Source organism: Streptomyces sp. NPDC050448, assembly GCF_040655295.1.
Lineage (GTDB): Bacteria > Actinomycetota > Actinomycetes > Streptomycetales > Streptomycetaceae > Streptomyces.
In genome coordinates this window covers 171,626-226,327 of record NZ_JBFAJR010000004.1, presented here as the reverse complement: position 1 = coordinate 226,327, position 54,702 = coordinate 171,626, and the positions used below count along the sequence as shown (strand labels likewise).

The window sequence follows — 54,702 nt, the reverse complement described above, 5'->3', positions numbered from 1 at the left end:
GCGGCCGGTCACGAAGTCGCGTGCCCGGTCCACCAAGCCGGCGCCCGGTGCGAGGAGTTTGCTGGCCGTGGGGCTGCTCGGTGCGGCGGGGTGCGGCCGGGTGGGCGCCATGGCCTTGGCGCGGCGGATCTTGTCGGTGCGCCGCTCCGGCGGAGCGGGGTTGCCGGCTACCGGCGTGATCATCTCCAGCGGAGGCGCGGCCGACATGTCGAGGCGGTGCGGGCCGGCCGATTCCTGCCACGTCCTGGGAGCGGATTGCACACTCGGTGCACATGGACGTCCTCGGATGTTCTGGCGGAGCATGCGGCCGGGAGGGAGGCGTCCTGCCGCGGCTGCCTGTGCCGAACACGACAGGCTGCCCGTGGCTGTCCTCACGTCCCCTGGCCGCGGTGGGCAGCAGCATCAGGTGGTGAACCGGAGGAGTGGCAGGGTGACGGAGGAAAGGTGCCGGAGGCTCCGAACCGGGCGGTGCGAATGTGTTGACCGGACAGGGCGTGTGGAGGGGTTAGGGCCGACGCGGGTTGGTTGCGGTCTCGGCCTGGTCCCACACCGTCTCGAACGCCAGCCTCAAGCAGGCGGCCAGCGCCGGGTGTTCGATGTAGAGCGCGGTGGTGGCACGGGTGCCGGCCACGGGGTCGGGCATGTCGCACAGGACCTGTGAGGCGTCGGCGATGATCAGCTTCAGCGGCAGCGCCGGTGCGAACCGGGCTTCCTCGCCCGCTTCGCCGAACCGGCGTACGTTCTCCAGGACTTCGGTGTCGCCGAGCCCGTCATGGGTGTAGACGGCGCGGGCGGTACCCCCGGCCCGGCGCAGTCTGCGGACGGCCTTGATGCCCTCGTTGTTGGCCGCGGGGGCCACGAAGGGCGGCTTGCAGAAGCTGAGAAGTTCGTGCGTGGCCTGCCGTTGGATGCTCGCGAAACGGTCGGCGATCGCCTTGGGGTCGCGCAGGACCTCGATGTAGTCGAGGGGGTCGGTGTGTGTCTGTCCGTCGGACCAGATCGGCGCCAAGGCGGCGGCGAGCGCCGTCGACGCCTGATTCAGCCGTTCCAGTGACTCCCTTTGAAGGGCCATCAGACGGGCAAGAGCCAGCTCGGGGGCCACGGCGGAGAAGGTGGCCACCCGTCCGGGACGCAGGAGGGCGAGGCGCCGCCGGACGAGCGCGTCCAGTACGTCGTACACGCGCTGGCGGGGGACGTCAGCAGCGCGGGCCACCTCCGCCGCCGTGAAGGACTCGCGCCTGACCAAAGTGAGGTAGACCCGTGCCTCGTACCGGGACAGCCCGAGTTCGACAAGGTCGTTGACCGCGCTGTCATCCAACTCCATGGCAGAGCACGGTATACCCGGAGATCAGTTACCAAAAGAAAGCCTTTGCCCTAAGGGGGTATTCCCTTGGGCCGGTTCGTCACTACGTTCTGCGTGGCCACCACTCCACGTGGTGACAGCTCGCACCAATGAACCCGTGCCACTCGCCATACCGCGTCGACGCCGTCGAAACTGGCATGTCATGGACGTGTCAGTCGAAGGTCATCCCACGTCGCGGGGAGTCAACCCCCCATGGAGGGCCGTTCATTGCAATCGACCATGTCCCAGCGCGCCAGACGGCTGACCCGTAGCGGCGCCACCGCCTTACTCTCGGCGGTGGCCCTCATATCGGGCGGCATGCTGGCAGTCGCCTCCCCATCCGTCGCCTCGATCGCCCCCGCGGGCGCTTCGGGCGCCACGGCCGCGCACGCCCAGCGGCTCTGCTCGGAGCCCACGAAGCCCGGCTTCATGGCCTGCCACGCGCTGGCCCGCACCGACATCAAGCAGCAGCTCAGCCTCGCGCCCAATCTGGTTCCGTCCGGCTACGGACCCGCTGACCTGCAGAGCGCGTACGCCCTTTCGGCCTCGGCGGGCGCTGGTGCGACGGTCGCCATCATCGACGCGTACGACGACCCGAACGCCGAGTCCGACCTTGCGGCGTACCGCTCCCAGTACGGTCTGCCGGCCTGCACCACGGCCAACGGCTGCTTCAAGAAGGTCGACCAGAACGGCGGGACCAGCTATCCGACCGCCGACTCGGGGTGGGCCGGTGAGATCTCCCTCGACGTGGACATGGTCAGCGCGGTCTGCCCGCAGTGCCACATCCTGCTCGTGGAGGCGAACCAGCCCTCCATGGCCGACCTGGGCGCTGCCGTGAACCGCGCGGTGACCATGGGGGCGAAGTACGTCTCCAACAGCTACGGCGGCGGCGAGGACTCCACCGACCCCAGCTCCGACGCCTCGTACTTCAACCACCCGGGCGTCGCGATCACCGTCAGCTCCGGTGACAGCGGCTACGGGGTCGAGTACCCGGCGGCCTCCCAGTACGTCACCTCGGTCGGCGGCACGTCGCTGAACCGTGCCGGCGGCACCACCCGCGGCTGGTCCGAATCGGTCTGGGGCACCAGCGCCGGCGGCAACGGCGCCGGTTCCGGCTGCTCCGCCTACACCACCAAGCCCTCCTGGCAGAGTGACAGCGGCTGCGCCAAGCGCACCGTCTCCGACGTCTCGGCGGTCGCCGACCCGGCCACCGGCCTCGCCGTCTACGACAGCTACCAGGCCAGCGGCTGGAACGTCTACGGCGGTACCAGCGCCTCGGCGCCGATCATCGCCGCCGTCTACGCCCTCGCCGGAACCCCGGCCGCCGGCAGCTACCCGTCGTCGTACCCCTACGCCCACACCTCCTCGCTCAACGACGTGACCAGCGGCGCCAACGGCTCCTGCGGCAGCAGCTACCTCTGCACCGCCAAGTCCGGCTACGACGGCCCGACCGGCCTCGGCACCCCCAACGGCACCGCTGCCTTCACGGGCGGCTCCACCGGAGGCAACACCATCACGGTGACCAACCCCGGCAGCCGCTCCACCACCGTCAACACGGCCGCCTCACTGCAAATCCAGGCCACCGACTCCGCCAGCGGTCAGACCCTCACCTACAGCGCCACCGGACTCCCGCCCGGCCTGTCCATCAGCAGCTCGACCGGCCTGATCAGCGGTACGCCGACCATCGCGGGCAGCTACAGCGTGACGGTCACCGCCAAGGACACCACCAACGCGAGCGGCACCACCTCCTTCACCTGGACCGTCACCCCGGTGGGCGGCAGCTGCGCCCCGGTACAGCTCCTCGGCAACGCCGGCTTCGAGACCGGCAGCGCCAGTCCGTGGACCGCCTCCGCGGGCGTGGTCGACAACGGCAGCGGGGAGGCGGCGCACTCCGGCTCCTGGAAGGCGTGGCTCGACGGCTACGGCTCCACGCACACCGACTCGCTCTCCCAGTCGGTGACGATCCCGGCCGGCTGCCACGCCACCCTCAGCTACTACCTGCACATCGACACCGCGGAGACGACCACCGCCACCGCCTACGACAAGCTGAGCGTGCAGGCCAACTCCACCACCCTGGCCTCCTACTCCAACCTCAACAAGAACACCGGCTACGTGCAGAAGTCCTTCGACCTGTCCTCGTTCGCGGGGCAGACGGTGACCCTCAAGTTCACCGGAACCGAGGACTCCAGCCTGCAGACCTCGTTCGTGATCGACGACACCGCGCTCACCATCAGCTGACCGCTCGGTGAAAGACGGGCCCGGACCGCAGGCATCGGTCCGGGCCCGTCCGCCTGTGCGGCGCCGCCCGCGCCTCTCAGCCGACTACCACGGTCACCTGCCAGCGGGACATCGCCGCACAGCTCATCGCGCCGGGCGCAGCCGACCCGGGACAGTTCCGAATCGTGGCCGTGAGGACCGCCTGGCCAGCCGACACGCCACGGAAAACGTGATCCGAGACGGCGGCAAGCGCCGTCCCCGACACGGTCACGGGCACGTCGGCGGATCCTGGCAGTGACACCCGCACCGTGCCGTTCAGGTCCAGGCAGACCCGATGACCATTGTCGGCCGTCGTGACGACCACCTCGCTGCTGGTCACGCAACCGGCCTCGGGCGAGGATCCCGCCCTTGCCGCCCCTGGCGCCTGATCCACCGCGCCCGCACCACAACCGGCCGTCACCAGCAGGACGGCGAGAACCACACCTACACGCTCACGCATCCGACGACCTCCCGTACGGAGCAGCCCCGGTCGACGCTTGGACGCAGCCGGCAGGGTCCCGGTTCCATCGACCGAGCGTCGTGCTGCGCCCGGTGAGTCAGCTGCTCTCCACACCGGGTTGACGAACGAGCCGAGGAGCCATGGGCCCCGGGCGGGGCCGGGCTGGGTGGTGCCGTGGCTGCGACCACCGCCCCGGCCCGGAGTCTCAGGCTTCCGCCGGCACAGGTGCGGCGGCGGGGCTCGTGCTCGCAGGCGTCGTCGATGCCTACGTCTTGCCACCTGTGTCGCGGACCAGGTCGGCCCGGCCTGCTTCGGTCAGGCGGGTCAGGGTGCGGTAGGCCGTGGACAGGCCGACGGGTGTGCCGTCGGCGGCCAGTTGACCGTGGAGGGCCTGGGCGCTTACGAAGCCGTCGGCTCGGATCAGCGCCTCGAGGACGACGGAGCGTTGCCGGGTGCGGCGGCCGAGCAGCGCGGCGTCAGTGAGGGTACTCGGCCGGGTGCGTGCCATCAGCATGCCTCGTTCAGGCGCGGGTGGGGACAGCTGTTCGTGTGCGTGGACCGCAGGCGGGTCGTGGTATCAGGAACGTTGCGGCGTAGACGGCGGTGGCGACGGCCATGATGGCGAAGCTCGGCGGCATCTTCGGTACCGCGTAGGAGGCGAACAGACCCGCCCACATCTCCAGCACCGCCAGCCCGGCGGACAGGGCGAGCGCCCGGTAGGGCCGGTCGGTGAGCCGGATCGCGGCTCCTCCGGGGGCGGCGAGCAGGCCGAGCAGCAGCAGGGAGCCGACGGCCTGGGTCGCCTCGGCGGCGCTGATCCCGGCGAGGGCGAGGAAGCCGTAGCCGAGGAGGCGGACGGGGATCCCGCGTGCGGCGGCGACGGCCTCGTCGAGTGTGGCGAACAGCAGTGGCCGGGCGATCAGGACCACCAGCAGGGCAACCCCGGCGGCCACCGCGGCGGCGACGACCGCGCTGCCGGCGGAGATGCCGAAGATGGAGCCGAACAGCACACTGATGCCGGCGGTGCCGTTGGTGGCGCTGCGGGAGGTCGTGTAGAGGGTGATGAAGAAGGCTCCCATGCCCAGGATCCAGGAGAAGACGCTCCCTATGACCACGTCGTCGGGGCGCGCCCGGCGGCCAAGTGCGCCGAAGAGCAGAGCCATGGCGATGGTGGCGGCGAACAGCCCCAGGCGCAGGTCGTATCCAAAGGCCAGGGCGGCCATCGCGCCGGTGAAAGCGACGTGGCTGAGCGCGTCGCCGGTGAAGACCTGGGCGCGCAGGACCAGGAAGTAGCCGACCAGGCCCGAGGCGGCGGCGATGGCGGTCCCGGCGAGGAAGGCATGCAGGAAGAACGGATGGGACAGCGGGGAGGCGGCGAGCAGGAGGGTCATGCCGTCACCTCCCTGACGGCGGGCGAGGTCCCGATCCGGCGGCCGAGCGCCGCGTGCAGCGAGCGCCAGCCCAGGGCGAGCAGGTATCCGGCGAAGGCGATCGTGGTCACGAAGAAGCCCAGGGGGTAGGGCGAGTAGTAGGCGGCGGTCAGCCCGACCCAGGTGGCGGCGAACGCCAGCAGGACGGCCAGGACCAGGCTGAAGGCCGGGCGGGCGGTGAGGACCTGCGCGGTGGCGGCCGGGATCACCATAAGGGCGAAGACCAGGAGGGTTCCGGTGATCTGGCTCGCCTCGGCGGTGGCCGCGCCGAGCAGGACGAGGAAGACCACGGACAGCGCCCGGACCGGCACCCCGCGTCCGGCGGCCACCTGCGGGTCGACGGAGGCGAACAGCAACGGCCGTCCGATCGACGCCAGCACGGCGAGCACCACCGCGGCGACCGCCGTCAACACGGTCACCTGCGAGGACGTGATGCCGAGGAAGGTGCCGAAGAGGATCGTCTGCGGCCCCTCCAGCAGCCCCCTGTACAGGGCGGTGCACAGGAACCCGGATGCGAGCAGGAACGCCTGCACGGTCCCGGTCAGCGCCGACTCCTCATGCTCACGGCCGCCGCGCAGGGCCGCGATGACCAGCGCGGCGGCCACGCACAGCGTGAAGTACCCGTAGACCGCGCTCACTCCGAGCAGGAGCGCCCCGGCCGCGCCGGGAAAGGCGACCGCGGAGACGGTGTGCGCGGCGAACGTCTGCCGCCGCAGCACCACGAACCACCCCACGACCGCGGCGACCACGGACACGACTGCGCCCGCGCGGAAGGCGTTGACCATGAAGGGGTACGACCACATCTCCTGGACGTCGGTGAGGAGGTTCCACGACCAGGCCGGTGCCCCCGTCTCAGCCGGCACCATGACCGCTCCCCGGGGTGTCGTGCCGATCGGTGTGCACCGGGGGAGCCTCCGGCTGGCCCACCACGACGAGCCGCCCGTCCGAGGTCCTCAGCACTTCGACAGGCGTGCCGTACAGCCGGGTCAGCGTCTCGGAGGTGATGACCTCGCTCGGCGTGCCGGCGGCGGCACCGCCCTCGGCCAGGTACACCACCCGGTCCAGGTGGTGGAGTATCGGGTTCACGTCGTGGGAGACCATGACCACCGACACGCCCTCCTGGTGGCAGATGCGCCCGATCAGCGCGGCGATCGCGCTCTGGTTGGGCAGGTCGAGGCTGTCCAAGGGTTCGTCCAGCAGGAGCAGGTCGGGCCTGCGGACCAAGGCCTGGGCGATCAGCAGGCGCTGCTGCTCGCCACCCGAGCACTGCCCGATGGGTCGGTGTGCGTACGCCGACGCCCCGACCAGTTCGATCACCTCGTCCACGCGTGCGCGGGCGGCCTGTCGACGTGCGCTGGGGAACGGCAGCGGCACCCCCCACCGGTCGCCGTCCAGGCCAAGGCGCACCACGTCGACACCGCGGATCCGCAGGGAGGCGTCGAAGCTGCGACGTTGCGGCAGGTAGCCGATACGGTCGTTGGCCTGCCCGGGCCGGGCGCCGAGCACCAGCACGTCGCCGGCCGCCCCGGGGAGTGCGCCGAGCAGGAGCTTGATCATGGTGGACTTGCCGACGCCGTTGGGCCCGAGCACGGCCGTGAACTCGCCGGTCCCGATGCGAAGGTCCACGCCCGACCACAGCGTCCGGCCGCCGACTCGCACGGCTGACCCGCGCAGGGCGACCACGGGGTCGTTTCCGCTGTCCGGTGCCGTGTCGTGGCCGCCGGTCCGGCCGTCGGGGATGGTGTGGGCGCTGTGCGTGACGGCCTCGTGGGCCTTCGCTATCGGGTTCATGGCGTCAGCTCACTTCCCGGTCGCCTTGGCCAGGGCCTGTTCGATGCCCTGCAGTTCGGCGGTCTGCCACTGCTGGAAGCCGGCGTCGGCGGGGGTGGGCGTCTCGGTGACTGTGGCGACCGGGATGCCTTCCGCCTTCGCCTCATTGACCTGCGCCTGGACGTCCGGGGTGGAGTTCTGGGAGTTGTAGACGTAGATCTTGATCTCCTTGTTCTTCATCTGCTGGTCGATGGTGGCCTTGTCGTTGGCCGTGGGGTCGGAGCCCTCGCTCATCGCGTCCAGGAACGTCTCCGGGGTGAGCATCTTCAGCCCGAGGCCCTCGGCAAGCGGCGTGACGATGGACTCGGAGGCGCCGATCGGGGTGCCCGCGTACTTCGCCTTGATGTCGGCTACGAGCTTGTTGTACCCCTCCAGCGTCTTGGTCTCGAAGGTCGTCTTCTGCTGGTCGAAGTAGCCGGCGTCGGCCGGGTCGATCTTCTTGTAGTCGGCGGTGATCTGCTCGATCACCTTGTGGACGTCGTCCGGGGAGTACCAGCGGTGCGGGTTGCCGCCCGGCTTGATGCCGACCAGGTCGCCGACCTGCAACTGGGTGCGCCCGCTGCCGGGGTTGGCGGTCAGGAGCTTGTCGGCCCAGGCGTCGTAGCCGATGCCGTTGACGATCGAGTACTGGGCACCGGCCGCGGTGCGAGCGTCGGCGGCGGTCGGCTCGTAGTCGTGCGGGTCGGTGTCCGGGTTGGTGATGATGCTGGTCACCTTCACGTGGCTGCCGCCGAGCTGGGAGGCGATGCTGCCCCAGAAGTTCTCCGCCGCCACCACCTGGATCGTCTTGCCCGAGCTGCTGCCGGTCGCGGCCGTGTTGCTGGCGTCCTTCGAGGAGGAGGTCGAGCAGGCGGTCGCTGTCACGGCCGTCAGGGCGGCGGTTGCGGCGACGAGCACGAGCCTCGCGGACGGGCGGGCGGAACGGGGGGCGGGGACGGCGGACATGCTGGGGCTCCTTCGGGCGGTGCCGGACGGGAAGCGGACACGTGCCGGCGATGCGGTGACACCAGCCACGTAGGTGAAAACGATTTTCACATCAATGTTTAATGAAAACCGTTGCCATCTTTTGACCGGGCGTACGACCGCGAAGGGCTGTCGCCCTCATCAGGGGCGACACGGCCCTGGCTCCAGAGGTCCCACCGCCCCCGCAAGCCAGGGCGGCGTCGTTCGGGCGATGTGTCCGTCTTGATGCCGGTTCAGGCAGCTGACGTGGCCGTGGGGTTCGCGGATCGGGCTGGAACGGAGGCAGGCACGGTCTCCGAGTGATCATGAGGTGTCGAGTCCCTGATCACCTTGTCGGTGGCCAGTGGGAATCCTCCACCCGCGGCCACTGATGGGGAGTCGGGTGACCGCGTGTTTCGCTACCGTCGGTGACGGTCTCCGGTAGCTCAGGCGCGTGCAGTCGTACTCGGCTGCGCTGAGGTCGTGCGGGCCCGGTTCTCACGGATCTCGTCGTGGTGGGCGGCGGCCCAGCCGACCAGGGACGTGGCGATCTCGTGGAGGCCGCGGCCGAGCGGGGTCAGGGTGTACTCGACGCGCGGGGGCACTTCGGCGTAGGCGGTGCGGGAGATCAGGCCGTCCTGCTGGAGTTGGCGCAGGGTGAGGGTGAGCATGCGCTGGGAGATCCCGGGGACTTGGCGCTGCAGGTCGGTGTAGCGCAGCGGGCCCGGCTCCAGGACGGCGATCAGCAGCAGGCTCCATTTGTCGCCGACGCGGTCCAGGACCTCGCGGATGAAGGCCATGTGCTCGGCGGGGATCGCCGCGCACGGTCCGATCGCCGCCGCCCCGACCGTCTTCGCTTCACCGGTCGTCGCCACTTCGCTTGCCCGTTCCATCACGCACATTCCTCTCCGGCACGCACACGGATGTGCCTTTTGTATCGCCTTCCATACTGGGCCACCATGGCGTTACGAACAAGTCGTAAGAATTGGAGGTGCGCGGTGAAGGTGGACATCTGGTCCGAGGTGACGTGCCCCTGGTGCGGGCTGGGCCATCACCGCCTGGAGCAGGCCGTGGAGCGGTTCGAGCACGCCGGCGAGGTGGAGGTGGTCCGCCACTCGTTCCCGCTCAGCAGCAGCTTCCCCGAGGACCGCACTTTCTCGGTCCGCGAGGCTCTGCTGCGACGGCACGGTGTCGGCGGCAGTCAGGCCGAGACGTCGACCCGGCGGATCGAGGCACTGGCCGCGGCCGAGGGACTGAGCCCCTACCGGGTGCTGGACAACCAGGTCGGCAACACCGACCTGGCCCACGAGTTCCTCGCCCACGCCTCCGCCCAGGGCAAGAACCGCGAAGCGTGGGACGCGATCTTCGACACCTACTTCGGCAAGGCCGAGCCCGTCTTCTCCCCGGACGACCTGCTGGCGCTGTCCGACACCCTGGGCCTGGACCGCGAGCAGACCCGGCAGGCCCTCGCCCAGCGCCGCTACCGCGAGCAGGTCCGCGACGACGCGGCCCGCGCTCAGCGCCTCGGCGCGACGGGTGCCCCGTTCATCGTCGTCGACGGCCGCTACGGCGTCCCCGGTGCCCAGGACAGCGACACCCTGCTCGACCTGCTCCGCACCGCTTGGGGCGACACCCACCCCCTCACCCCCGTCGCCGGTGGCGGTGACGCCCCGGGCTGCGGCTCGGACGGCTGTGCCGTCCCCGCACACGGCTGAATCCCCCCATAGCCCCCGTGATCCAGAACCGAGGAGTCCGATGAACGTCCTGCTGTGGGTCCTGCAGGGACTGCTGGCCGCGGTGTTCGCGATGGCCGGCGTCATGAAGACGACCCAGCCGATTGACAAGCTCGCCGGCACTCTTCCCTACGCCAAGGACCGCGCCCCGGGCACGGTCCGGCTGATCGGCGCGGTCGAACTGGCCGCCGCGCTCGGCCTCGTCCTGCCCGCCGCCACCGGCGTCGCGGTGGTCCTCACCCCGCTCGCCGCCGTCGGCCTCACGGTGGTGATGGCGCTGGCCGGCACCTTCCACTTCCGCCGCCGGGAGTACATCGCGATCGGTATGAACGCCGTGCTGCTGGCCCTGGCCGTCGTGGTGGCCTGGGGCCGCTTCGGCCCGTACTCCTTCTGATCCTTCCGAATCCGTCCCCGGCCGGCTCCCGCCGCCCGGCCCTCCGCCCATGAAAGGCGATGACTTCCCATGACCGACCTGCTCGTCCTTGGCGGCAGTGGCCGCACCGGCATCCACGTCCTGGCGCAGGCCGCCGAACGCGGCCACCGCGTCCGCGCCCTCGTCCGCGACCCCTCCGCCGTCCACGCCCCGACCGGCATCGAGCTGATCCAGGGCACGCCCGCGAACATCGACGACATCCGCAAGGCCGCCCACGGCACCCGGGCGGTGATCAGCGTGCTGAACAATGCCCGCGCCTCCGACAACCCCTGGGCCAAGCCGGTCAGCCCGCCGATGTTCATGACCGACGCCGCCCGCAACGCCCTGACCGTGATGGCCGAACAGGGCATCCGCCGGATCGCCCTGACCTCCTCACAGGGCGCCGGCGACGACTGGGCCCGCCTCAACCCGCTGATGAAGGCATTCATCAACCTGTCGAACATCAAGGTCGGCTTCACCGACCACACCGGCGTCGACCAGGTCGTGCGCGCCTCCGACACCGACTGGACCCTCGCCCGTGCCGTCGCCCTCAGCGACAGGCCCGCCACCGGCCCCCTGCGCGTCGGCGACGCTGACGTCACCACGCCCGGGCGCTGGATCAACCGGGCCGACCTCGCCCGCTTCCTCCTCGACGCCGTCGACGAGGAGACCTGGATCCGCAGCGCGCCGCTGGTGTGGAACGCCCGCGGCTGACCCACCCCACCTCGAACCCCTGCTGAACAGCCAGAACACCCCAAAAAAGCCCAAGGAGACATCCCCATGCCCGACACGTCCAAGGTCATCGCCGTCTTCGGAGCCGGCACCGGGCTCGGTGCCTCCGTCGCCCGGCGCTTCGCCCGCGAAGGCTTCCGCGTCGCCCTCGTCGCCCGCCGCAAGGACCGCCTCGACGCACTCGTCGAACAGCTCATCGGCGAGGGCATCGACGCGGCCGGATTCACCGCCGACCTCTCCAAGCCCGCCGAGGTACCCGCCCTCATCGACGTCATCCACGGACGGTTCGGCCGGATCGACGTCATCGAGTACGGGCCGATCAGCGGTGAGCAGAGCTTCGCCCCCGCTACCAAGCTGGACGCCGTCACCCTGCAGAAGGACAGCCCGCTTCTCCTGTTCACGCCGGTCGAGGTGGTCCGCGCGGTGCTGCCCGAGTGGGCCGAGCGCGGCGACGGCGCGTTCCTGATGACCACCGGCCACACCGCCGTGGAGCCGCGGCCCTACATGAGCGGCGTGGGCCCGCTGATGTCCGCCGCCCGCAACTGGCTGTACTCCCTCAACGGCGAGCTCGCCGACATTGGCGCCTACGCCGGCACCCTGTCCATCGCGGCGTTCATCGCCCGCAGCGAGATGGGAGAGATCGCCGCCGCATCACTGCCGGAAGGCGTCGGCCCGCTCGTCGACCCCGACGACCTCGCCGAGCACTACTGGGACCTGTACACCAAGCGCGACCGCATCGAGCAGATCCACCCCGAGCCGACCGCCGGGTAACCCCAGCCCGGGCCCCTCGCCACCACGGCCCGGGTCATCCCTCGGCGACGATCACCCTGCGTACAGGCCAGTCCTCCGGTGGGGAGTCCAACTGGCCGTCCGCGGGGACCGCCCGCCAGCGGGGAACCCGCGGCCGTACGCGGGGAAAGGATCTCGGCCGCTGTCATCACAAGGCGGAAGACCGTGCCTGCCCGATCATCATCGCCCATTCCCGCCGGCCTGGGCTGGCTCGCCACCGGCCGCCCTGCCGAGCCCGGGGAACACCCGCAGCTGCTGGACCGCCTCGCGACCGTTCCCGATCCACGTAGGGCCAAGGGGCGCCGCCACCCCCTCGCCTTCGTCCTCGCCCTCGCCGCGTGCGCGGTACTGGCCGGCGCGAAATCCCTGACTGCGATCGCGGAATGGGCAGCCGACGCCCCGGCCGCCGTGCTCACCGCCCTCGGCGGCCCGAGCCGCGAACCCGCCGGGCCCACCGCCCCGACCGAAGCTACTGTGCGCCGAATCCTGCAGCGCGTGGACGGCGACGCCTTCGACGCGGCGATCGGCGCCTGGCTCGCCGCCCGCGACCCCGACCGCCCGCCACCCGACCATGACCTGGGCAGACGCGCCCGCCGCTCGCTGGCCGTGGACGGCAAGACCGTTCGCGGCGCGCGCCGCGTCGACGGCACCCAGGTCCACCTTCTGGCCGCGATGACCGGGACCGGCCTGGTCGCAGCCCAGCGTGAGGTCGGCGCCAAGACCAACGAGATCACCGTCTTCCGGCCGATGCTCGTCGACCTCGACCTGGCCGACACCGTGGTCACCTTCGACGCCCTGCACTCCCAGACAGCCCATGCCCGCTTCCTGGTGGAGGAGAAGAAGGCCCACTACATCGCCATGATCAAGGGGAATCAGCCGCTGCTGCACCAGCACCTGAAGCAGCTGCCCTGGCGGGAGGTTCCGCTGCTGGACAAGACCCGCGCCACGGAGCACGGCCGTGACGAGATCCGCCGCGTCAAGACCTGCACCGTCACCCGCGGCCTCGACTTCCCCCACGCTGCCCAGGCCGTGCAGATCGTGCGCCGCCGCCGGACGGTCACCACCGGGAAGGTCACCCTGGAACGTGTCTACGCAGTCACCGACCTGACGGCGGAACAGGCCGATGCTCCCGAGATCGCGCACCGTGTACGCGAACACTGGGGCATCGAGAACAAGATCCACCACGTGCGCGACACCACCTTCGCCGAAGACGCCTCCCGCGTGCGGACCGGGACCGCGCCCCGGGCCATGGCGGCACTGCGCAACCTGGCCATCGGCGCCCTCCGCCTGACCGGCTGCGACAACATCGCCGCCGGCCTGCGCAAACACAGCCGAGACGCCACCCGACCGCTGGCCACCCTCGGCATCACGTGATCAAACCGGACAGAACCCCTGAACGACGCCGCCCTGCCCCGCAAGCGGCTCAGGAGCCGCGTACGGCAGGTGCGTGCGGACCGCGGCATCTGCCGCCACTACGACCACACCGCCGCCGAACTCGCGGTGACGGACGCGCGAGCGGAGGGCAAGCTGTTACTGACGTCGGCGCGTCAGGGTGAACTGTCCCGGGCGATCCGCATGCCGTCGGGCAGAGGTGGGAATAGCCCGGGTACTCATGTCCACAGAGTGAGCAATCCTGGGGGGAATCATGACGGGTGACCGTCACGACGCGGCCGGCCCGGCTCGCCGCATCCGGCGCGAGAAGATGACGGCTTGGTGGGGCCGCAATGCGCTGTGGGTCGCCATAGGCGGCTTTTTGCTGATGGTGGCGGTGTGCTTCCTGATTGCGCTCACCAACGACCCCGGCGGTGGCAGGCCGTGCCCGCCCGCCAACGTCTGTGGTTTCGTCCGTTGAGCTTGCCGAACCGGCCAGGCGAACCCGACCAGCTTGCTCGGCCCCTCCGTGACCTCGTGTCCCGGCCCAACGAGCACGCACCTCCCCGTACCGGGCGGGACACCGCTCCGACTGGCTCAAGTACCGCGTGAAGCAGGTTCGAGCGGCTACTGACTTGGCTTGTCAGGGTGACATTGGGGTGTCGAGGGTCAGGCCGGTGCCGGCTATGAAGCCGTCGAGGGTGTCGGGTCGGTACTGCAGGCGTTTGAGCCGGTTGCGTACGAGGGCCTCGAGTCGGTCGAGGGCCATGACCGCGAGGTTGGCCAGGCTGCGTTTGACGTGTGCCCAGACCCACTCCACGGGGTTGAGGTCGGGCGAGTAGGCGGGAAGCAGGAACACCTTCAGCCAGGCGCGCTCGGCGATCAACTCGCGCATGGCGTGGGAGACGTGGGTGTTCAGACGGTCCCAGACCAGCACGATCGGCGCCTTTACGAGCTGGTGGACGCCGTCGATCAGTGCGATGAAGTCGCGCTCGCCCATGCTGCGGCGTGTGCCTTTGCCCGCAGGGTGGGTGCGCAGGCGGTGGCACAGCCGGGTGCGCCGGGCCGCATGGCGATGAGCCCGGCCACCGACAGGCGTCCCGAGCGGCGGCCGCTGACCGTCACGACCGGGGTGCGGCCACGCCGACCCCAGGTGCGTCCTTTGGGCGGACGGCGGGTGAAGCCTGCCTCGTCCTCGAAGCAGATGTAACCTCCGCAGGCCGCCCGCGCTCTTTTACCTCCGTCCAGGTCGCCTCCTTCCACACCGTCACAGCCTCCTCGTTGCGCTCGGCCACCCGCCGAGCGGGGACCTGCGGGCTGAAGCCGAGCCGGCGCATCAGCCTCGTCGCCCCGGAGACGCTGTAGGAGACGTGGAACTTCCGGCCGATCAGCGTGGCCACCCGCGCCGCGGTCCACACCTGGTCCTCCACCCAACCGTGCACGGCCGGACCCTGCTCCAGATACGTAGCCAGTTTCTCCAGACACCGCGGGGACAGACGGCACCGCGACCCGCCCGGCCCGCGGGAGGCCAGAGCCCGCACACCATCGTCCCGCCACAACTCATGCCAGTAGTAAGCCGATTTCCGGCTCACCCGCAGGCGCCGTGCCACTTCCGACGGCTTGATCCCCTGCTCGAACAGCTCAGCCGCCTGCATCCGCACCGACTCCCGGCGCAGCCGACCCTCAGCTGTCAGCCCGCCCCCATCCGCATACCTCACACACCATCAGATACAGCCACCACACCACGCCCATCAGGAACTTCGGGACAGTTCACCCTGACGCGCCGAAGTCAGTAAAGATCAAGCTGAGACCACGGGGACGAGATCTTGACAGCAAAACCGGCGACGCTAACACTTGTGGCATCGGGGGCCCTGCCACAAGGAGCCAGAATGAGCAATAGCGTTGACTTCGGCGACCTTCAAAGACTGTTCGACGAGTTTCGTCGTGATGAGGCGGCTATTCGCCCGACTGTCCACACCCCGCACGGCGACGCACAAGCCTGGCGCCTGAGTGAAGAGACGGGATCCCCCTGCGTGGTCTCTGCCGGCTGACGGCGAAGGGAGGGCGGCAGGTTGAGACCTGCCGCCCTCGCGCACGAGCGGTCATTCGGGCAACGAATCAGCGAGATCACGGGATGCTGAATGTCGAATTTCACGTTGCCGGCCGATCTGCGTGCACAGGTGGACGCCTATCGGCAAGCGAAGATCGAACGTATCGACGGTCTCTTGGGCACCCTGGGAGCCGAGGACGAATACGCCTGGGGCGGTGCCGCGAACTGTGATCTTCCCCTGCGGTACGCGTTGGCCCATCACGTGTTCGAAGGGGTGAGCCGGGCCGTGCGGGAGGGGGACCGCAAGGCGGTCGACGCGGCGATGGCGCTGCGAACCGGCAAAACCTCGTCGCTGCGCCCGCTGCGGGCGCAGGGCATGCCGATCATAGTGATGCATCCCGCGTGGCGGGAACTCACCGATGACGCGTCACTTGGCGAGGACGCCGCCCATGCCTCTGCTCCTGTCGCGCTTGTCTCCCCCGAGCTCTGCACGACCGCCGCCGCCGCTGACCGCGGCCTGGTCACCCGCGCCCTGGGTACTGCGGTCGACGCCGGGTTCGGTGCGACGGTACTGCGGAACACCCGCATCATCGCACTCATCGCCGAATTGACGCCCAACAATGGGAAAATCCGTAGCTGGACCACCAGCGCACTACCGGCCACCGCGCACCTGGACTATTTCACCGAGCATCGTTACGTCAGCCGTGAACTCATCCACGAGGCGGCACACACGGAGCTCAACGACCTCTTTTCCGCACTGGACATCGCAGGGGAAATCCACCGCAGTGGCGCGAAATTCTATGCACCGTGGCTGCAGACGGAGCGACCGGTATTCGGATTCCTGCACGGAACGTGGGCATTCTCCCATGTCGCACTGTACTGCCGGTGGCTGCTCAACGCCCGGCTCGGACCGGAGATCTCGGCGGTGGCGGCGATGATGCACAGCAGATACGTGGAGCAACTGCACTCCTCCCGGGAAGACTTCGCCCGTGCGGTGGAGTGGGTGCGGGTGCCGGCGCTGGCAGAACTGCTCACCCGGCGCCGCGACGACGTCCTCCTCGGCGCCTGTGCCGGGCAGGCGTGAGACCTCCATGGGAACCATCTGGTGGATCAACCCGGTCGGCACGGCAGCATTCGACGAAGAAGTGACACTCGCGATCGAGGCGTCACGTGCCCCGCATCACCGCGCCGTCGTGCGCCATCTCCAGCACGGGCCACCCCACCTGGAGTATCGCGAAGCCGGGCACCGGGTGATCGGTCCGGTCACCGAACTGGTCCGCGAAGCCGAAACCGAAGGCGCGCACGCAGCCGTGGTCGGATGCTTCTTCGACGTCGGCGTGCGTGTGCTCCGGGAGTGCGTGAAGCTGCCCGTCATCGGCATGGGCGAGGCCAGCATGCTGCTGGCCTCCACCCTCGGCCACCGGTTCTCGGTCATCGTCGGGCGCCGGAAATGGACGCCGCAGATCGAACAGAACGCTCTGCTGGCGGGAATGGAGCGGCACCTTGCCTCGGTGCGCGCGGTGGACATGTCGATTCCCGCCGCGCAGGCCGATCCGACCACCTTCTTCAAGCGGGTTCGCGAAGAGGCACGGGCCGCGGTCCGACGCGACGGCGCCGAGGTGGTCGTCCTTTCCGAGATCGCCCCGCCGGGGTTCGCCAGAGCACTCAGGGAGGACCTGGGCGCCGCGTTCGTCGATCCCGGCATGGCCGCCTGGAAGTGGGCCGAGATGATGGCTGACCTGTACGAGCGCGAGTCCCTCTCGCACTCCGCCGTCGGCGACTACGAACCGTGGCCCGAGGGGGAGTTGAGGCGCTACTGACTTCGGTGCTTGAGGGTCATGGTGGTGGGAGGCCGAGGGAGAGTCCGGTTCCGGCGAGGAAGCCGTCGAGGACGGTGGGGCGGTACTGGAGTCGTTTGAGTCGGTTGCGGACGAGGGTCTCGAGGCGGTCGAGCGCGACGCTGGCGAGGTTCGCGAGGCTGTGTTTCACGTGGGCCCACTGGTACTAGAGACGGCGTTCAATTCCGGCGCGTACGCGGGCAGGGTGAACACGGTCAGCCACTCGCGTGCCTCGATCTGGTCGGCATCGTGTGGGACAGGTGCGTGTTCAGCCGGTCCCACACGAGCACGAGCGGTGCCTTGACTGGCCACGGCCTGCTCGTCGCGTTCCGCGGCCCTGCGGGTGGGGCCCTGCGGGCGGGGACCTGCGGAGTGAAGCCGAGGCGGTGCATCAGCCGGGTGGCGGCCGAGACGCTGTAGGAGACGTGGAACTTCCTGCCGGTCGTCTGCGTCGAGATCACGTCAGAAACGACACGGCCCTCCTGTCCTGCTCAAGCCGCTGAGCGATAGATGAATATGATTGTCGTGGGCTAGTCTGTGCCCGCTCGCGCCGGGCCACCTCCGGTCGGGCTGGGCGCGTTCCGCCGCGCCCCGGAGGTTGAAGAGCGAGGGACGCAGCATGGTTGAGGGCTCGGCGAGTGCGGCGACGGCACCACCACCTCCTTTCGACCCGCATGGCGGCGAGGACGACTCGGGGCGACGGCGCCGGCCGACGACCGGCACGGTCGGCTCGGCCCTGGTCGGGGCCGTGGTGGTCGCGGTGCTCGCCGGACCGTGGGTGGAGCGGCTGCTCGGGCTTGCGGCGTTCGAGGCGTGGCGCACGCTGCTGGTGGCCATCGTCATGCAGGGCGTACCGTTCCTGATTCTCGGCACCGTCGTCTCGGCGGCCATCGGCGCGTTCATCCCCGCCCGGGTCTTCTCCAAGATCCTGCCCCGCAACCCCGTCCTCGCCGTTCCGGTGGCCGGTGCCGCCGGAGTGGTGCTGCCGGGTTGCGAGTGCGCCTCGGTGCCGGTCGCGGGCAGCCTGATGCGGCGGGGCGTGGCTCCCGCGGCGGCCCTGACGTTCCTGCTCGCCGCGCCCGCCGTCAACCCGGTGGTGCTCGTCTCGACGGCGATCGCGTTCCCCGGCAAGCCGGAGATGGTGGCCGCGCGGTTCGGCGCCTCGCTCGTCACCTCGGTCGTCATGGGCTGGCTGTGGATCCGGTGGGGGCGCGAGGAGTGGCTGCGGCTACCGACGGGGCATGCGGAGCACACGCCCGGCGCGGGCCGGCTGGAGGCCTTCCGGCGCGGGCTGCAGCACGACTTCCTGCAGGCGGGCGGGTTCCTGGTGGTCGGCGCCATGGCCGCGGCGACCTTCAACGTCCTCGTACCGCCGTCCGTCCTGGAAACCTTCTCCGGGTCTCCATGGCTGGGCGTCCTGGTGGCGGCGGCGCTCGCGGTGCTCCTGTCGGTGTGCTCGGAGGCGGACGCGTTCGTCGCGTCGTCGTTCACCGGCTTCTCGCCCACCGCCCGCCTCGCCTTCATGGTGGTGGGCCCGATGGTGGACATGAAGCTGATCGCCCTGCAGTCGGGGGCCTTCGGACGGGCGTTCGCGGTGCGGTTCTGCGCCGGCACGTTCGTCGTGGCGATCCTCTGCTGCGTAATTGTCGGAGTGGTATTCCTGTGACCGGACGACCCCCCGCCCGTGCGGAACGCGCTCGCCTGCTGAGCGGACTCGGTTCGCCCCTCCTGCTGGTGCTGACCGGCACGGGCCTGCTGCACACCACCGTGCGCAGCGACGTGTACCTCCGGTACGTGAAGGAAGGACTGCGGCCGTACCTCGTCGCGTCCGGAGCGCTGTTGCTCGCCCTGGGCTTCGCGGGGCTCGGAGTCGAGCTGGTGCGCCGCCTGCGGCAGCCGCCGGGCGACGACACAGAAGCGCACGACGACCACGACCACGACCACGACCACGGGCACGGGGGTGCCACGCACGTCGCCTGGCTCCTGGCCGTACCCGCCCTCACCCTGATGTTCGTAGCCCCGCCGGCGCTCGGCTCGTACACGGCCTCGCGGGGCGGGGCCGCGTCCGGCGTCGAGCAGACCGGCTACGAGGAACTGGCTGACGCGCCGTTCACGCCCATGGCCCTGCAGGAGTTCATCGGACGCTCCGTGCACGCGCCGAAGACCCTGGGCGGCCGCGAGGTCCGGCTGCTGGGGTTCGTCTCCGCCGGCAAGAGCCCGGACACCTGGTACCTCAACCGCCTGAAGCTCAGCTGCTGCGCGGCCGACGCGCGGACCCTGCGCGTGGAGATGCACGGCGTGAAGGCACCCGACAACGACACCTGGGTCGAGGTCACGGGCGTGTGGCGGGCCGAGCACGTCCCCGTGGAGAACCCCGTCCCGGCCATGGAGGTCGGTGTCCTGAAGCCCGTCGGACAACCGCGCAACCCCTACCACGACGCGCCGCCCACGGACGGCTGAGTCCTCGATCGGGGTCTGCCACGCCTCCTTGTCCCGCCCCGGCCCGGGCATCGACCCATTCGAGCTCAGGCTCCACATCGAACCCACCCCAGGAGACTCCACCTATCCCCTCGGCCCGCTGCACGCGGGCCACCGTCATGGCCAGGCCGCCATTGCGGGAGGGGCCGGGCTGGGCGGTGCCGTGGCTGCGACCACCGCCCAGCCCGGAGTCTCAGGCTGCCGTCGTCACGGGAGTGGCGGCGGGCTCGTGCTCGCAGGCGTCGTCGATGCCGTATGTCTCCCACTCCGGGAAGTCGTCCTCGGCCGGGACTGGTTCGTCCGGGCCGAGCAGGCAGGCTTCGAGGGCCGCCCGGAGGGCCTCGGCGCGGAGTCCGGTGCCGATGAAGACCAGTTCCTGGCCCTGGGCGGTGTCCGGGCCGCGGGCCCCCGAGGGCTCGAACCGGGCCACCGCGCCGGCCTGGGACCACAGGCCGGTCACCCGGGGGCGGCTGGCGAGCCAGAAGAAGCCCTTGGAGCGCAGGATCCGCCCGAAGATGCCGCTGTCGAGGCCCTTGGTGACGAACGTCCACAGCCTGCCGGGGTGGAAGGCCGCGTCGGCGCGGAACACCAGTGAGGAGATGCCGTACTCCTCGGTCTCCGGGACGTGGTCGCCGTTGAGCTCCTTGACCCAGCCCGGGGCCTGCTGGGCCCGCTCCACGTCGAACAGTCCCGTGCCCAGGACCTGTTCGAGCGCGACGTGGCCGCGTACGGCGGGCACGATCCGGGCCTCGGGATTGAGCCGGGCGAGGGTGGCGCGCAGTCGCGCGGCGTCGCCCGGCCCGATCAGGTCGAGCTTGTTGAGGACGATGACGTCCGCGAACTCGACCTGGTCGATCAGGAGATCGCTGACAGTCCGCTCGTCGTCCTCGTACTGGTCGAGGCCGCGCGCCACCAGTTCGTCCCCGCCGGCGAGTTCCCGCAGGAAGTTCGAGGCGTCGACGACGGTGACCATGGTGTCGAGGCGGGCGAGGTCGCCGAGGGTGGCGCCGTCGTCCCGGGGGAAGGAGAAGGTGGCGGCGACCGGCATGGGCTCGGAGATGCCGCTGGACTCGATGAGCAGGTAGTCGAAGCGGCCCTCGCGGGCGAGCCGGTCGACCTCCTCCAGCAGGTCGTCGCGCAGGGTGCAGCAGATGCACCCGTTGGTCATCTCGACCAGCCGCTCCTCGGTGCGCGAGAGCGCCGCCTCGCCACCGCGCACGAGCGCGGCGTCGATGTCGACCTCGCTCATGTCGTTGACGATCACCGCGACCCGCAGGCCCTCGCGGTTGCTCAGGACATGGTTGAGCAGGGTGGTCTTGCCGGCGCCGAGGAAGCCGGACAGAACCGTCACCGGCAGGCGGTCGTACGAGGCCACGGGATCAGCCTTCGGGGCGGATGAGGCCGCGCTCGTATGCCTTCACGAGGCGCTGCGGGACTTGGTGGACGGAGCCGTCGACGGTGATCGGCACCAGCTGGGGCGTGGTCGCCTTCCACTGGGCGCGGCGGTGGCGGGTGTTGCTGCGGGACATCTTCCGCTTGGGGACGGCCATGGTGGGACTCCTCGGTAGGGCTGCTGACTCGGAGAAGGTATATGAAAATGGTTCCTATTATCAATCTGCCCCAATTGCTCGCGGGGCAGTGTGCGGGTAGTGCTCGATCGAGCGGGTCGGGTCTGGGGTCCGGGTGTCGCCTACCAGGACGACTTCTTCACTCCTGGCAGGAAGCCGGCATGCGCCTGCTGCCGGGCCCGCACTCGCGAGAGCCCGAACTTGCGCAGATGGCCACGCGGGCGGCCGTCCACGCTGTCGCGGTTGCGCACTCGGGTGGCGCTGGCGTTGCGCGGTTGCCGGCGCAGCTCCGCGAGGGCGGCCTCCCGTTCTGCCGCGGTGGCGGACGGGCGCCGGATGGCCTCCTTGAGTTCGGCCCGCCGGGCGGCGTACCGCGCGACGATCTCCTTGCGCTTCTCGTTCTGCGCGATCTTGCTCCTCTTCGCCATCAGATCTTCCCTCCCCGTGCGCGGATCCGGGTCACGGCCGCCTCGATGCCGATCGCGTCCACCGTCTTGATCGCCTTGGCGCTCAGCGTCAGGCGGATGTGGCGCCCCTCGCTCGCCAGCCAGTAGCGCTTGCGCTGGATGTTCGGGTCGAAGCGGCGCGAGGTGCGCCGGTGTGAGTGGGAGATGGCGTTGCCGAAGCCCGGCTTGGCGCCGGTCAGTTGGCAGTGGGCTGACATGGATGCTGCCGCCTTTCTTGAGGACTGCGGGCTTGTTGGTAATGAAAACCAGTGTCATATACTAGCCTCATGGCACGCAACGAGATCCGCCCGATCGTCAAGCTCCGCTCCACGGCAGGCACCGGGTTCACCTATGTGACGCGCAAGAACCGCCCGGGCGACCCCGACCGGCTGGTGCTGCGCAAGTACGACCCCGTCGTCCGCCGCCACGTCGACTTCCGCGAAGAGCGCTGATCCCGCACACCCCGCCCCGACTCATCGAAAGGCCCCCCTGCCATGAAGCCCGGAATCCACCCCGCCTACGCGCCCGTCGTCTTCCGCGACTCCGCCTCCGGCACCGCGTTCCTCACCCGCTCCACGATGACCAGCGACAAGACCGTCGACTGGGAGGACGGCAACACCTACCCGGTCGTCGACGTGGAGATCTCCTCCGCAAGCCACCCCTTCTACACCGGCACCGCTCGCGTGCTCGACACCGCCGGTCGCGTCGAGAAGTTCGAGCGCCGCTACGGAGCCCGTTGATGGCCCACGACCACCAGCTTCCCGTCGTCATCGTCGCCGGTCTCCACGCCGACGCACGGAAGGAGGTCGTAGAGCGCCTCCTGCAAGCGGTTCCGGGCAGTGTGGCGCTGCACCACGACCTGGCCGCCGCACCGGACGGCACCGTGCTCCGCCTGATCCGCGACGCGTCGGGCACTCTCTCCCGCAGCGAGACGCCCCTGGTCAACGACTGCGCGTGCTGCGCACTGCGCGAGGACCTGGTCCCGGAACTGGAGCGGATGGCGGACAGCGGTCTGACCCGTCTCGCCGTGGTCGAGCTGTGGGACTCGGTCGAACCGAAGGCCATGGCGGAAGTCATCGCCGGTCACGGCGGGGACCGGCTGGCTCTGACGGGCGTGATCACCGCCGTCGACCCCGCGCTCGTCCTGCCGTATCTCGCGAACGGCGACGACCTGGCCGAGGCCGGCCTTGCGGCGGCCCCCACCGACCAGCGGACCGTCGGTGACACCTGGGCCCGCCAGCTGGAGTACGCGCCCGTCCTCGCCGTCGTCGACAGTGAGGAGGCCGTCGAGGAGGACCATGCCCTGCTCGCGCAGCTGCACCCCACCGCGCGCCGGGTGCCGGCCGCGTCCGTCGAACTCGCGCGGGCCGCGTTCGCCGGCTTCGACGTCGAAGCCGCCGCGGCCGCACAACACCCCGCGTGTGCGCTCCTGCCCCAGGAAGCCGACGAGGCCGGCGTCACCACGCTCGTCTGGCGCCGCAGACGGCCCTTCCATCCCGAACGGCTCTACCAGGCACTCGAAGACCTGTGCTGCGCCGCCGCCCGCAGCCGCGGCCGGTTCTGGCTCGCCGACCGCCCCGACACGCTGCTCGCCTGGGACGCGGCCGGCGGAGCGCTGTGCGTGGAGAGCGCCGGGCCGTGGCTGGCGTCACTGCCCGACGCGGCCTGGGGCATGGTCCCGCCCATGCGCCGGGCGGCGGCCGCGCTCGACTGGCACCCCGATCACGGCGATTGCTGCCAGCACCTCGTCTTCACCTCGCCCGGCCTGGACCGGGACGGGCTGGAACAGCTCCTCGACTCCTGCCTCCTGACGGACGCGGAGTACGGGTCGGGACGCGAAGCCTGGAAGCACCTGCCCGCCGCGTTCGACTCCCTCCTCGACGCCGCCTGATACCCGCACAGACCTGAACACGGCCCGGCGAGGCCGTAACCGAATCGTTCCTGCAAGGAGAAGCTGCCCCATGGCCCGACGCCCGCACCCCGGCAAGCCCGTGAAGTCCCGGCCCAACCCGCTCGACGCGGCCAAGATCACCTACATCGACTACAAGGACACTGACCTGTTGCGGAAGTTCATCTCGGACCGGGGGAAGATCCGCAGCCGACGCGTCACCCGGGTGACGGCCCAGCAGCAGCGTGCCCTCGCCACGGCCATCAAGAACGCGCGGGAGATGGCGCTGCTGCCGTACGCCGGCCGCTGACGGCATCCGGACGAATCTGCACGCGTCAGGCGGTGTCGGCTGTGGCCGGGCTTGGCGGACACCGCCTGGATGTTGGGCCCAGAGGAGGTACGGGGCCGGCCAGGGCAGATCGATCGCCTCACGCCCGTCGTAAGCCCCCGCCGGGGGAGCCGGAACTTTCCAGGCCGGCGCGACGCAAGTCGTCCGGCCTGATGGACGGCAGCGCTGGCGGAGAGTCCGAGCCGGCGGGGCGGTCGGCTGGCTCGGGCGAGGGCCCGGGCGGTTTCGAAGGCGTAGATGCCGCCGCTGGAATGCCCGAGGAAGGCGGTCGGCCGGTCGTCACGGGTGGCAGCGAGTGCGCGGGCCGCCATCCTGGTGAGCCGGGTGAGGGCGCTGACGGGCCGTTCGCGCGTACGGGAGCCGCGACCGGGCGGCTGGACCACGCAGACGTCTTCGGCGCCGGCGACAACGCGCGCCCCGGTCAGGGACCAGCCTGCATTCCGGCCAGCCCAGAAGCCGCGGGGCCGGGGGCCGGGCCAGCCGCGGCCGCGGAGTGGCTCAGAGGCGCCGTTTCCGGCCGCGTTCGGCTGCGCTAGCGTCGCCCCCCGAACACCGATGGGGAGGTCTCGTGCGCGCTCTCGTCTATCTGGGTCCAGGCTCCGCCGAACTGCAAGACCGGCCCGCCGCGCAACTCGTGAACGGTGATGACGTCGTCGTGGAGATCGTCGGTACGGGGGTCTGCGGAACGGACCGCAAGATCCTGCTCGGGCGGTTCCCGGCCCGGCCGGGCGTAGTGCTCGGGCACGAGTCGGTAGGTGTGGTGCGGGAGACAGGGCCGCAGGCGCGTTCGGTCGGGGTGGGAGACCGTGTGGTGGTCAACCCGACGCTGTACTGCGGCTGGTGCGTCCCGTGCCGCCGGGGAGCGACCAACTTCTGCCGTCACAAGGCCGGGACCGAGGTCGGCGTCGACCGGGACGGCACGTACGCGGAGGCCGTGACCCTGCCGGAACGTTTCGTCGAACGGGTTCCCGACGGGCTGCCCTTCCGCAGCGCGGTCCTGATCGAGCCGCTCGCTTGCGTCCTGAACAACGTCGAAGCCGCGTCCGTCACCTTCGACGACACCGTGGTGGTGCTCGGCGTGGGTCCGATCGGGATGCTGACCGCACTGGTCGCCGCCCGCCAGGCGCGCCGGGTCACCGTCGCCGAACCGGACGGCTACAGGCTGGAGCGGGCCCGCGAACAGTTCACGCACGTGGTGGACGTGGCAGGAACGGACCTGGCCGAAGCCGTGGTGAAGGCCTCGGGCGGCGAGCGCCCCTCCGTCGTCTTCGACACCACGGGCACTGGCCTGGACGCGGCGTTACGGTTGATCGACGACGGCGGCCGAGTGGTGGTGATGGGCTTCGACGACACTTACACCGTGCCGCTGCGCCCGCTCCGGCTCACCAACCGGGGCATCCGGCTGATCGGCGCCGGGGACTACCGGGCCGACATCTTCCCGGTCGCCGTGGACCTGGCCGCCGCACTTGCCGGGCCCCAACGATCCGGCACCGGCAGCGGAGCGGTCTTGGAGCGGCTGGTGACGCACGAGTTCCCGCTCGAACGGTACGAAGACGCCTTCATCGCGCTCGGCGGGATCACCCAGGGCGGGGACAACGGCCCCGGACGGTCACCGCGCTACGACGCGCTCAAGGTCGTTATCCGCTCGCACTCCGGCCCGGTCGGCGCCGACGGCTGGCCGGTGGACGCGTGAGCGCGCCGAGGCTCGGGGCGATCGAGTCCGGCGGGACCAAGTTCGTTTGCCTGGTCGGCTCGGCCCCCGACCGGATCGAGGCCGAGATTCGGTTCCCGACCGGTGAACCGGGCCCCACTCTGAGTCGGGCCATCGCCTTCTTCCAGGAGACGGCCGCCGAGAGCGGACCGTTGGACGCGGTCGGCATCGCGTCTTTCGGGCCCCTCGAACTGCGCCCGGGACATGCCAAGTTCGGCCACCTGGCCGCCACCCCCAAACCCGGCTGGTCCGGGGTGGACGTCGCCGGTCCGGTCGCCGCCGCGCTCGGCGTGCCGGTGGGCATCGACACCGACGTCAACGGGGCGGCCCTCGGTGAGGGCCGCTGGGGCGCGGCGCGCGGCCTGGACACCTACGTCTACCTCACGGTCGGCACCGGCATCGGCGGCGGCGCGGTGATCGGCGGCAAGGTGGTCAGCGGCCTGGTCCACACGGAGATGGGTCACCTCGCGGTGCCCCGGGTCGCGGGCGACGCTTTCCCCGGCTCCTGCCCCTTCCACGGCGACTGCTGGGAGGGGCTGGCGGGAGGCGAGGCGATCGGCGCCCGCTGGGGGACTCCGGCCGAAGCGCTGACCGGCGACGCCCTGCGCGAGGCGCTGCGGCTGGAGGCGGCCTACCTGGCCGCGGGGCTGCGGGGCATCGTGTACACGACCGCGCCGCAGCGGATCGTGATCGGCGGTGGCGTCGCGGAACTCCCCGGGCTGTTTCCGCTGCTCCGCGCCGAATTGACCGCGGCACTGGGCGGATACCCCGGGCTGCCCGAGCACGCGGCCGAGGAGTTCGTGGTCCCGGCACGGCTCGGCCGGCTCGCCGGAGCGGCGGGGGGGCTGGTCCTGGCGGCCGGGGCGGCCGCCGCCGCACGGCCACGGCCCGGCGCTGGCCCATCGGGGGGAACGGACGCATGAGGACGGCTCCGGGCCGGGCAGGCTGGGTGGTGTGACGCGCCCCGATCCGGTGGGCCTCCTTGACCCTGCCACCCGCGCCTGGCTGACCCGGCACGCCCTGCCCGGGGCCCGGCTGCACGAGATGGACCCGCTGCCCGGCGGGTTCACCAATGACATGGCCCTGCTCACGGCCCAGCCCGCCGACGCGCCGGGCACGGAGCGCTATGTGCTGCGGCGCTACCGGCCCAGCGGCAGCCGGATCCCGCGCAACACCTGTGCGGTGGAGGTTGCCGTCCTCGGCCGGGCGGCGGCTCGAACCGTCCCGGTGACCGCGGTCGTCGCGGCCGATCCGCACGGCCGGGCCACCGGCCGTCCCACCCTGCTCTACCGGTTCGTGGACGGGACACCGCTCAGCCAGGTACTCGCGGAGGAGCCGGTGAGCGGTGAAGCGCGAGCCCTGGGCCGGGCCGTCGGGGCAGTGCTGGCGCGGATCGGCCGGGTCAGGCTGCCCCGCCCGGGCGCCTTCGGGGATTCCTCGCTGGTCCCGGCCGCGGACGGTCCCCACCCGCTGGGTGACCTGCCCGGTTTCGTCGACCGTTGTCTGGCCACCGCGGTCGCGGACGGGCCGCTGAGCGGGGCGGACGCGGCCGTACTGCGCGCCCTGGCCCGCCGGGGGCCCCGGGCACTCGCCGCCGTAGCCGGTGCACGCAGCCTGGTGCACTGCGACTTCAACCCGAAGAACGTCCTGGTCCGGCGGCGCGCCGGACAGTGGACGGTGGCCGCCGTGCTCGACTGGGAGCTCGCCTTCAGCGGCTCCCCGCTCTTCGACGTCGGGAACATGCTGCGCTTCGCCCACGAGTACCCGCCCGCCTTCACCGAGGGCTTCGTCGAGGGCTTCCGGGGCGGGAGCGCCCGGCTGCCCGGGGGCTGGCTGGGCCTCAGCCGAACGCTGGACCTCTTCGCGCTCGCGGACATCCTCACGGCACCGCCCGATCCGGCCTATTTCGCCCGCGCCCGCACCGCGCTGCGTCGGTCCGCCGCCGGGCGGCACTGATCCCGGCCGGTACCGACCGCAGCCGGACGCGAGCGCGTGCCGCCGGTTGTCCCTCCTTTCCCATCCGGCTCGTACGCTGCTCCATTCCCCGGAGAAACCGCTCTCCGTGCTGCTCGCGAAAGACGTGGCTATAAACGTCCAAGGAATGGCGAAGAGGCGACACGCGGCCTTCTTCTCAACACCGGGAGCGCCGGTTAGTCTGCCTGGACCGAAGCGAAAGATCCTTGACCAAGGGAGAATTCCGCCGTGGAGAACGGAAGTCCGGGAAATGTCCTGAAGATGCTCACGCCGACCGTTCGATGCAACGGGACGCCGCCCACGCCTGCCCTGCGCGAAGGGCCGTACTACAAGCCCGACACCCCCTTCAGGACCAGCTTCCGGGGTGATGCGGAGGACGGTGTCCCGATGCTGTTGCACGGCGCCGTGCGCACTCCCGATGGGGAGCCGATCGCCGGCGCCCTGCTCGACTTCTGGCAAGTCGGGGACGCCGGAGTCTACGACGACGAAGGTTTTCGGCTGCGCGGCCACCAGTTCGCGGACGCCGAGGGGCAGTGGCGGCTGGAGACGGTGCTGCCCGCCGTGTACCCGGGGCGGACGCGGCACGTGCACGTGAAGGTGCAGCCGCCCGGCGGGGCCGTACTGACCACGATGCTTTATTTTCCCGGCGAGCGCCGAAACCACCTGGACAAGTATTTCCGGCCAGAATGTCTGATGAATGTTCGCGAGACGTCCGAGGGTTGGGACGCCGCGTTCACCTTCGTCCTGGACGTGTGAACTCCGGCCCCGCATTCCGGGGAACATCATTTTCCACGTCCCGGGGATATCGAAGCCATGCGCCGTGCCCTGCGGGACGGAAGTCGACAGGAGACACATGGCCGACCTCATGCGCGCCCAGCGCGACACGAAGAGCGGTGCCCGCAGCGACGTCCGCAGCGATGCCTTGAGCTACGCCCAGAAGCACCTGTACTACCCGGTCAGCGCGTACGAGATGGACCACGGCGAGGGAATCCACCTGTACGACACCGACGGCAACGAGTACCTCGACTGCGCGTCCGGCACCTTCAACCTGAGCCTCGGCTACGGGCACCCCGAAGTGGTCAAGGCCATGCGTGACCAGGCCGAACAGCTGGTGCACACCACCTCGACCTTCCAGACCGCCCCCGTCAACGAGCTGGTCCGGCGGCTGGTCGACGTCACCCCGCCGAACCTGACCAAGGTGCACCTCAAGGTATCGGGCGGCTCCACCGCCAACGAGGGCGCGGTCAAGATGGCGCAACTCGCCACCGGCCGCCGTGACGTCATCACCCTGTTCCGCAGCCACCACGGCCAGACCATGATGACGACCACCATGTCGGGCGAGTCCTTCCGCAAGGCGCCCTTCCCCCACCTGATGCCCGGCGTGCTCCAGGTCCCCGACCCCTACTGCCTGCGCTGCTTCTACCGCCAGGCGGGCCCCGACAGCTGCGGCATGCTCTGCGTCGAACGCATCAACGACTTCCTCGACCACGCCAGTTCCGGCAGTGTCGCCTGCGTGGTCGTCGAACCGGTCTCCGGTAGCGGCGGCAACATCGTGCCCCCCGACGGCTACCTGCCCGCGCTGCGCGACCTGTGCGACGAACGGGGCATCGTCCTCGTCTTCGACGAGATCCAGACCGGCATCGGCCGGGTCGGGCGGATGTTCGCCGCCGAGCACTACGGGGTCCGGCCCGACATCCTGACCACCGCCAAGGGCCTCGGCGGCTCCGGCGCCCAGATCGCGGCCATCGTCGCCGACGAGCGGATGTCCGGGCTCGGCAGCGACCACCACTCCTTCACCTACGGCGGCAACGTCCTCGCCGCCGCAGCGGCGGCCACCACCCTCGACGTGATCGGCCGCCCCGGCTTCCTGGAGAACGTCCGGGAGGTCGGCGCCCACATCATGGGACGGCTGCGCGCACTGGCCGCCCTGCACCCCGCCGTAGTCGACGTGCGCGGCCTCGGCCTGATGATCGGGATCGAGATCGGCGACGACGAAGGCCGCCCGCACAGCGAACGGGCCCAGGCCCTGGCCCGGCGCGGCATGGGCCACGGCCTGATCCTGCGCACCTCCCGCTACGGCCGGGGCAACGTGATCAAGATCCGCCCGCCACTGATCCTCACCCGCGCCGAGGCCGACCTGCTCTGCGACCGCCTCGATGCCCTCTTCGCCGCCGAGGCCGCCGCATGACCGGCCCCGAGCACGGCAGCCCTGCGCCCGCCACGTCCATGCGGCAGTACGTGACCGGCCTCGCCAGTGCCGTCCGCGAAGCCGTCCTCACCGCCCGGCACGAGGCAGGCAGCCGCCTGGTCCGAGGCCACTCGCCGGGCGGGGACGCCCAGTTCGGCCTCGACGAGGTGGCGGAAGCGGCCGTCTGGCAGTACATCGCCGGCCACGACCTGCCCGTCGCCGTCTACTCCGAGGACCGCGGCCTGAAGTACCACGGCACGGACCCCCTCCACCTGCTGGTCGTCGACCCCATCGACGGCACCCGACCCGCCGTCGCCGGCCTGGAGTCGGCCACCGTCTCGGTCGCCGTCGCCCGCCTGTCGCAGCGCCCACGCATCGCCGACGTGGAGCATGCGCTGCTGATGGAACTGTGCACGGGCGCCTATCTCTACGGGGACCTGGAGACGCCGGGCATCACCGCGCACGGCTACGACCACCCCGTCCCGGCGCTGACCCGCACCACCGACCCCGCGCGGATGTTCTGGTCGCTGGAGTTCAACGGCCACCCGGCCCGCCTGATGACCGAGGCCTACGGCCACCTCATCGACCGCTCGGCCAACACCGGCGGGGTCTTCGTCTTCAACAGCGCCACCTGGTCCATCTCCCGGCTGCTCACCGGTCAGCTCGACGCCTACGTGGACATCGGCAACCGGCTGCTGCGCGACGACCCGACGCTGCTGCCCGAGTTCGAACGCGTCGGCCAGGGCCGGGTCCTGCACCTGTTCCCGTACGACATCGCGGCGGCCGTCTTCCTCGCCGAGAGGGTCGGGGCTGTCATCACCGACGGCTATGGACAGCCGCTCGGCGAAACCGTCCTGACCGACCTGAGCATCGCCAACCAGCGGTCCTGCGTAGCCGCATCCACCCCCGAACTCCACCAGGCCCTTCTGTCGGGCGTTCGATGGAAGGACTGACGCCCATGCGCCCCCATGACACCCCGCCGACCGGACCAGTCGCCACCGGCACCGGCACCGCCACCGCCGACGCCGAGTTCGGGGCCCTGCTCGACCGGCTCTCCGAAAAGGCCACCGCGGACTACTACAACCCGTTCACCACATTCGACTGGCCGCCCACGATCTCCACCGACGAGCTCTGGATGTCCCCCGAACTGCTCTCCGTCCACGGCACCGATCTGATGGACGAACTGAGCCCCGCCCGGCTCCAGGCCCTGAGCCGCTGGGAGAGCGTCAACTTCTACAGCCTCAACGTGCACGGCATCCGCGAACTGCTCATCGAGGTCACCCGGCGCGTCCACACACCCGGCTTCGAACTCCCCTCCGAGTTCTTCCATCACTTCATCGGTGAGGAGAACGACCACATGTGGTTCTTCGCCACCTTCTGCCTCAAGTACGCCGCCAAGATCTACCCCGACAAGTCGGTCAAGCTCCCCGAGGCCCCGCGCGACCCGGACATCGAGAACTTCCTGGTCTTCGCCCGGATCCTGATCTTCGAACAGATCGTGGACCACTACAACGTCCACCTGGCCGCCGACCGCCGCCTACACCAGACCGTCCGGCACATCAACCGGCTGCACCACCAGGACGAGTCCCGCCACATCGCCTTCGGCTGCCGCCTGGTGCAACTGCTGTGGGAGCGGCTCCTCGACAGCGGCCTGAACGAGGTGACCCGGCACGAACTGCGCAGCTACCTCAGCCGCTACCTCACCACCAGCATGGAGTCCTTCTACAACCCGGCCGTCTACCGCGACGCGGGCCTCGCGGACGGCTTCGCGCTGCGCCGGCGGCTGCTCGCCCACCCCGCCCGGCAGGCCGCCCACGCCAAGGTCCTGCACAAGACCACCGACTTCCTGAACCGGATCGGGGTCTTCGATGCCCGTCACTGACCCCGCGGCCACCGCGCACACCGACCCCGCGGCCACCGCGCACACGGGGACAGGCTGGTCGGTCCGGGACGGACTGGCCACCCTCGACGAACCCGCCGTCCTGCTGAAGGACGCGCTCGACGCAGTGTTCACCCGCTGGGGCACCGAGGCCGGAGCCCGACGACTGAGCTTCTCGCCGCTGCTGCGAGTCGAGGACCTGGGCACCCTCGACTACTTCCGCAACTTCCCGCACCTGGGCAGCCCGGTCACCCGCACCCGCACCGACCGACTCGCCGCCCTCGCCGGCGCCCCGCCCGGCGTCACCGCACTGCCCGCGGCCGACCTGGCCGACGCCACCCACCTGCTGCCCTCCGCGGCCTGCTACGGCTGCTTCCTGCACCTCACCGGCACCAGCGCCGACACCCCCGTCCTCGTCACCACCGTCGCACAGTGCTTCCGCAACGAGGACCACCACGACGGGCTGCGCAGGCTCTGGGGGTTCACCATGCGGGAGATCGTGTGCGTCGGCTCCGCCGAAGCCGTACGGGCCCACCTCGACCGACACCAGCAGCGGATCACCGCCTTCGGCACGGCCCTCGGCCTCACCCTCGACCGGCAGTCCGCCACCGACCCCTTCTTCGAGAAGGACGGCGCCCGCACCGTCATGCAACTGCTCGCCCCGGTCAAGAACGAGTACCTGCACACCGACGGCACCGCCATCGCCTCCACCAACAACCATCGCAACTTCTTCGGCGAACGCCGCGCTATCCACCACGCCGGCCGCCCGGCCTTCACCGGCTGCGTCGCCTTCGGTCTGGAGCGCTGGGTGCACGCCCTCGGTGACCGCTTCGCAGGGGACCTGGGCGCCGCGTACCGCGCGGTGCGGCAGGCGGGGGAAGGCTCGTGACCCGGCTGGCCGCCCGGCTCGGCCTCGAACTACCGCTGCTGCAAGCGGGAATGGGCGCCGTCGCCGGGACCGCGCTGTGCGCCGAGGTGTCCCAGGCCGGAGCCGGCGGCACCCTCGCGCTCTACAAGGAGCGGCCCGCGCGGGCCGCCCGGCTGGTCCGGGCGGTGGCCACCGCCACCGCCCGCCCGTTCGGGGTGAACGTGGTCCCCGAGGTCACCGGACCGGCCGCCTGCCTGGAACAGCTCCGGGCCGTCCTACCCGAACTGCCCCCGGGCGGCTTCGTCACCTCTTTCGGGCTGCCCGACGCCGAGGCGGTCCGGGCCGTAGCGACCGCGGGACACCCGCTGGTGGTCCAGGTCGGCACCCTCGCGGACGCCGACACCGCCCTCGGACTGGGCGCGGCCGTGCTGGTCCTCCAAGGCATCGAAGCCGGCGGCCACCTGCTCGGCCGGCTGCCCGTGAACCGCCTCCTGGCCGCCGTCCGGGCCCGCCACCCGCACGCGGTCCTGGCCGTAGCCGGCGGGATCGCGACCGGACGGGACCTCGCGGGCGCCGTGGCCCGCGGCGCGGACGGGGCCATGGCCGGAACACTGTTCGTACCGGCCGCGGAATCCACCGCGCACCCGGAGTTCAAACGGCGGGTGGTCCAGGCCGTGGCCGACGACACCCTCATCACCTCGCTCTTCGACATCGGCTGGCCGCACCGCCCGCACCGTGTCCTGCGCAACCCCCTCACCATCACCGCAGAGCGCGCCCCGGCCACCTTCATCGCCACCACCAGGGTGGACGGCCGAGACCACCCGGTACCGCGCTACAGCGCGGCGGCCCCCGGCGACACCACCACCGGCCGCATCGAGGAGATGGCCATGTACTGCGGCCGGTCCTGCACCCGTGTCACCGCCCGGCACCCGGCCGCCGTCACCGTCGCCCGGGTCCGCCGGCAGTACGAGAGCGCGCGACGTACCGGCGAAGGCTCCCCGGACACCCCGGGGGCCACGCGTACGAACAGGACCGAAGAGCCGCACCGGATCCAGGAGAGGTGACCATGGACGACACGATCAAGCCGGTCGTGGACTGGCTGCGTGAACGCAACCCCACCGTCCAGGAGATCCCGGAGGACCTCGACCTGATCGAGAACCGACTGATCGACTCGCTCGGCTTCATGGAGTTCATCCTGCTGCTGGAAGACCTGATCGGCCGGGAACTGCAGCTCGACCAGATCGACGTGAACCAGTTCCGCACCCTTCGCTCCCTCACGGACAACTTCCTGAAGGGGTGAACCACCCATGGCGCAGGCCCCGCCGCCCGGACCCGGCCGGATCACCTCCCTCCACCTCGCCGCGCGCACCGGCGAGCCCACCTTCCCCGTCACCCAGGCCCGCGCGGTGACCGGCCGCGGCCTGACCGGCGACCGCAACTACTGGGCGGGCGAAGGCCCCCGGCCCCGGCGCCGGGGGACCGGCCGGGCATCCGGGGTCTGCGACGTCACCCTCATCGAAGCCGAGGCCCTCGACGCCCTCGCCCGCGAACACGGCATCACGCTCACCCCCGCCGAATGCCGCCGCAACCTCGTCTGCCGCGACATCCGGCTCAACCCGCTGGTGGGCCAGGAGTTCCAGATCGGCGCCGTGATCCTGCGCGGCCTCAAACTCAGCGAACCCTGCACCCGCCTCGAACAGCTGGTCCGCCCCGGCCTGATCCGAGGCCTGCTGCACCGCGGCGGACTACGGGCCGAGGTGGTCCGGGGCGGGACGATCCGGGCGGGCGACCGGATCCTCCCGCTGCCGCACGCCGCGCAGCCGCCCCTGCCACCCGCTCCGGCCGACCCTCCCGTAGACCGCAGCGGCGCCGACCTGACCGGAACCGGCCTTCCGCGTTCGCCCCGAACACCCCCGGCCCGGTAGGGCCTTAGGTGACGGCAGGCGGCCGAACGACTACTTCTGCGCACCGGGCCGCCCGGTGAACGGTTGGGCAGCCCGCAGACCGGCGCACACCTGGCCGGGCACGGGCCACAAGAATCCACGTCCGCGGAATCGGACGGTTCGCCCGCGCGCCGCGCGGAAGCCGAACTGTCCGGCAGACCCGCGGCCCTGCAGGCAGGAAGACAGTATGACGATCGAAGGCGCCGCCCCCCGGCGGGAGAGCGGCACGACACCGGAGTTCGGCGCGGACGCCCCGTCGGCCAAGGCCGTGGAGCGTGCGGAACGGGCGGGCGGGGAACTCGCCGTGGCGGGGGCGACCATATCGGTTCGTCTCCTGGGGTGGGGCTTCGCCCTCCGCCTCGACCAGCGGGCCGTCGACCGCCTCGCGCCCTCCGACGGCTCCGGGCCCGTCAGCGGCATCTCCGGCCTGGTGGAGGAGGTGCTCGCCGGATCCCTGCCCTCGGCCGTCGCCGAAGCCGCCGCCGCGGGGCTGACCGGACGAGCCGAACGGATCCGGGAGACGGCCCGGGGCGCCGGCTGCGACCTGCTCTCGCCGTGGGCCGTCCCCACCCTCCTCGCGCCCGTGGCCCTCGACGCACCGCCGCGCGAGACCGGCCTCTGGTTCAGTGTTTTCGAGCCGGGCGCAGGCTGGGGGGCCGACGTGCCGCTCACGGCCCGCTACGTCTGCGAGGCTCCCGCCCTGGCCGTCTTCCGCGATGACCTGTACTGCATCTACCAGGGCAGCGGAGATGACCCCGAGTTGTGGTGGACCGCGCACCGCGCGGACGGCAGCTGGTCCGAGGACCAGCCGTTCCCCGCCCACCACACCCTGGGCAGCCCGGCCCTGGCCGTGTTCCAGGACCGGCTGTACTGCGCGCACCGCGGCGGCTCGGGCGACTGGAGCATGGCGCTGACCTCGTACGACGGTGGCACCTGGAGCCCGGACCTGCCGATCCCGCACGCCGAGAGCGTCTACGGCCCGGCGCTGGCCGTCTTCCGCGACGCCCTCCACCTCGCCTACGCCGACGCCGCCCAGCGCATCATGGTCACCACCAGCCGGGACGGCCGCAGCTGGACCATCCCCGAACCCGTCCCCGGCTGCGTCACCACGAGGTCCCCGGCGCTCGCCGTGTACGACGGGGCCCTGCACCTGCTGCACGGCAACCCCAAGGACGGGGCGATCCACTGGTCCCGGCTGCGCGGCACCACCTGGACCTCCGAAGGCGCGCTGCCCGGGCACCGCACCCGGAGCAACATCGGCCTCGCCGTCTTCGACGACAAGCTGATGTGCGTCCACCGCGACCCCGCGCGCCAGCAGCTATGGTGGTCCGCCTTCGACGGCGCCGGGTGGAGCACGGACACCGAGATATCGGGGCTCAGCAGCAAGTACGGTCCGGCGCTGGCTGTGCACCGGGGCCGGACCGGCACCCGCGACCAACTTCTGTGCGTCCACCGGGGCCACGCCCAGCGCTTCGTCACCGCGACCGGGGAGGTGCTGACCGACGAGGACCCGGCGGGGCTGCACGAACTCGACGATCCGGGCTCCGCGGCCGACTGAGACCGGGCCCCCCACGGCAAACGGGGCATGGCGGCAGCGCTTGCGAGGGCGAGGAGCAGCGGTATGTCGTCCCCGAAGGCAGACTGCCCCGAAGCACCCCTGGCGGCGGCCGGCCCGAAAACCGGGCTCGGAGCTTGACCGGTGGCGGTCCGGTGCCTCGTACAGGACGCGGGTTTCGAGAGGCCTTCTGCGACCGGCGACTTGCGGGACCGACCATCGCGCCTTCACCACCTGAAGCGGACCGGCAGCAGCCGGGCGTCACGGTTCCGGGGCGGTGCCGAGGGCCGCGCCCCGCAGGGCAGCCGCAAGGCGCACCACGGCTTCGGCCGGCGGCTGGGGGAGCCGGGCCAGGAGCAGGCGCCGCTGTTCCTGCGGTCCCCCGTGCACCGCCAGGATGCGCACACCGGGCGGCGCCGCGGCCGCCAGCGCCGCGGGCACCGTGGTCAGCCCGCAGCCGGCGGCCACGAGATGCAGTTTCGCCAGCCAGTCACGGGCCGTGTGCACGATCTCGGGGCGTTCGTCCAGGCCCGGCCACACCCCCATCAGCCGGTCCGGCCCGGACGGCGGACCGGCGATCCACTGCTGTCCGCGCAGGTCCGCCACGTCGACGAAGTCCCCGCGGGCCAGCGGATGCGCCGCCGGCACGGCCAGGCACAGGGCGCGCTCCGTGAGCGTCTGCAGGGCCAGTGGGGGCGATTCGTCGTCCGGTGCGCGAAACGGAGGCGCCGACGCCAGCAGGGCCAGATCGATGCTGCCCGCCCGCAGGGCCCGTACCAGCGCCGGGGTGGTGCCTTCGCGGCTGATGACGTGCACGTGCGGATCGCTGCGCCGCAGCGCGGCGAGGGCGCGCGGCACCAGGGTCGTACCGGCGCTGGGGAGCCAGCCGAGGCGTACGGTTCCGCCGGGTGCGGGCAGGCCGGACAGCTCGCGGGCGGTCGCGTCGATCTCGTCGAGCACGAGCGTCGCCCGGCGCACGACGACCCGTCCGGCCGCGGTCAGCCGTACGCCGTCGCGCCGCCGCTCCAGCAGCTCCGAGCCCGCGATCCGCTCGATCGAGGCGATCTGCCGGGACACCGCCGACTGCGTGTACCCCAGCGACGCCGCGGCCGCGGTGAAGGTCCCCTGCTCGGCCACCGCGCGCAAGACCCGCAGCGCGGTCAGCGACACATCCCTGAAGTCCATGACGTTTACGCATACCAGCTGTGCGCAAGTTTCGTTGGACTCATGCACGACGGATTTCTACCGTTGCCGTCATGAACACCTCCCGCATCGCCCTCGTCACCGGCGCCAACCAGGGCCTGGGGCGGGCCCTCGTCGAGGGCCTCGCAGCCCGCATGGCAGCGAACGACCTGGTCCTGCTCACCGGGCGCAGTGACCGGCGCGTCACCGCTGCCGCCCACGAGGTGGCACAGCTGCCCGGCACCCGGGCCCAGGTCCGGGGCCGGGTCCTCGATGTCACCGACACACAAGCCATCGCCCGGCTCGCCGACGAACTGGCAGCCCGTCACGGCGGCGTCGACGTCGTCATCTCCAACGCCGTCGCCCGCCTGCTGCCCCAGGAGTCGCAGGCCGAACGGGCCGACGAGTTCATCGACGTGTCCAACACCGCCACCCACGCGCTCATGCGCTCCTTCGGCCCCGTTCTGCGCCCCGGCGGCCGGCTGCTCGTGGTGGCCAGCAGCCTGGGCACCCTCGGCCACCTCGACCCCGGACTCCACCACCTCTTCGACGGCGCGAGCCTGGACCAGGTCGAGTACGCCGTCGAGTCCTGGCGCACCGCGATCCACCACAACACCGCCGCCGAGGCCGGCTGGCCGCGCTGGCTGAACGTGCCGTCGAAGGTGGCCCAGGTCGCCGCCGTGCGCGCGGTCGCCGCCACACGCCGCGAACACGACCTCGCCGCCGACACCCTGATCGCCGCCGTATGCCCCGGAATGGTCGACACCGCGACCTCCCGGCCCTGGTTCAGCGACTACAGCCAGGCCCAGTCGCCCGGCGACGCGGCCCGCGCGGTGCTCGACCTCGTCTTCGCGGAGCATGTCGACCCCGCCCTGTACGGCGAGCTGATCCGCTTCGGCAAGGCCCTGGACTGGCACGGCGGCACACCCCCAGTGGAGCAGGACCGCATGCTCAAGCCCTGACCGGGCCTTGGGGGTGTCCGGCGGATCACGGCCGGGCCCTGATCCGCCGGACACCCCTAACGGGAAGTCCTTGCCGGAGCGCGTTCCCAGCAGCGCTGCGAGCAGGCGGTCAGGCGCGGATCTCGAAGTCCTGGAGGTCTTCCGGTTGCTCCTCGTGGAGCTCGACGCGGGTGACGGATGCTCCGCTCGGGCCGTGGCGGGTCCAGGCGACCATCCGTGCGACTGTGATTGCGTCTCCCTCGAACACCGCCTCGACGGTTCCGTCCGGCAGGTTCCGCACCCAGCCGGCCGCGCCGTGGTCGAGTGCGGTGCGGCGGCAGGTGTCACGGAAGAAGACGCCCTGCACCATGCCGTGGACGATCACCCGGCTGCGAACCCGTTCCATGGGCCGACCCTAGCCGGGTGGGCGCCGATCGGCACGGACCGTGATCGGCCCGTCACGGAATGCCGCTCCCGGAAATCTTCACCCGGTGAAAGTGGAGGGTGTGCCTCCCGTTACATCTCTCCCCGGTGAGGCGGTGGCGGCCCCTGTGAATGGTGGCGGTTTGGGTTGATTTGGGGAATGGGAGTCGCGGGCCGGCCGTATGTGTTACTCGATCTTGTGGAGAACGCGTGGTGATCCGTCGAATCAATCGGAAAGCCCGCCGTGTGAACGGTCACCTTGCATGAGAGAGGGCGTCAACACGGTTGGCCGCGTGACCCGTTCGCGTGCTTACATCTGCCCACCGAAGCATTCGGAAGTGGTCGGACCGCCTTGTCGCAGGCTGCCCACGGCATTTGAGAAACAATCAGACAACTGAAGGGTGCGCACATCATGCGTAACGACATCGAGACCCGTGAGATCGCCGACGACGAACTGGACGCGGTTTCCGGCGGTGTCAGCATTTCCGGTGGCCTTTTGGGCGGCGTGGCCGGTGACGTGTTCCACGTGGTGAACACGGTGACCTCGCTGCAGACGGTCCAGGGCGTGCAGGCCCTGCCCGGCCAGGTCGAGGGAATCGTCGGCGTTCGTGCCGGTGTCCTCGGCCTCTGAGCCGGATATCAGTGCGCGTGAACCCCGGGACGCATACGTTCCGGGGTTCACGGGTGCCCGTGCAATGAATGCAGGCGAAGGATAGTTCGTGCAGTTCCGTCAAAAGGCGCTCTCCAAGCTGCAATCGCCCGAAGAACTCGATCTGCCCGTACGTTTCGCGCGGCCGCAGGGCCGGCTCGTTCTCGCCGTCACCGTCGTCGTCATGGCGGCCGCGGGTTTCTGGGCATTCACCGGATCCGTATCCTCCAAACTGGGCGCACCCGGCATCCTCACGCGGGCCGAAGGCAGTTATCTGCTCCAGAGCCCCTTCGCCGGACAGGTCACCACCTTGCTCGCCAAAGAGGGCCAGCTGCTGTCCCCGGGCGCGCCCCTGCTCCAGGTCGCCACGGATCAGGGCGACCGGACCGTGCGCGTGGTGGCCGGGGGGCGGGTGACGACCCTGCTCGCCAAGACGGGCTCGGTCGTCACGACGGGCGCGGACGTGGCGACCGTGGAACGCGTGAAGAACACGGACGACCCGCTGGTGGCCGTGCTCTACGTGCCCGGCGGGAGCGGCGCGGAGATCCGCGTGGGCGCTTCCGTCGACCTGAACGTCCAGTCCGTCCCCCAGCAGCAGTTCGGCGTGCTGCGCGGTCGCGTCAAGGAAGTCGGCCGTGCTCCCCAGACCGCGGCCCAGATCACCGGCTTCCTCGGCGACGCCCGCCTCGCCGCCCAGTTCACCCGCCAGGGCGATCCCGTCGCGGTGCTCGTGCAGCTCGAACGCTCCTCCGCGACCAAGTCCGGCTACCGGTGGTCCTCCGCGGGCGGGCCCCCGTACCCCGTCGACTCCACGACACCGGTCACCGGAGCCGTCCACCTCGCCGCACAGCGCCCCGTCGATTGGCTGCTCCCGTGACCGTGCCGCAGCACACCTCTCCGAACCGGTCCCGGCCCCCGGCCCCCCGCATCCCGCCCGCCGGGCGCCGGCGCCGCCGCCCGGCCGTCCCCAAGGGCCGCACGCCCCGTACCGTACGCACGCCCACCGTGCTGCAGATGGAGGCGGTGGAGTGCGGCGCCGCCGCACTGGCCATGGTGCTCGGCCACTTCGGCCGCTTCGTGCCCCTCGAAGAGCTGCGCATCGCCTGCGGGGTGTCCCGGGACGGCTCCCGCGCCGGGAACCTCCTCAAGGCCGCCCGCGGTTACGGGCTGACGGCCAAGGGCATGCAGATGGACCTGGCCGCGCTCGCCGGGGTGAACCCGCCGGCCATCCTCTTCTGGGAGTTCAACCACTACGTCGTCTACGAGGGCATGGCCCGCCGCGTCGGCCGACGGGGTGCGTACATCAACGACCCCGGCAAGGGCCGGCGGTTCGTCCCCATGGACGAGTTCGACACCGGCTTCACCGGGATCGCGCTCGTCTTCGAGCCCGGCCCGGGCTTCCGCCGCACCGGCCGCAGGCAAGGCGTCATGAGCGCCGTGCCGGCCCGCCTGCGCGGCACGTCGGGCACCATGCTCGCCGCCCTGGTCTCCAGCCTCCTGCTGGTGGCCGTCGGCGCGACGGTGCCCGCGCTGAGCCGCACGTACATCGACATGTTCCTCATCGGCGACCAGACGTCCCTGCTGGGCGTGCTCTTCGCCTCGATGGCGGCGGCCCTGGTGCTCACGGCCGTGCTCACCTGGCTGCAACAGGCCAATCTGCTGCGCGGCCGCATCATCTCCTCGACGCTCGGCAGCGCCCGCTTCCTGCGGCATCTGCTCCGACTTCCCGTCGCCTTCTTCAGCCAGCGCAACCCGGCCGACCTGGTCCAGCGCCTGCAGTCCAACGACGCGGTCGCCGAGACCCTCGCCCGGGACCTGGCCGCCGCCGGAGTCGACGCCGTGGTGGTCGTGCTCTACGCGGTGCTGCTGTGGACGTACGACCCGCAGCTCACCGCCGTCGGGGTGCTCATCGCGCTGCTCAACGTCGTGGCCATGCGGATCGTCATGCGGGTGCGGGCCACCGGCACCCGGAAGCTGCGCGCCGAGAGCGCCCGGCTCACCAACACCTCGTACAGCGGCCTCCAGCTCATCGAGACGATGAAGGCCACCGGCGGTGAGAACGGCTTCTTCCGCCGCTGGGCCGGCCAGCACGCGGTCACCCTCGACGTGCAGCAGCGGCTCGGCGTCCCCAGCACGTGGCTGGCCGTCGTCGCGCCGACGCTGGCCGCGCTCAACAGCGCGCTGATCCTGATGATCGGCGGTGTGCGGGCGGTGGAGGGGCACCTCTCGGTCGGCCTGCTCGTCGCCTTCCAGGCCCTGGTGACCAGCTTCACCGCGCCGATCACCCGCCTGGGGGGCGTGGCCGGACGGATCCAGGACTTCGCCGCCGACGTCGCCCGCCTCAAGGACGTCGAGAACTTCCCCGTCGACCCGCTCTACTCGCGCCGCGAGCCGCCCGCCGGCACCCGCCGCCTCAAGGGCCACCTGGAGCTGGACGGCATCACCTTCGGCTACAGCCCGCTGGACGCACCTCTGCTGAAGAACGTCTCACTCGCGGTCGGCCCCGGGCAGCAGGTCGCGCTCGTCGGCGGCTCCGGCAGCGGCAAATCCACCGTCTCCCGGCTGATATCCGGCCTCTACACCCCCTGGGCGGGCGCCATCCGCATCGACGGGATGCGGCTGGAGGACATCCCGCGCGGGGCGCTGGCCGCCTCCGTCTCCTTCGTGGACCAGGACGTCTTCCTCTTCGAGGGCACCGTCCGCGACAACGTCGCCCTGTGGGACCCCTCCATCCCCGACGAGGCCGTCATCAGCGCCCTCCAGGACGCCGCCGTGTACGACGTGGTCGCGCGCCGCGCCGGAGGCATCCACAGCCGCGTCGAGCAGGACGGCCGCAACTTCTCCGGCGGCCAGCGCCAGCGACTGGAGATCGCGCGCGCTCTGGTGCGCCGCCCCAGCGTCATGATCCTGGACGAAGTGACCAGCGCCCTGGACGCGGCGACCGAGCAGATCGTCATCGACAACCTGCGGCGCCGCGGCTGCGCCTGCGTGGTGATCGCCCACCGACTGAGCACCGTCCGCGACAGCGACGAGATCGTCGTGCTCGACCGGGGCACGGTAGTGGAGCGCGGACGACACGAGCACCTGATCGCCGCGCAGGGCGCGTACGCCGACCTGGTGAAGGAGCACTGAAGTGACATCCCCCCACCAGACCCACCAGACCCACCAGACCCACCAGTCCCACCAGACACAGGCCCACCAGTCCCACTTCGCGCCCGATCCGGTCGTGGCGGCCCTCGGCGGCCTCGGCTCGGCGGTCGACTGCACGGGCCTGCGCAGCCTGTCCCTCGAGGGTCCGCTCGTGCTGTGGCTCGTCGTGGAAGGCGAGCTGGACCTGTTCGCCGTCGATGCCGCACAGGCGGGCCACTGGCACTTCCTGGGCCGGCTGGAGTCGGGCACGCTGCTCCTGGGCCCGGCCGAGGGCCCCGCCCACACTCTGACCGGGCGCCCGCTGCAGGGCTGCGTACTGCGCCGCATCGAGCTTCGCGAGCTGTACCGCCCCGAGCACGGAGCCCCGGGGGTCCCCGCGGACGGGGCCTGGGGGTGGCACGCCGATCCGTGGCGCAGCGGGTTCGCCGACGCGGCGCCCAGTCCCCTCGAGGACGCCTTCGCCCGCGGCATCGGCCGCGGTCTGCGCGTGCTGTACCAGGCGCCGCTCGAGGGCCGGGCCACCGCCGGCCGCGGCGGGGCCGACGAGGACATCCTGTGGATGCAGATCCCCCCGGGGAGCGTGCAGTACGGCGCCGTGTACGAGCCGTACGACCCCTACCAGGGGTACGGCACGGCCGGCACGCTCCTCGTCGACGGGGCCGTGTGGCAGGGCATGGTGGACCAGCAGTACCGGCTGCTGGACGCCCTGGACCGCTGGATCGAGCAGGACGAGCGCGCCCACGAGGACCGCACCGCGGCCGGCATCGAGGCCGGCGAGGCCGCCCGTACCCAGGCGGACCGCGCACTGCTCGCCTCCATCGGCCGCTCCCGGGGCTCCCGCCGCGACGCGGGCGACGACACGACCTTCGCCGTGTGCCGCCTGGTGGCAGGCGAGGCCGGAATCGCCCTGACCGAGCCGACGGGCGCCGCCGGGCGGACCGACCCCGTCGAAGGCATCGCGCTCGCCTCGCGGATCCGCACCCGCGCCGTCAGGCTCGGCGGGCGCTGGTGGCGGGAGCACACCGGACCCCTGGTGGGCCGGCGCGCGGACGACGGGACACCCGTCGCGCTGCTGTGGCGGCGCGGCGGATACGAGGCCGTCGACCCCGCCACCGGCGCACGGGAGCGCCTGGGCAGGGGCAACGCGGACGCCTTCGAGCCGCACGCCGTCATGTTCTACCGCCCGCTGCCCGACCGGAAGCCGGGCCTGCTGCAGCTGCTGCGCTTCAGCGTGCGCGGAAGCGGCAAGGACCTGCGCAGCCTCGTCGTGGGCGGGCTGGGCGCGGTCGGCCTGGGCGCGATCGTCCCCGTGGCCACCGGCCGGGTGCTCGGCGCGTACGTGCCGCAGGCCGAGGACGGCCTCATCGTGCAGACCGCTCTGGCGCTCATCGCGACCAGCGTGGTCTCGGCTGCCTTCATGCTGCTGCAGAACGTCTCCATCCTGCGCATGGAGGGCCGCATCGAGGCCACCTTGCAGCCGGCGGTGTGGGACCGGCTGCTCCGGCTGCCCGTGACGTTCTTCGCCGGCCGCTCCACCGGAGAACTGGCCGGCGCGGCCATGGGGATCAGCTCCATCCGCACGGTCCTGTCCGGCATCGCCTCGGTGTCCCTGCAGGCTGGCACCGTCGGCACGATGAACCTCGTGCTGCTGCTCGTGTACAGCGTGCCGCTGGCGCTGGCCGCGGTCGCCATGCTCCTGGGCATCGCCGTGGTCTTCCTGGGCCTGGGGCTGTGGCAGCTCCGCTACCAGCGGCAGCTGATCAGGATCGGCAACAAGCTCGACAACCAGGCGTTCCAGACCCTGCGCGGGCTGCCCAAGCTGCGGGTGGCCGCGGCCGAGAGCTTCGCGTACGCCGCCTGGGCGCGGGAGTTCGCCCGTACCCGCGAGCTGCAACAGCGCATCGGCCGGATCAAGAACGTCGTCACGGTCCTCAACGCGGTCTATCTGCCTCTGTGCACGCTCGTGATGTTCATGCTGCTGGCCGGACCGGCCCGGGGCAGCATGTCCGCCAGTGAGTTCCTCACGTTCAGCACCGCGGTGACGATGATGCTGTCCTCGGCCACCCAGCTGACCGGCGCCCTCATCTCGGCTGCCGCCGTGCAGCCGATGTTCGAGCAGGTCAAGCCGCTGCTCGAGGCGACCCCCGAGGTACGTGGCTCCAGCATCCGGCCCGGTGAGCTCGGCGGCGCCATCGAGGTGAAGAACCTCTCGTACCGGTACGCCGACGACGGCCCGCTCGTACTGGACGACGTGTCCTTCCAGGTGCGGCCCGGTGAGTTCGTCGCGGTCGTCGGGGCCAGCGGCTGCGGCAAGTCGACACTGCTCCGCCTGCTCATCGGTTTCGACCGGCCCGCCTCCGGCAGCGTGCTGTACGACGGCCAGGACCTGGCCGCACTCGACCAGGCGGCCGTGCGCCGCCAGTGCGGTGTCGTCCTGCAGAACGCGCAGCCGTTCTCCGGCTCGATCCTCGACTGCATCCGCGGTTCCGGGACGTACACCCTCGAGGAGGCGGGGGAGGCCGCCGTTCTGGCGGGCCTCGCCGAGGACATCAAGGCCATGCCCATGGGCATGCACACCATGCTGTCCGACGGCGGCGGCACGGTCTCGGGCGGCCAGCGCCAGCGGCTGATGATCGCCCAGGCCCTGATCGGCAAACCGCGCATCCTCTTCCTGGACGAGGCGACCAGCGCGCTGGACAACGAAGCCCAGCGCGTGGTCACCGACTCCACCCGCGCCCTGCGCGCCACCCGCATCGTGATCGCCCACCGGCTGTCCACCGTCATGGACGCCGACCGGGTGATCGTCATGTCGGAAGGGCGGGTCGCCCAGCAGGGGCCGCCCGCCGCACTGCTCGCCGATACGGAGGGCCTGTTCCACGAGCTGGTCCGCCGTCAGGTCGGGTGAGGCCGGCCGGTCAGGCCTGCGTGAACCAGTCCGGCAGAGGCTCGCGGCGGGTGAGCCAGCTCTCCGGGATGCCGGTCAGGCCGGTGCGGGCCGCGACCATGCCGCCGGTGATCGCGCAGGTGGTGTCCACATCGCCGAGGCCTTCCGCGGTGGTCCACAGGGCGTCGGCGAGGCTGTCCAGGTGCCGGGCGGCGGACCACAGGGCGAAGGGGACCGTGTCGCTCGCCCGGATCTGCCGGCCGTTGCCCAGGACGCCGGCGGCCTGCCGCGGCCCGGTGTCCGCAGGTAGTGCGGCGGCCCGGTGCAGGCCCTCGCGGATCGGCCCGGCTGGTGTCCGGTCGGCCACCTCCCGCAGCAGCGCCGGGCCGTCCGGCGCGGGCCGGCTGCGGCTGCGGGCGGCCAGCGCGGCGGCCAGGGCCACGGCCACGGCTCCCGCGATCCCCTCCGGATGGGCGTGCGTGACCTCGGCGGAGAACGCGGCCTGTTCCGCCGCCTCGTCCAGGTCCTCGCAGAACCAGGCCCCCAAGGGCGCCACCCGCATCGCCGCCCCGTTGCCCAGGCTTCCCTCGCCGCCGAAGAGGGTCCGCGTGCGCGTGCGCCAACTCGACGGCTCCCGGGCAAGCCCGGGCAGCAGCTCGTGCATGCCGTACCCGTAGCCGCGGTAGGCGTCTGCGAGGTAGGTCGCGGCGAACGCCTCCGCCAGCTGGTCCCGGTGCACGGCGCCGTGGAGCATCAGGACCCGGTGGAGCGCCAGCGCCATGGCCGTGTCGTCCGTCCAGGGCCACTCAGGCTCCTGCGGCGTCCGGCGCGCCCGGATCGCCCGGAGCACCTCCTGGCCGGGGCGGGTGCGCGGGAACCAGCGCTCCCCGAACGCGTCACCGAGGGCCAGGCCTTCCAGGGAATCGCGAGCGGCAGCGGGGTGGGTGAGAGGAGGCGTCGGGCTCATGGCTGCATGCTGTCAGCGCGATTTGCCCCCACGCACCCGGAATTACGGCCCGGAGTGGACGCGCGGGGCCCGGGCATCCGGGGACTGCGCCCCGGCCCGACTGCCTGCCTGGCCCTCGGCCCGACTGCCTGCCTGCCCCTCAGCCCGGCCGCCGGCCCGACCGCCGGCCGGGGAGCCGTCCTCCCCGGGCAGGGCGAACACGCGCAGGAAGACCTGCGAGAGCGGCCCGATGGCCAGCGCGTACGCCACGGTGCCGACACCTGCCGTGCCGCCCAGCAGGACGCCGGCCGCGAGGACCGTGAGCTCGATCCCGGTGCGCACCAGCCGCAGCGACCGCCCGGTCCGCCGGTGCAGCCCGGTCATGAGGCCGTCCCGGGGGCCCGGCCCGAAGCGGGCGGCGATGTAGAGGCCGGTCGCGACACCGTTGAGGACGATGCCCGCCGTCAGCACGGTGGCCTGCGAGAGCGTGCCGTGCACATCCGGCATCACCGCGAGCGTGGCGTCCATGGACAGGCCGACCGCGAACACATTGGAGACGGTGCCCAGCCCGGGCCGCTGCCGCAGGGGCACCCACAGGAGCAGGACCAGCGCCCCGACGGCCACGGAGACCGTGCCGATGCTCCACCCGGTGCGCTCGGCGAGCCCTTGGTGGAAGACGTCCCACGGGTCCAGCCCCAGACCCGCGCGGACAAGGAACGCCGAGCTCGCACCGTACAGCGTGAGCCCGACGTAGAGCTGCAGGAGCCGACGGGTGAGTCGCCGCGGGGGGCGGGCGGGGGCGAGGGGCACCGGTGGAGCCTTTCGGGGAGCCAAAGACCGACAGACCTCACGGTGTGGCATCACCCGGACGGCCGGACAGGGCCAATCCAAGCCAAGTGGCCTTACTTCGATCGGCTTGGTCCCGGTGGCACGCCGACCTGTCCCCTCGTGAGAACAGGCACATTTTTGACCCGGTTCGTCCGAATTGGTGAATGCTGGTTCCCGGTCCACACCGACGTACCAGCGCCCACGGCACCGGGAGAGACGAGAGACATGCGACGCGTACACCGCCTCACGATCAACCGGCGGACGGCCCTGCCCCTCGCGGGCGGGGCCGCCGTCCTCGGCTTCGGCGGCCTCTACCTCACCGGTCTCGCCGTGGCGGGCGACGCCATCGCCGACGGCACCCACGTACGGGGTGTCGACATCGGCGGCATGAGCCGTGCGGAGGCCAAGACCGCCCTCGACCGCGCACTCGGCCCGGCCGCGGCCGCCCCGATCGAGCTGCGGATAGGCGACCGGTCCGAGAAGACCGCCCCGGCGGCCTTCGGGCTGTCCCTGGACACCGCCGCCACCGCCGACCGGGCCGCGCAGGCCGGGTCGGACCCCGTCACCGTGATCGGGCGGCTGCTCGCCCCGGCCGAGGAGCGGGAGGTCGAGCCCGTGATCCGTACGGACGGCCCGACGAGCCCGGCCGAGGTCGGCCGCCTCGCCGCCGCCGGACGAGAGGCCCGTGACGGCGAGATCACCTTCGAGGGCGGCACGGCCCGGGCCACCGCCCCCGTCACCGGTCTCGCCGTGCACGCCGACCGGGCGGCGGACATCGTCCGCGCCGCGTACCTGCGCCCGCAGGGCGGGCCGGTCGCGCTCCCCGTGGACCAGAAGCCGCCCGCCGTGGGGCAGCAGGAGACCGGACGGGCGCTGAAGGAGTTCGCCGAGCCCGCGATGTCCGGCCCGGTCACGCTCACCGTGGCCGGAAACCCCGTCACCCTCACCCCCGCCGTGCTCGGCAGGCACCTGGCCGTCGAGCCCGACGCCCACGGCCGGCTGGTGCCGGAGCTCGACTCCAAGGCACTGCTGGCCGACCCCGCGGTCGCCCGGCAGATGGCCGCGGCCACCCGCCCCTCCCGAGGCGCCACCTTCAACGTCGACTCCGCCGGCCGGGCCGTCGTCGTCCAGGACGGGCGCTCCGGGGCACAGGTCACCGAGAAGGCCCTCGCCGACGCCGTCGTCCCGCTGCTGACGCGCTCGGGCGCCGCCGCCCGTACCGGGGAGCTCGCCGTGAAGACGGTTGCCCCGCGCCTGACCGCCGAGAACGCGCAGCGCCTCGGCATCAAGGAGAAGGTCTCCTCGTTCACCGTCAAATTCCCGGCCGCGCCGTACCGCACCACCAACATCGGGCGGGCCGTGGAGAAGATCAACGGCTCCGTCGTGCTGCCGGGCGAGACGTGGAGCTTCAACAAGACGGTCGGCGAGCGGACCAAGGAGAACGGGTTCGTCGACGGCATCATGATCAACGACGGCCGGTTCGTGAAGTCGCCCGGCGGAGGTGTCTCGGCGGTCGCGACGACCATGTACAACGCCATGTTCTTCGCGGGCGTCCATCCGCTGGAGCACGGGGCCCACTCCTTCTACATCGAGCGCTACCCCGAGGGCCGCGAGGCCACGGTCGCCTGGGGCACCCTCGACCTGCGCTGGAAGAACGACTCCGGCCACGCGATCTACGTGCAGGCCGAGTCCACCGACACCTCGGTGACCATCAGCCTCCTCGGCACGAAGAAGTACGACGAGATACGCGCGACCCAGGGCCCGCGCACGAACGTCACCCCGCCGGTCAAGCGCACGGGCTCCGGTCCGACCTGCGAGGTCCAGACCCCGCTGGAGGGGTTCGACGTCGCCGTCGACCGGGTCTTCGTCCAGGGCGGGCAGGAGGCCAAGCGGGAGACCTACCGTACGCACTACACCCCGCGCGACGAGGTCACCTGCGATCCGCAGACCCCGGCGAGCCCGGCCGCCTCGGCGCCCCCGGCCGCGTCGGCCGCGCCGAAGCCCGGCCACGCCTGACGCCTCCCGCCGACGGCCGCCTCACGTCCGCCCCCGGCACGAACAGGTGCCGGGGGCGGACGGGCACCCCGTGCGACGGCGGCTCGGCTTCTCCACGAGCGCGCGGCGCCGAGCCCTCGGCCGGCCCGCCGGCACGCGGCCCCGCTAGATGAAGGGGGAGGCCGGACGGGCGCGCCACGAGTGCGCGGGATGGTGCCCCACCGACGGGAGGTTGCGGTCCCAGTGGGCACGGCGGCGGCGGGTGGAGTGGGGCGCGCGGGGCGCATCGGCCGTACGGGCCAGGATGAGCAGGGCGGCCGTGAGGGCCGCCAGTTCTATGTGGTCCGGGCTGCCCCGGACCACTCTGATCCGGTGCCGGCGTATCACCAGGACACCGGCAGGCTCTTGGGCCCGCGGATCAGCGCCCCGGACTGCCATTCGAGCTGCTCGCGCGGCACGGCCAGGGCGAGGCGCGGGTAGCGGTCGAGCAGCGTGGTGACGATGATCTCGGACTCCATCCGCGCCAGCATCGAGCCGACGCAGTGGTGGGGTCCGTTGCCGAAGGCCATGTGGGCGATGGGGCCGCGGTCGAAGTCCAGCGTGTCGGGGTCCGGGAAGACCTCGGGGTCGCGGTTGGCCGCCAGGTACGAGGAGTACACCGTCTCGCCGGCCTTGACCGTGACGCCGGCGATGTCCACGTCCCGCGTGGCGATCCGAGGGAGGCCCACGCCGCTGCGGTGCGGGATGAAGCGCAGCAGCTCGTCGACGGCCTGGGGGATCAGTTCCGGCTCCCCGCGCAGCCGTTCGAGGTGCTCCGGATGGGTGAGCAGGGCGAAGACCATGTTCGCGCTGTTGTTGCGGACGGCGTGCGCACCGCTCACCAGGATCGCGGTGGCGATGGAGACGGCCTCCGGCTCGGTGATCTCACCGGCGTCGGCGGCCCCGGCGAGGACTCCGGCCAGGTCGTCGCTCTGCTTCTCCCGGCGCATGGCGAGCAGCGCGACCACGCACTCGCGCACCGTCTTCAGGGCGTCGGTGCTCTTGTCGGGGGCCGGACCGGGCGTCATGATCACGTTCGCCCAGGAGGTCATGTCCTTGCGCATGTCCTGCGGCATCCCCAGCAGGTCGGCGACGGCCGCGAGCGGGAACGGGCCGTGCAGGTGCTCGACCAGGTCCGCCGGCGATCCGTGCCGCTCCATGGCGTCGAGGAGGCTGTCGGCGGTCCGCTGCACGGTCGGCCGCAGCTTCTGCATGCTCTTGCCCGTGAAGGCCCGTGCGACCACGCGGCGCATGTCGTTGAGGCGGGGCGGATCGGCGTAGTTCATGGACGCCTGCTGCGAGGCGATCGCGTGCGGGGAGGAGGCGGTGATCGTACGGCCGACCAGTTCCTGCCTGCTGAAACGCGGGTCGGTGGTGGCCGCCTTCACGTCGGCGTAGCGCGACATGAGCCAGGCGCTGCCCTGGCCGTACGGCAGCTGGATCCGGGCGGCCCGTTTGTCCCGCAGGCGGTCGTGCAGGAACGGGTCGAAGTCGAGCGCCTCGAAGTCGTCCAGGTTCCAGCAGTGCACCGGTTCGCCCGTGGCCGGGTCCGTCTCCGGCTTGAGGGCCGTGTGCGGGTCTGACGTCATGGTTCATCTCCCTGCGTGGATGTCACCCCCCAAGGCGCGATTCCGCGGGAAATCGGCACAGCCATCCCTTCCCTCTCGTCACAGGCTCCGCTGCCTTCACGGCGCAGCGTCACCGGATTGGCTCATGTCACCAACGCCGTAGTCCCGCGCGCGCATCGGCCGAAGGTCCGTGAGGCTGTGTCAGACACGAAAGGAGAGCCACCCATGGCGACTCTGTGCAGGCCAACGGTGTGCGTGCCCGAGCACGTGATCACGATGGAGCAGACCCTGGATCTGTGCCGGTCCGTGCACGCGGACCATCCGCAGCTCGACCTGGCGCTGCGTCTGATCCGGAACACCGGCGTCGCGAAGCGGCACATCGTGCGCCCCATCGAGGAGACCCTCAAGCACCCCGGTTTCGAATCGCGCAACGCCGTGTACGAGATCGAGGCCAAGGGGCGGGTCCCGGCGGTGGTGCGGCAGGCGCTGGAGGACGCCCAGCTGCGTGCGAAGGACATCGACATGATCATCTACGTGTCGTGCACGGGCTTCATGATGCCCTCGCTGACCGCATGGATGATCAACGCGATGGGCTTCCGGACGGACACCAAACAGCTCCCCATCGCCCAGCTGGGCTGCGCGGCGGGCGGGGCGGCGGTCAACCGGGCTCACGACTTCTGCACCGCCTACCCCGAGGCGAACGCACTGATCGTGTCCTGCGAGTTCTGCTCGCTCTGCTACCAGCCCAGTGACCTGGAGGTCGGCAACCTGCTCTCCAACGGCCTGTTCGGCGACGGCGTGGGCGCCGCCGTCGTGCGCGGCAAGGGCGGCACCGGCATGGAACTGCACCGCAACAGCTCGTACATCATCCCCCAGACGGAGGACTGGATCATGTACGACGTCAAGTCCACCGGGTTCCACTTCAAGCTCGACCGGCGGGTGCCCGGAACCATGGAACCGCTCGCCCCGTCCCTCAAGGAGCTGGCCAAGGCCCATGGGTGGGACGCCGCCGCGCTGGATTTCTACATCATCCACGCCGGTGGGCCCCGCATCCTGGATGACCTCAGCAAGTACCTCGGTGTGGCACCCGAAGCATTCCGCTTCAGTAGGGCCACACTGACCGAGTACGGCAACATCGCCAGCGCCGTCGTCCTGGACGCACTGCGCCGACTCTTCGACGAAAACGGCACCGCTGACGCCGCGCGGGGGCTGCTGGCCGGTTTCGGCCCGGGCATCACCGCAGAGATCTCACTGGGCAGCTGGACCTCTGACCGAGGGACCGGGTGAGGGAGGAATCCGAAGAATGCTGAAGGACGGCCCCGCAACCGCAAGGCCACCCATCACGCACTGGCCCACCCCGGCCCTGGACGGGGTCGACTTCGACCCCGTCCTCGCCGAACTGATGCAGGCGGGTCCGATCACCCGGATCCGCATGCCGAACGGAAGCGGGTGGGCCTGGCTCGTCTGCCGGTTCGAAGACGTGCGCATGGTGGCCAACGATCCCCGGTTCAGCCGCAAGCTGGTCGTGGAACACGATGTCACCCGCCTGGCCCCCCACTTCATCCCGGCGCCGGGCGCAGTCGGTTTCGAGGACCCGCCCGACCACACCCGGCTGCGGCGCACCGTCGCCGCGGCCTTCACCACGAGCGGGGTGGAGGGCCTGCGCACGCGGGCCAGGCAGATGCTCGACGTCCTCGTCGACGGGATCCTGCGGGACGGACCGCCCGTGGACCTGACCGAGCGCCTGCTCGCGCCCTTCCCGCTCGCCGTCGTGTGCGAGCTGATGGGCGTCCCGGAGGCCGACCGGCCCATGGTCCACGAATGGACCACCCTGATCCTCTCCTCGGCGCAGGGCGCCGAACGCAGCGAGCAGGCGAAGAACGAGATGTGCGCCTACCTCGGCGGACGCATGCGCGACGGGGAAGTGGCGGGCGGTGACAGCGTCATCGGGCTCCTCGTCAAGGCCGTCGAGGCCGGCGAGGTCACCGCCGAGGAGGCGACCGGAATCGCCCTGCTCATCCAGATCGGGGGCGAGGCCGTCACCAACAACGTGGGCAACATGGTCTACATCCTGCTCACCAGGCCGGACCTGATGGAACGGATGAGGAGCGAGCCCGGCCTGCGGCCCTCGGCACTCAACGAGCTGCTGCGCTACATCCCGCACCGCAATGCGGTCGGGCTCTCCCGGATCGCCCTCGAGGACGTCACCGTGGCCGGCCAGCTCATCCGGGCGGGCGAAGCGATCTATGTTTCTTACCTCGCGGCCAACCGCGACCCGGACGTCTTCCCCGACCCCCACGAACTGCACCTGGACCGCAGCCCCAATCCGCACGTCTCCTTCGGGTACGGACCCCACTTCTGCCCCGGTAACATGCTGGCCCGCCTCGAATCCGAACTGCTCGTGGACGCGCTGCTCGACCGCTTCACGGGCCTGCGCTTCAGCGTCCCCCCGAACGAACTGCGCTGGCGGCCCGGGGCCCTCATCCGCGGGCCCGAAGGTCTGCCCGTGACCTGGTCATGACGGCGCACATCGCCCGCGACGGGCTGCTCGTGCCACCGGGCCACGGCCGCAAGCTGCACACCGACGCCCAGCAGGTCACGTTCAAGGTCACCGGGGAGCACTCCTCGGTGGCCTCGAGTTTCGAGGTCGTCGTACCGCCCGGTTTCGACGTCGGGGCACACCTGCACACCCGTAGTGAGGAGCTGTTCTACGTCCTCGAGGGTGAACTCGACGTCATGGCCTTCGAGCCGCGCGTGCGTTCCGGGGACGATTGGCGACACTGGGAGGCGCTCGACGGACGTCAGGTCGTCCGTGCCACGCCCGGAACCGTCATCGTGGTTCCGCCCGGCTGTCCGCACGCCTTCGCGAACCCCACCGGCGAACCGGCCCGGATGTTCTTCCAGGCCTCACCACCGCCCGATCACGAGCGGTACTTCGAGGAGCTCCTCGAGCTGCTCGACGCGAGCGCCACCCCGGATCCCGCAGCGATCCGCGAACTGCGGATGCGCTACGACATCGAACAGCTCACGCCGCTGCGCCACGAGCTGTCCTGACGACCACCTTCGCACGACATCCCCACCCACCCCACTCGGGAGAAAAATCGATGCTGCGTACTCGCCGCACCCTACGCACCGCCTCGTACACCCTGGCCGGCACGGTCGCCGTCGCCGCCTCGCTCGCCGCGGGCCCGGCCCGGGCCGCCGAACCCCTGCCGTCCCACTGGTGCTACGTCAACGGTGTCGAGGCCCCGCCCGGACAGGAGGTGCGAGGCACTTCGGCCGACGACACGATCCTGTGCGAGAACGACGTCGAGAACGCGATCATCTACGGCGGCGGCGGCAACGACAACATTCGCGTCAAGGGCATGCTCATCGACTCCCAGGTGCTCGGCGGCGAGGGCGACGACACGCTCCAGGTCAACAACCTCGCCCCGCGCAACGGCAACTCGTCGGTGCGCGGCGGTCTGGGCAACGACACCATCATCACCGCCCTCGTCGTGGGCACCGCGGAGCACGGAGCCTCCGTCTACGGCGACCACGGCAACGACACGATCACCACCGGCAGCGTGATGGGAGATCCCGGCGCGTACCAGCGCGGCGGCGGACAGGTCTTCGGCAACGACGGCAACGACCTGATCCGCACGGGCAACGTCGACCTCGGCGGCCGGGTCCTCGGCGGCAGCGAGAACGACGTCATCGAGCCCAAGTCGGTCGGCGCGGAGTCCGCCGGCATCGTCCTGGGCGGTCCCGGCGACGACACGGTCCGCGGCCTGAACGACAGCGTCCTGACCATCGGACCGGGCTACGGCCAGGTCGACGGCGGGATCGGGACGAACTCCTGCAAGGTGAAGCACTTCTCGACCGGCGACCGGGTCCGCAGCTCGCTGGCGAACTGCCTGTCCACCGAAGCGGCCCCGGCGGCCCCCGCCAAGCCGGTCTCTCCGGCGGCTCCGGCCAAGCCGGTCTCTGCGGCGGCTCCGGCCAAGCCGGTCTCTGCGGCGGCTCCGGCCAAGCCGGTCTCTGCGGCGGCTCCGGCCAAGCCGGTCTCTGCGGCGGCTCCGGCCA

56 protein-coding genes and 6 pseudogenes (1 of these 62 running past the window's edge) are annotated in these 54,702 nt (G+C 71.3%); 38 read left to right on the top strand and 24 right to left on the bottom strand.

Annotated features, from left to right (window positions below):
- Nucleotides 1-135 (bottom strand): annotated as a pseudogene (locus tag AB0I68_RS07755) (hemerythrin domain-containing protein); its annotated part reaches 12 nt to the left of the window's first position; the annotation flags it as partial.
- A 370-nt stretch (nt 136-505) separates the two neighbouring features.
- Complete coding sequence (locus AB0I68_RS07750) at nt 506-1,324, bottom strand: helix-turn-helix domain-containing protein (RefSeq protein WP_363176316.1); 819 nt, start codon at nt 1,322-1,324, stop codon at nt 506-508.
- 258 nt (nt 1,325-1,582) lie between these two features.
- Here AB0I68_RS07750 and AB0I68_RS07745 point away from each other — a divergent pair, with 258 nt between their 5' ends.
- Nucleotides 1,583-3,580 (top strand): putative Ig domain-containing protein, encoded by a 1,998-nt coding sequence (locus AB0I68_RS07745; RefSeq protein ID WP_363176437.1) that lies wholly within the window; start codon nt 1,583-1,585, stop codon nt 3,578-3,580.
- A gap of 76 nt (nt 3,581-3,656) precedes the next feature.
- Here the strand turns inward: AB0I68_RS07745 and AB0I68_RS07740 are convergent, their stop codons facing one another.
- The 7 genes from AB0I68_RS07740 to AB0I68_RS07710 form a co-directional block, all read right to left on the bottom strand.
- On the bottom strand, nt 3,657-4,058 hold the full coding sequence (locus tag AB0I68_RS07740; RefSeq protein ID WP_363176315.1) for a hypothetical protein: 402 nt from the start codon (nt 4,056-4,058) through the stop codon (nt 3,657-3,659).
- Between the two features lie 265 nt (nt 4,059-4,323).
- Nucleotides 4,324-4,566: a transcriptional repressor gene (locus tag AB0I68_RS07735; protein ID WP_363176314.1), complete on the bottom strand. Its 243-nt coding sequence runs from the start codon at nt 4,564-4,566 to the stop codon at nt 4,324-4,326.
- 13 nt (nt 4,567-4,579) lie between these two features.
- Nucleotides 4,580-5,449 carry a metal ABC transporter permease gene (locus tag AB0I68_RS07730; protein WP_363176313.1) on the bottom strand — a complete coding sequence of 290 codons (870 nt, stop codon included), beginning with the start codon at nt 5,447-5,449 and terminating at the stop codon, nt 4,580-4,582.
- Nucleotides 5,446-6,354 carry a metal ABC transporter permease gene (locus AB0I68_RS07725; RefSeq protein WP_363176312.1) on the bottom strand — a complete coding sequence of 303 codons (909 nt, stop codon included), beginning with the start codon at nt 6,352-6,354 and terminating at the stop codon, nt 5,446-5,448. Before AB0I68_RS07725 ends, AB0I68_RS07730 begins: the two co-directional genes overlap by 4 nt.
- Nucleotides 6,341-7,279 (bottom strand): metal ABC transporter ATP-binding protein, encoded by a 939-nt coding sequence (locus AB0I68_RS07720; RefSeq protein ID WP_363176311.1) that lies wholly within the window; start codon nt 7,277-7,279, stop codon nt 6,341-6,343. The genes AB0I68_RS07725 and AB0I68_RS07720 overlap by 14 nt, the downstream gene beginning before the upstream one ends.
- 9 nt (nt 7,280-7,288) lie before the next feature.
- Nucleotides 7,289-8,263: a zinc ABC transporter substrate-binding protein gene (locus AB0I68_RS07715; protein WP_363176310.1), complete on the bottom strand. Its 975-nt coding sequence runs from the start codon at nt 8,261-8,263 to the stop codon at nt 7,289-7,291.
- Between the two features lie 443 nt (nt 8,264-8,706).
- Complete coding sequence (locus tag AB0I68_RS07710; RefSeq protein ID WP_363176436.1) at nt 8,707-9,060, bottom strand: helix-turn-helix domain-containing protein; 354 nt, start codon at nt 9,058-9,060, stop codon at nt 8,707-8,709.
- A 204-nt stretch (nt 9,061-9,264) separates the two neighbouring features.
- On the opposite strand from AB0I68_RS07710, the gene AB0I68_RS07705 reads away from it, so the two are divergent.
- The 6 genes from AB0I68_RS07705 (at nt 9,265) to AB0I68_RS07680 (ending at nt 13,778) form a co-directional block, all read left to right on the top strand.
- The gene (locus tag AB0I68_RS07705) at nt 9,265-9,975 is read left to right on the top strand and encodes a DsbA family oxidoreductase (RefSeq protein ID WP_363176309.1); all 711 of its coding nucleotides are present in this window, start codon (nt 9,265-9,267) and stop codon (nt 9,973-9,975) included.
- Between the two features lie 40 nt (nt 9,976-10,015).
- The gene (locus tag AB0I68_RS07700) at nt 10,016-10,387 is read left to right on the top strand and encodes a DoxX family protein (protein ID WP_363176308.1); all 372 of its coding nucleotides are present in this window, start codon (nt 10,016-10,018) and stop codon (nt 10,385-10,387) included.
- Nucleotides 10,388-10,456: 69 nt separating this feature from the next.
- A complete protein-coding gene (locus AB0I68_RS07695; protein WP_363176307.1) occupies nt 10,457-11,119 on the top strand; it encodes an NAD(P)H-binding protein in 663 nt (220 codons plus the stop codon).
- 66 nt (nt 11,120-11,185) lie between these two features.
- Nucleotides 11,186-11,908, top strand: coding sequence for an SDR family NAD(P)-dependent oxidoreductase (locus AB0I68_RS07690; RefSeq protein WP_363176306.1), 723 nt, complete (start codon nt 11,186-11,188; stop codon nt 11,906-11,908).
- 183 nt (nt 11,909-12,091) lie between these two features.
- Entirely contained in the window at nt 12,092-13,300 is a 1,209-nt protein-coding gene (locus tag AB0I68_RS07685) for an ISAs1 family transposase (protein ID WP_363176305.1), read from the top strand.
- A 271-nt stretch (nt 13,301-13,571) separates the two neighbouring features.
- Nucleotides 13,572-13,778, top strand: coding sequence for a hypothetical protein (locus AB0I68_RS07680; protein WP_363176304.1), 207 nt, complete (start codon nt 13,572-13,574; stop codon nt 13,776-13,778).
- Nucleotides 13,779-13,940: 162 nt separating this feature from the next.
- On the opposite strand, the pseudogene AB0I68_RS07675 reads toward AB0I68_RS07680, so the two are convergent.
- A pseudogene (locus AB0I68_RS07675) lies at nt 13,941-14,422 on the bottom strand (transposase).
- Nucleotides 14,419-14,991 carry a winged helix-turn-helix domain-containing protein gene (locus tag AB0I68_RS07670; RefSeq protein WP_363176435.1) on the bottom strand — a complete coding sequence of 191 codons (573 nt, stop codon included), beginning with the start codon at nt 14,989-14,991 and terminating at the stop codon, nt 14,419-14,421. The pseudogene AB0I68_RS07675 and the gene AB0I68_RS07670 overlap by 4 nt, the downstream one beginning before the upstream one ends.
- A gap of 195 nt (nt 14,992-15,186) precedes the next feature.
- Here AB0I68_RS07670 and AB0I68_RS07665 point away from each other — a divergent pair, with 195 nt between their 5' ends.
- The 3 genes from AB0I68_RS07665 (at nt 15,187) to AB0I68_RS07655 (ending at nt 17,167) form a co-directional block, all read left to right on the top strand.
- Nucleotides 15,187-15,348 carry a hypothetical protein gene (locus AB0I68_RS07665; protein WP_363176303.1) on the top strand — a complete coding sequence of 54 codons (162 nt, stop codon included), beginning with the start codon at nt 15,187-15,189 and terminating at the stop codon, nt 15,346-15,348.
- 90 nt (nt 15,349-15,438) lie between these two features.
- On the top strand, nt 15,439-16,431 hold the full coding sequence (locus tag AB0I68_RS07660) for an HEXXH motif-containing putative peptide modification protein (protein WP_363176301.1): 993 nt from the start codon (nt 15,439-15,441) through the stop codon (nt 16,429-16,431).
- A 7-nt stretch (nt 16,432-16,438) separates the two neighbouring features.
- On the top strand, nt 16,439-17,167 hold the full coding sequence (locus AB0I68_RS07655) for an aspartate/glutamate racemase family protein (protein WP_363176299.1): 729 nt from the start codon (nt 16,439-16,441) through the stop codon (nt 17,165-17,167).
- Nucleotides 17,168-17,183: 16 nt separating this feature from the next.
- On the opposite strand, the pseudogene AB0I68_RS07650 reads toward AB0I68_RS07655, so the two are convergent.
- Nucleotides 17,184-17,490, bottom strand: a pseudogene (locus AB0I68_RS07650) (transposase); the annotation flags it as partial.
- 1 nt (nt 17,491) lies between these two features.
- Nucleotides 17,492-17,625, bottom strand: a pseudogene (locus tag AB0I68_RS07645) (winged helix-turn-helix domain-containing protein); the annotation flags it as partial.
- A 179-nt stretch (nt 17,626-17,804) separates the two neighbouring features.
- Between AB0I68_RS07645 and AB0I68_RS07640 the strand changes: the two are divergent.
- Both AB0I68_RS07640 and AB0I68_RS07635 read left to right on the top strand, forming a co-directional pair.
- The gene (locus AB0I68_RS07640; protein ID WP_363176297.1) at nt 17,805-18,851 is read left to right on the top strand and encodes a permease; all 1,047 of its coding nucleotides are present in this window, start codon (nt 17,805-17,807) and stop codon (nt 18,849-18,851) included.
- Nucleotides 18,848-19,645: a TIGR03943 family protein gene (locus AB0I68_RS07635; protein WP_363176296.1), complete on the top strand. Its 798-nt coding sequence runs from the start codon at nt 18,848-18,850 to the stop codon at nt 19,643-19,645. The genes AB0I68_RS07640 and AB0I68_RS07635 overlap by 4 nt, the downstream gene beginning before the upstream one ends.
- A 211-nt stretch (nt 19,646-19,856) precedes the next feature.
- Here AB0I68_RS07635 and AB0I68_RS07630 read toward each other — a convergent pair whose 3' ends face one another.
- From AB0I68_RS07630 to rpmB, 4 genes are all read right to left on the bottom strand, one after another.
- Nucleotides 19,857-21,038, bottom strand: coding sequence for a GTP-binding protein (locus AB0I68_RS07630; protein ID WP_363176295.1), 1,182 nt, complete (start codon nt 21,036-21,038; stop codon nt 19,857-19,859).
- 4 nt (nt 21,039-21,042) lie between these two features.
- Nucleotides 21,043-21,213: a 50S ribosomal protein L32 gene (rpmF, locus tag AB0I68_RS07625; RefSeq protein ID WP_363176294.1), complete on the bottom strand. Its 171-nt coding sequence runs from the start codon at nt 21,211-21,213 to the stop codon at nt 21,043-21,045.
- A 140-nt stretch (nt 21,214-21,353) separates the two neighbouring features.
- Nucleotides 21,354-21,659, bottom strand: a complete 306-nt coding sequence (gene rpsN, locus AB0I68_RS07620) for a 30S ribosomal protein S14 (protein WP_363176293.1) — start codon at nt 21,657-21,659, stop codon at nt 21,354-21,356.
- Nucleotides 21,659-21,895 (bottom strand): 50S ribosomal protein L28, encoded by a 237-nt coding sequence (gene rpmB / locus AB0I68_RS07615; protein ID WP_363176292.1) that lies wholly within the window; start codon nt 21,893-21,895, stop codon nt 21,659-21,661. The genes rpsN and rpmB overlap by 1 nt, the downstream gene beginning before the upstream one ends.
- 69 nt (nt 21,896-21,964) lie before the next feature.
- On the opposite strand from rpmB, the gene rpmG reads away from it, so the two are divergent.
- The 4 genes from rpmG (at nt 21,965) to rpsR (ending at nt 23,875) form a co-directional block, all read left to right on the top strand.
- Complete coding sequence (gene rpmG / locus AB0I68_RS07610; RefSeq protein WP_363176291.1) at nt 21,965-22,129, top strand: 50S ribosomal protein L33; 165 nt, start codon at nt 21,965-21,967, stop codon at nt 22,127-22,129.
- Between the two features lie 42 nt (nt 22,130-22,171).
- On the top strand, nt 22,172-22,417 hold the full coding sequence (locus AB0I68_RS07605; RefSeq protein WP_363176290.1) for a type B 50S ribosomal protein L31: 246 nt from the start codon (nt 22,172-22,174) through the stop codon (nt 22,415-22,417).
- The gene (locus tag AB0I68_RS07600) at nt 22,417-23,568 is read left to right on the top strand and encodes a GTP-binding protein (protein WP_363176289.1); all 1,152 of its coding nucleotides are present in this window, start codon (nt 22,417-22,419) and stop codon (nt 23,566-23,568) included. Before AB0I68_RS07605 ends, AB0I68_RS07600 begins: the two co-directional genes overlap by 1 nt.
- A 70-nt stretch (nt 23,569-23,638) precedes the next feature.
- On the top strand, nt 23,639-23,875 hold the full coding sequence (rpsR, locus tag AB0I68_RS07595; protein ID WP_363176288.1) for a 30S ribosomal protein S18: 237 nt from the start codon (nt 23,639-23,641) through the stop codon (nt 23,873-23,875).
- Nucleotides 23,876-24,048: 173 nt separating this feature from the next.
- Here rpsR and AB0I68_RS07590 read toward each other — a convergent pair.
- A pseudogene (locus AB0I68_RS07590) lies at nt 24,049-24,297 on the bottom strand (thioesterase domain-containing protein); the annotation flags it as partial.
- A 185-nt stretch (nt 24,298-24,482) separates the two neighbouring features.
- Between AB0I68_RS07590 and AB0I68_RS07585 the strand changes: the two are divergent.
- The 12 genes from AB0I68_RS07585 (at nt 24,483) to AB0I68_RS07530 (ending at nt 36,035) form a co-directional block, all read left to right on the top strand.
- The gene (locus AB0I68_RS07585) at nt 24,483-25,607 is read left to right on the top strand and encodes an alcohol dehydrogenase catalytic domain-containing protein (protein WP_363176287.1); all 1,125 of its coding nucleotides are present in this window, start codon (nt 24,483-24,485) and stop codon (nt 25,605-25,607) included.
- Nucleotides 25,604-26,548 (top strand): ROK family protein, encoded by a 945-nt coding sequence (locus AB0I68_RS07580; RefSeq protein ID WP_363176286.1) that lies wholly within the window; start codon nt 25,604-25,606, stop codon nt 26,546-26,548. Before AB0I68_RS07585 ends, AB0I68_RS07580 begins: the two co-directional genes overlap by 4 nt.
- Nucleotides 26,549-26,579: 31 nt before the next feature.
- Nucleotides 26,580-27,581, top strand: a complete 1,002-nt coding sequence (locus AB0I68_RS07575; protein ID WP_363176285.1) for a phosphotransferase family protein — start codon at nt 26,580-26,582, stop codon at nt 27,579-27,581.
- Between the two features lie 279 nt (nt 27,582-27,860).
- Nucleotides 27,861-28,355, top strand: coding sequence for a hypothetical protein (locus AB0I68_RS07570; protein ID WP_363176284.1), 495 nt, complete (start codon nt 27,861-27,863; stop codon nt 28,353-28,355).
- 97 nt (nt 28,356-28,452) lie between these two features.
- Complete coding sequence (locus AB0I68_RS07565) at nt 28,453-29,787, top strand: aspartate aminotransferase family protein (RefSeq protein ID WP_363176283.1); 1,335 nt, start codon at nt 28,453-28,455, stop codon at nt 29,785-29,787.
- Nucleotides 29,784-30,740, top strand: coding sequence for an inositol monophosphatase family protein (locus AB0I68_RS07560; protein ID WP_363176282.1), 957 nt, complete (start codon nt 29,784-29,786; stop codon nt 30,738-30,740). The genes AB0I68_RS07565 and AB0I68_RS07560 overlap by 4 nt, the downstream gene beginning before the upstream one ends.
- 5 nt (nt 30,741-30,745) lie before the next feature.
- Complete coding sequence (locus tag AB0I68_RS07555; RefSeq protein ID WP_363176281.1) at nt 30,746-31,669, top strand: diiron oxygenase; 924 nt, start codon at nt 30,746-30,748, stop codon at nt 31,667-31,669.
- Nucleotides 31,656-32,555 carry a hypothetical protein gene (locus AB0I68_RS07550; RefSeq protein ID WP_363176280.1) on the top strand — a complete coding sequence of 300 codons (900 nt, stop codon included), beginning with the start codon at nt 31,656-31,658 and terminating at the stop codon, nt 32,553-32,555. The genes AB0I68_RS07555 and AB0I68_RS07550 overlap by 14 nt, the downstream gene beginning before the upstream one ends.
- Nucleotides 32,552-33,598, top strand: coding sequence for a nitronate monooxygenase (locus AB0I68_RS07545; RefSeq protein WP_363176279.1), 1,047 nt, complete (start codon nt 32,552-32,554; stop codon nt 33,596-33,598). The genes AB0I68_RS07550 and AB0I68_RS07545 overlap by 4 nt, the downstream gene beginning before the upstream one ends.
- A gap of 2 nt (nt 33,599-33,600) precedes the next feature.
- Nucleotides 33,601-33,834, top strand: coding sequence for an acyl carrier protein (locus AB0I68_RS07540; protein ID WP_363176278.1), 234 nt, complete (start codon nt 33,601-33,603; stop codon nt 33,832-33,834).
- Between the two features lie 7 nt (nt 33,835-33,841).
- Nucleotides 33,842-34,459, top strand: coding sequence for an MOSC domain-containing protein (locus tag AB0I68_RS07535; RefSeq protein ID WP_363176277.1), 618 nt, complete (start codon nt 33,842-33,844; stop codon nt 34,457-34,459).
- 205 nt (nt 34,460-34,664) lie between these two features.
- Nucleotides 34,665-36,035 (top strand): hypothetical protein, encoded by a 1,371-nt coding sequence (locus AB0I68_RS07530; protein ID WP_363176276.1) that lies wholly within the window; start codon nt 34,665-34,667, stop codon nt 36,033-36,035.
- A gap of 258 nt (nt 36,036-36,293) precedes the next feature.
- Here AB0I68_RS07530 and AB0I68_RS07525 read toward each other — a convergent pair whose 3' ends face one another.
- Nucleotides 36,294-37,217 carry a LysR family transcriptional regulator gene (locus AB0I68_RS07525; protein ID WP_363176275.1) on the bottom strand — a complete coding sequence of 308 codons (924 nt, stop codon included), beginning with the start codon at nt 37,215-37,217 and terminating at the stop codon, nt 36,294-36,296.
- Between the two features lie 71 nt (nt 37,218-37,288).
- On the opposite strand from AB0I68_RS07525, the gene AB0I68_RS07520 reads away from it, so the two are divergent.
- The gene (locus AB0I68_RS07520; RefSeq protein ID WP_363176274.1) at nt 37,289-38,176 is read left to right on the top strand and encodes an SDR family NAD(P)-dependent oxidoreductase; all 888 of its coding nucleotides are present in this window, start codon (nt 37,289-37,291) and stop codon (nt 38,174-38,176) included.
- 109 nt (nt 38,177-38,285) lie between these two features.
- On the opposite strand, the gene AB0I68_RS07515 is transcribed toward AB0I68_RS07520, so the two are convergent.
- Nucleotides 38,286-38,561, bottom strand: coding sequence for an acylphosphatase (locus AB0I68_RS07515; RefSeq protein WP_363176273.1), 276 nt, complete (start codon nt 38,559-38,561; stop codon nt 38,286-38,288).
- 429 nt (nt 38,562-38,990) lie between these two features.
- Here AB0I68_RS07515 and AB0I68_RS07510 point away from each other — a divergent pair, with 429 nt between their 5' ends.
- The 4 genes from AB0I68_RS07510 (at nt 38,991) to AB0I68_RS07495 (ending at nt 45,282) form a co-directional block, all read left to right on the top strand.
- Nucleotides 38,991-39,209, top strand: coding sequence for a hypothetical protein (locus tag AB0I68_RS07510; protein WP_363176272.1), 219 nt, complete (start codon nt 38,991-38,993; stop codon nt 39,207-39,209).
- Between the two features lie 88 nt (nt 39,210-39,297).
- Nucleotides 39,298-40,104: an HlyD family efflux transporter periplasmic adaptor subunit gene (locus tag AB0I68_RS07505; protein ID WP_363176271.1), complete on the top strand. Its 807-nt coding sequence runs from the start codon at nt 39,298-39,300 to the stop codon at nt 40,102-40,104.
- Nucleotides 40,101-42,359: an NHLP family bacteriocin export ABC transporter peptidase/permease/ATPase subunit gene (locus AB0I68_RS07500; protein ID WP_363176269.1), complete on the top strand. Its 2,259-nt coding sequence runs from the start codon at nt 40,101-40,103 to the stop codon at nt 42,357-42,359. Before AB0I68_RS07505 ends, AB0I68_RS07500 begins: the two co-directional genes overlap by 4 nt.
- Nucleotides 42,360-42,453: 94 nt before the next feature.
- Complete coding sequence (locus AB0I68_RS07495; protein WP_363176434.1) at nt 42,454-45,282, top strand: NHLP bacteriocin export ABC transporter permease/ATPase subunit; 2,829 nt, start codon at nt 42,454-42,456, stop codon at nt 45,280-45,282.
- Between the two features lie 10 nt (nt 45,283-45,292).
- Here AB0I68_RS07495 and AB0I68_RS07490 read toward each other — a convergent pair whose 3' ends face one another.
- Both AB0I68_RS07490 and AB0I68_RS07485 read right to left on the bottom strand, forming a co-directional pair.
- Nucleotides 45,293-46,228 (bottom strand): ADP-ribosylglycohydrolase family protein, encoded by a 936-nt coding sequence (locus tag AB0I68_RS07490; protein ID WP_363176267.1) that lies wholly within the window; start codon nt 46,226-46,228, stop codon nt 45,293-45,295.
- A 42-nt stretch (nt 46,229-46,270) separates the two neighbouring features.
- Nucleotides 46,271-47,017 (bottom strand): hypothetical protein, encoded by a 747-nt coding sequence (locus AB0I68_RS07485; protein ID WP_363176266.1) that lies wholly within the window; start codon nt 47,015-47,017, stop codon nt 46,271-46,273.
- Between the two features lie 243 nt (nt 47,018-47,260).
- Here AB0I68_RS07485 and AB0I68_RS07480 point away from each other — a divergent pair, with 243 nt between their 5' ends.
- On the top strand, nt 47,261-49,051 hold the full coding sequence (locus tag AB0I68_RS07480) for a VanW family protein (protein WP_363176265.1): 1,791 nt from the start codon (nt 47,261-47,263) through the stop codon (nt 49,049-49,051).
- 144 nt (nt 49,052-49,195) lie between these two features.
- Here AB0I68_RS07480 and AB0I68_RS07475 read toward each other — a convergent pair whose 3' ends face one another.
- Nucleotides 49,196-49,417, bottom strand: coding sequence for an acyl-CoA carboxylase epsilon subunit (locus AB0I68_RS07475; RefSeq protein WP_363176264.1), 222 nt, complete (start codon nt 49,415-49,417; stop codon nt 49,196-49,198).
- Nucleotides 49,414-50,658, bottom strand: a complete 1,245-nt coding sequence (locus AB0I68_RS07470; protein WP_363176263.1) for a cytochrome P450 — start codon at nt 50,656-50,658, stop codon at nt 49,414-49,416. The genes AB0I68_RS07475 and AB0I68_RS07470 overlap by 4 nt, the downstream gene beginning before the upstream one ends.
- 204 nt (nt 50,659-50,862) lie before the next feature.
- On the opposite strand from AB0I68_RS07470, the gene AB0I68_RS07465 reads away from it, so the two are divergent.
- The 4 genes and pseudogenes from AB0I68_RS07465 to AB0I68_RS07450 all read left to right on the top strand — a co-directional run.
- Nucleotides 50,863-51,924, top strand: coding sequence for a type III polyketide synthase (locus AB0I68_RS07465; protein WP_363176262.1), 1,062 nt, complete (start codon nt 50,863-50,865; stop codon nt 51,922-51,924).
- A 16-nt stretch (nt 51,925-51,940) separates the two neighbouring features.
- Complete coding sequence (locus AB0I68_RS07460; protein ID WP_363176261.1) at nt 51,941-53,158, top strand: cytochrome P450; 1,218 nt, start codon at nt 51,941-51,943, stop codon at nt 53,156-53,158.
- Nucleotides 53,155-53,691 carry a cupin domain-containing protein gene (locus AB0I68_RS07455; protein ID WP_363176260.1) on the top strand — a complete coding sequence of 179 codons (537 nt, stop codon included), beginning with the start codon at nt 53,155-53,157 and terminating at the stop codon, nt 53,689-53,691. Before AB0I68_RS07460 ends, AB0I68_RS07455 begins: the two co-directional genes overlap by 4 nt.
- A gap of 50 nt (nt 53,692-53,741) precedes the next feature.
- Nucleotides 53,742-54,702: pseudogene (locus AB0I68_RS07450) on the top strand (hypothetical protein); the annotation flags it as partial.

Excerpts from the sequence above, each read along its gene's own strand:
- AB0I68_RS07750 (WP_363176316.1), bottom strand. The coding sequence starts at position 1,324 with ATGGAGTTGGATGACAGCGCGGTCAACGACCTTGTCGAACTCGGGCTG.
- AB0I68_RS07745 (WP_363176437.1), top strand. The coding sequence starts at position 1,583 with ATGTCCCAGCGCGCCAGACGGCTGACCCGTAGCGGCGCCACCGCCTTA.
- AB0I68_RS07740 (WP_363176315.1), bottom strand. The coding sequence starts at position 4,058 with ATGCGTGAGCGTGTAGGTGTGGTTCTCGCCGTCCTGCTGGTGACGGCC.
- AB0I68_RS07735 (WP_363176314.1), bottom strand. The coding sequence starts at position 4,566 with ATGGCACGCACCCGGCCGAGTACCCTCACTGACGCCGCGCTGCTCGGC.
- AB0I68_RS07730 (WP_363176313.1), bottom strand. The coding sequence starts at position 5,449 with ATGACCCTCCTGCTCGCCGCCTCCCCGCTGTCCCATCCGTTCTTCCTG.
- AB0I68_RS07725 (WP_363176312.1), bottom strand. The coding sequence starts at position 6,354 with ATGGTGCCGGCTGAGACGGGGGCACCGGCCTGGTCGTGGAACCTCCTC.
- AB0I68_RS07720 (WP_363176311.1), bottom strand. The coding sequence starts at position 7,279 with ATGAACCCGATAGCGAAGGCCCACGAGGCCGTCACGCACAGCGCCCAC.
- AB0I68_RS07715 (WP_363176310.1), bottom strand. The coding sequence starts at position 8,263 with ATGTCCGCCGTCCCCGCCCCCCGTTCCGCCCGCCCGTCCGCGAGGCTC.
- AB0I68_RS07710 (WP_363176436.1), bottom strand. The coding sequence starts at position 9,060 with ATGGCCTTCATCCGCGAGGTCCTGGACCGCGTCGGCGACAAATGGAGC.
- AB0I68_RS07700 (WP_363176308.1), top strand. The coding sequence starts at position 10,016 with ATGAACGTCCTGCTGTGGGTCCTGCAGGGACTGCTGGCCGCGGTGTTC.
- AB0I68_RS07695 (WP_363176307.1), top strand. The coding sequence starts at position 10,457 with ATGACCGACCTGCTCGTCCTTGGCGGCAGTGGCCGCACCGGCATCCAC.
- AB0I68_RS07690 (WP_363176306.1), top strand. The coding sequence starts at position 11,186 with ATGCCCGACACGTCCAAGGTCATCGCCGTCTTCGGAGCCGGCACCGGG.
- AB0I68_RS07680 (WP_363176304.1), top strand. The coding sequence starts at position 13,572 with ATGACGGGTGACCGTCACGACGCGGCCGGCCCGGCTCGCCGCATCCGG.
- AB0I68_RS07665 (WP_363176303.1), top strand. The coding sequence starts at position 15,187 with ATGAGCAATAGCGTTGACTTCGGCGACCTTCAAAGACTGTTCGACGAG.
- AB0I68_RS07660 (WP_363176301.1), top strand. The coding sequence starts at position 15,439 with ATGTCGAATTTCACGTTGCCGGCCGATCTGCGTGCACAGGTGGACGCC.
- AB0I68_RS07655 (WP_363176299.1), top strand. The coding sequence starts at position 16,439 with ATGGGAACCATCTGGTGGATCAACCCGGTCGGCACGGCAGCATTCGAC.
- AB0I68_RS07640 (WP_363176297.1), top strand. The coding sequence starts at position 17,805 with ATGGTTGAGGGCTCGGCGAGTGCGGCGACGGCACCACCACCTCCTTTC.
- rpmF (WP_363176294.1), bottom strand. The coding sequence starts at position 21,213 with ATGGCCGTCCCCAAGCGGAAGATGTCCCGCAGCAACACCCGCCACCGC.
- rpsN (WP_363176293.1), bottom strand. The coding sequence starts at position 21,659 with ATGGCGAAGAGGAGCAAGATCGCGCAGAACGAGAAGCGCAAGGAGATC.
- rpmB (WP_363176292.1), bottom strand. The coding sequence starts at position 21,895 with ATGTCAGCCCACTGCCAACTGACCGGCGCCAAGCCGGGCTTCGGCAAC.
- rpmG (WP_363176291.1), top strand. The coding sequence starts at position 21,965 with ATGGCACGCAACGAGATCCGCCCGATCGTCAAGCTCCGCTCCACGGCA.
- AB0I68_RS07605 (WP_363176290.1), top strand. The coding sequence starts at position 22,172 with ATGAAGCCCGGAATCCACCCCGCCTACGCGCCCGTCGTCTTCCGCGAC.
- AB0I68_RS07600 (WP_363176289.1), top strand. The coding sequence starts at position 22,417 with ATGGCCCACGACCACCAGCTTCCCGTCGTCATCGTCGCCGGTCTCCAC.
- rpsR (WP_363176288.1), top strand. The coding sequence starts at position 23,639 with ATGGCCCGACGCCCGCACCCCGGCAAGCCCGTGAAGTCCCGGCCCAAC.
- AB0I68_RS07570 (WP_363176284.1), top strand. The coding sequence starts at position 27,861 with ATGCTCACGCCGACCGTTCGATGCAACGGGACGCCGCCCACGCCTGCC.
- AB0I68_RS07565 (WP_363176283.1), top strand. The coding sequence starts at position 28,453 with ATGGCCGACCTCATGCGCGCCCAGCGCGACACGAAGAGCGGTGCCCGC.
- AB0I68_RS07560 (WP_363176282.1), top strand. The coding sequence starts at position 29,784 with ATGACCGGCCCCGAGCACGGCAGCCCTGCGCCCGCCACGTCCATGCGG.
- AB0I68_RS07555 (WP_363176281.1), top strand. The coding sequence starts at position 30,746 with ATGCGCCCCCATGACACCCCGCCGACCGGACCAGTCGCCACCGGCACC.
- AB0I68_RS07550 (WP_363176280.1), top strand. The coding sequence starts at position 31,656 with ATGCCCGTCACTGACCCCGCGGCCACCGCGCACACCGACCCCGCGGCC.
- AB0I68_RS07540 (WP_363176278.1), top strand. The coding sequence starts at position 33,601 with ATGGACGACACGATCAAGCCGGTCGTGGACTGGCTGCGTGAACGCAAC.
- AB0I68_RS07535 (WP_363176277.1), top strand. The coding sequence starts at position 33,842 with ATGGCGCAGGCCCCGCCGCCCGGACCCGGCCGGATCACCTCCCTCCAC.
- AB0I68_RS07530 (WP_363176276.1), top strand. The coding sequence starts at position 34,665 with ATGACGATCGAAGGCGCCGCCCCCCGGCGGGAGAGCGGCACGACACCG.
- AB0I68_RS07525 (WP_363176275.1), bottom strand. The coding sequence starts at position 37,217 with ATGGACTTCAGGGATGTGTCGCTGACCGCGCTGCGGGTCTTGCGCGCG.
- AB0I68_RS07520 (WP_363176274.1), top strand. The coding sequence starts at position 37,289 with ATGAACACCTCCCGCATCGCCCTCGTCACCGGCGCCAACCAGGGCCTG.
- AB0I68_RS07515 (WP_363176273.1), bottom strand. The coding sequence starts at position 38,561 with ATGGAACGGGTTCGCAGCCGGGTGATCGTCCACGGCATGGTGCAGGGC.
- AB0I68_RS07510 (WP_363176272.1), top strand. The coding sequence starts at position 38,991 with ATGCGTAACGACATCGAGACCCGTGAGATCGCCGACGACGAACTGGAC.
- AB0I68_RS07490 (WP_363176267.1), bottom strand. The coding sequence starts at position 46,228 with ATGAGCCCGACGCCTCCTCTCACCCACCCCGCTGCCGCTCGCGATTCC.
- AB0I68_RS07480 (WP_363176265.1), top strand. The coding sequence starts at position 47,261 with ATGCGACGCGTACACCGCCTCACGATCAACCGGCGGACGGCCCTGCCC.
- AB0I68_RS07470 (WP_363176263.1), bottom strand. The coding sequence starts at position 50,658 with ATGACGTCAGACCCGCACACGGCCCTCAAGCCGGAGACGGACCCGGCC.
- AB0I68_RS07465 (WP_363176262.1), top strand. The coding sequence starts at position 50,863 with ATGGCGACTCTGTGCAGGCCAACGGTGTGCGTGCCCGAGCACGTGATC.
- AB0I68_RS07460 (WP_363176261.1), top strand. The coding sequence starts at position 51,941 with ATGCTGAAGGACGGCCCCGCAACCGCAAGGCCACCCATCACGCACTGG.
- AB0I68_RS07455 (WP_363176260.1), top strand. The coding sequence starts at position 53,155 with ATGACGGCGCACATCGCCCGCGACGGGCTGCTCGTGCCACCGGGCCAC.